Origin of the sequence: Amycolatopsis sp. NPDC102389, assembly GCF_044765885.1 — a bacterium.
Classification (GTDB): domain Bacteria; phylum Actinomycetota; class Actinomycetes; order Mycobacteriales; family Pseudonocardiaceae; genus Amycolatopsis.
The window spans coordinates 125,257-181,510 of sequence record NZ_JBIWKX010000001.1 but is presented as its reverse complement, the minus strand read 5'-3'; the positions used below and the strand labels follow the sequence as shown (position 1 = coordinate 181,510).

Sequence of the window (56,254 nt, the reverse complement as noted above, 5' to 3'; positions counted from 1 at the left end):
CGGAACACAAGAATCACCACTGTGCCCCGTCTCCGTCCATCGGGGACGGGGCACAGTCGGGTTTCAGAGCATTAGGGAGGGCGACATGGGTGTCCGGATCGAAGGCGGATACCGGCGGGTGCTGCTGAAACTGGGCGGCGAGATGTTCGGCGGCGGTTCCATCGGGGTTGATCCGGATGTGGTGCACTCGGTCGCCCAGCAGATCGCCGACGTCGCGCGGACGGGCGTGCAGATCGCCGTCGTGATCGGCGGGGGCAACTACTTCCGCGGCGCGGAACTGTCGCAGCGCGGCATGGACCGTGACCGCGCGGACTACATGGCGATGCTCGGCACCGTCATGAACTGCCTGGCGTTGCAGGACTTCCTGGAGAAGGAGGGCCTGCCCACCCGGGTGCAGACCGCCATCACCATGGGGCAGGTCGCCGAGCCGTACATCCCGCGCCGCGCCGAGCGTCACCTGGAGAAGGGGCGCGTCGTCATCTTCGGCGCCGGGGTCGGCATGCCGTACTTCTCGACGGACACCGCCGCCGCGCAGCGCGCGCTCGAACTCGGCTGCGAAGCCGTCTTGATGGCGAAGGCCGTCGACGGCGTCTACACCGCGGACCCGAAGAGCGACCCGACCGCCGAGATGTTCCACGAGATCACCCACCGCGAGGTGCTCGAACGGGACCTCAAGGTCGCCGACGCCACCGCGTTCAGCCTGTGCATGGACAACAACATGCCGATCATCGTGTTCAATCTGCTCACCGAGGGGAACATCGCCCGTGCGGTCGGCGGTGAAAGGATCGGCACCCTGGTCGACACCCCCGCCGACGGGGTGCCCGCGTAGTCCTGCTCTGATCTCCGTAATCGGTACGCATACACAACAACGGGAGTTGCCGTGATCGACGAGACCCTCCTCGACGCCGAGGAGAAGATGGAAAAAGCGGTGTCCGTCGCCAAGGAGGACCTGTCGTCGGTACGCACCGGCCGGGCCCACCCCGGGATGTTCTCGCGCGTTGTCGTCGATTACTACGGCGCGCCGACCCCGCTGAACCAGCTGGCGGGGGTCAACATCCCCGAGGCTCGGATGGCGTTGATCAAGCCTTACGACCAGACCTCGCTCAACGCCATCGAGAAGGCGATCCGCGAGTCGGACCTCGGCGTCAACCCGAGCAACGACGGCAACGTGATCCGCATCGTCATCCCGCAGCTCACCGAAGAGCGCCGCAAGGAGATGGTGAAGGTCGCCAAGGCCAAGGGTGAGGACGCCCGCGTCTCGATCCGCAGCGTCCGCCGCAAGGCCAAGGAAGAACTCGACCGGATCAAGAAGGACGGCGAGGCGGGCGAGGACGAGGTCGTCCACGCCGAGAAGGAACTCCAGAACCTCACCGACACCTACACCCACAAGGTGGACGAGCTGGTGAAACACAAGGAAGCCGAGCTACTCGAGGTCTGATGAGCCAGGTGAGCGAGGAACGCGAGGACCGGGTGGAGAACCCGGAACCGGTTCCGGCCGAGAAGCCGGAACCGGCGAAGAAGGTTTCCCGCGCCGGCCGCAACCTGCCCGCCGCGATCGGGGTCGGGCTGCTGCTGGGCGCGGCGATCGTCACGTCCCTGCTCACCGTGCGCTTTCTGTTCATCGGCATCATCGCGATCGCCATCGCGGTCGGCACGATCGAGCTGGCCGGGGCACTGAAGCGCGCGGCGGGCATCCGGATCGCGCTGGTCCCGGTGCTCGTCGGCGGTCAGGCGATGATCTGGCTCGCCTGGCCGTACGGCCGCGAAGGCGCGTTGACGGCGTTCGTGCTGACGGTGCTCGTCTGCCTGCTGTGGCGGTTGCCCGGCGGCGCGGACGGCTATCTGCGCGACATCAGCGCGTCGGTCTTCGCCGTCGCGTACATCCCGCTTTTCGGTGCTTTCGCCGCCATGCTCGTCCCCCCGGAGGACGGTGTGGGCCGGGTGCTGGCGTTCATGATCGGTGTCGTCGCCTCGGACACCGGTGGCTACATCGCCGGTGTGCTGGGCGGCAAGCATCCGATGGCGCCCTCCATCAGCCCGAAGAAGACCTGGGAAGGTTTCGCCGGTTCCCTCGTGGCCGGTGTGATCGCCGGCGCGCTGACCCTGAGCCTCCTGCTCGACGGCCACGCCTGGCAGGGTGTGCTGTTCGGCGCGGCGATCGTCTGCACGGCGACGCTGGGCGATCTCGTCGAGTCGCTGATCAAACGCGACCTCGGGGTCAAGGACATGGGGAACATGCTGCCGGGGCACGGTGGCTTGATGGACCGGCTCGACTCGTTGCTTCCTTCGGCCGTCGTCTCGTGGTTGCTGCTCTCGGCGTTCGTCCCCGTTTAGCCGAATCCGTGTGACAGGTCCGGCGCGCTGGGCCAAGGTCGGGATATGCGAACTCGACGGATGAGTAAGCGAATTCTGGCCATGGCATTGAGCGTTGTGACGCTCGGCGCCCTGACGACGACCGTGGCGGAGGCGGGCGAAAGCCCGGTCGTCCGCACGGATTCCGGCCCCGTTCGTGGCGTGAGCGTCGACGGATACCGGAGTTTCCAAGGCATTCCGTACGCCGCGCCGCCGGTCGGCGACCTGCGCTGGGCGCCGCCCCAGAGCCCCGAGGCGTGGTCCGCCGTGCGGGACGCGAGCAGACCAGGGCCTCGATGCGCGCAGAGTGCAGGGCTCGGTTCCGCGCCGAGCGACACCGAGGATTGCCTGTATCTCAACGTGATCAGCCCGGCCGGGCCGGCGCGCAAGCCGCGTCCGGTGATGGTGTGGGTGCATGGCGGCAGCTTCACCTCCGGAGCGGGCAGCGACTACGACTTCAAACGCATGGCCCTCGGCGGAGACGTCGTCGTGGTGACCGTGAACTACCGGCTGGGTGTGTTCGGCTTCTTCGGGCATCCGGAGCTCGGACGCGACTCGGGCGTCTTCGGCCTTCAAGACCAGCAGGCCGCGCTTCGCTGGGTGCAGCGCAACGCGCGCGCGTTCGGCGGAGATCCCTGGAATGTCACGCTGTTCGGCGAATCCGCCGGTGCGATGAGCGGCTGTGCTCAGCTGACTTCGCCGTCGGCGGCGGGGCTGTTCCAGCGCGCGATCATCCAGAGCGGTCCGTGCACCCTGACCTGGCCCGACGGCGGGTTCGCCCCCGGCGTACCCGCGGGTTCGCCGTACCTGCCCCGCGCGCAGGTCGAAGCGAGGGGTGCCGACGCGACGACGAAGCTCGGCTGCGCCGATGTCGCCTGTCTTCGGCGGCTTCCGGTCAAGGATCTCCTGACCCAGCCGTTTTCGACGCCCGCTTTCGGCACCGGGCTGTTGCCGGAGCATCCGGCCGAGGCGCTGAAGGCAGGCCACTTCGCCCGGGTGCCGGTGCTGACCGGGGTCACCAGGGACGAGGCGAGGCTCTTCGTCTCCTTGTTCCCCGGGCATCCGTTCACCGAGGAGCATTACCGGGAACTGCTGCGGACCGCGTTCGGGGAGAAGGCGCCGCTCGTCGCGGCGCGGTACTCGTCGGCGAAGCACGGCGGCCCGGCGATGGCGTTCGCGGACGCGATGACCGATCGGATCTGGGGTTGCCCGCAGGCGGGGACCGAGCGGTTGCTGCGTCAGCGCACGCGGACCTTCGGATACGAGTTCGCCGATCGGAACGCTCCGCCGCTTGTTCCCGCTCCTCCGGGAATGCGCCTCGGCGCCTCTCATGGCGCAGAATTGGCTTATCTGTCTGATTTAACCGGGTTTCCGGCTGAATTGACGCCTGCGCAGCGAGAGCTCGCGGCGCAAATGATCCGGTATTGGACCACGTTCGCGCGCACCGGTGATCCGAACGGCGAGGAACTGCCGAAGTGGCGTCTCTCGCCGCGGACGCAGTCGCTGGCGCCCGGCGTGATCGGTCCGGTCGACCTCACTGCCGTGCACGACTGCGGTTTCTGGGCGGGTCTCTGACGAAAGAGCCGGGGCGACGGTGTCGTCCCGGCTCTTCGGCTCAGTCGTCGTAAGGATCGTCGACTTCGGCGGTGCCCCAGCCCTCGACGGCCCGGGAATGGTCGATCACGGCGAACACCGAACCGTCCGGGTCGGCGAGGATCGCGACCCGGCCGTACGGGGTGTCGTAGGGCTGGACCACGACGGCGCCGCCGAGCATCAAGGCCTGCCCGGCGGTGGCGTCCGCGCCGCGAGCCGGGTCGAGGGCGAGGTAGACCATCCAGTGCGGGGGAGTGTCCGCCCGGTATTCCGAGCCCATCACGTACCGGTACAGCACCGGTTCGTGCTCGATGAGCCATTCGGCGTAGTCGAGCGACGCGCCGTCGCCGATCTGGTGGCTGGTGTAGTTGAAGAGGCGGCAGTAGAAGTGATCCGCCGCCGCGCCGTCGTGGGTGTTGAGATCCGCGCCGCTGAAGGTGTTCGGCACCCCTGTCGCGAACTCCCAGGTGGCAGGCGGCTCCCAGAAGACGACGTGCGCGCCGCACGCGTCGATGGCGTGCACGATGGTGCCGCGATGGGGGATCGCCATCGGTCCGAGCGTGACCCGGCCACCGAGACTGTCCACCCATTCGGCGGCGGTGGCCGCCTGGGACACCGAGATGTGGACGCTCCAGCCGGACGGTCCATCCGCGCCCGCGCGGTACAGACCACCGGTCGGGACGCCGTTCAGCGTCGCGATCGAATACCGGCCGGTCGGCGTCGCCGGATCACGCTGAACGGCGAACTCCCAGTCGAAAAGTCCGCCGTAGAAGGCTTGTGCGGCCGCTTCGTCTCTGCACGCGAGCTCGATCCAGCACGGGATTCCGGAAGGTATGACGGAAGTGTGGGCGGCCGAGCCAAGCGACATGCGGTTCTCCCTTGCCGGTGGGGAGTAAAGTCTAGTCGCTGACCGCATTGTTTCCGTCAAAGATTTCGACCCGGATACCCCGGAACCCGGCTCGGTGTCCCTTCGTTGGAGCTTCCGTGCGCTGGTTTCCCCGAGCCGTCTCCTCGTTCCGCCGCGGCGGCGACGAGGTACTGCCGAGCCCGAACATCTGGTATTACCAAAAGGCCTACGAGGTCGAGAACCGCGCGCAGGACGTCGACGACGAGATCTGGCGAGTGCTCGCCGGAGCCCTTGATTGGGCCGGGGCGGACGTCCTCGACATCGGCTGTGGTGACGGTTTCCACCTGCCGCGGTTCGCCGCGACGGCACGGTCGGTGGTCGGCGTCGAACCCCACGAGCCGCTCGTCCGTGACGCCCGGAACCGGGTGGAGCAGCTGGCGAACGTCGAGGTACGGCAAGGGCGTGCGCAGCGGCTTCCCTTGCCGGACGCGGCTTTCGACGTCGTCCACGCGCGCACCGCGTACTTCTTCGGCCCCGGGTGCGAGCCCGGTCTTCGTGAAGCGGAGCGGGTGCTGCGTCCGGGTGGGCTGATGATGATCGTGGATCTCGACGTGACGAGCGAGCCCTACGGCCGCTGGATGCGGCTGGATCTGCCGCATTACGACCCGCCCGGGGTCGAGAAGTTCTTCGCCCGTCAGGGATTCGACTGTCGCAAGGTGATGACGCGGTGGCTGTTCGAAGACGCCGCCGCGATGGAAGCGGTGCTGAAGATCGAGTTCAGCGCTCCGGTCGCGGCGAAGGCGATCGCGGAGGTCCGGCGCCTCAACGAGGTTTCGTCAGGTGCCGGGGATGAGCAGCTGACGCTGCCGGTGGGCTATCGCGTGCATACGCGCGCCAAGCCCACCGGCCTCATCGTGCCTGATCACTCCGTGTCCTCGGCGGATGCCTCGTCCGGGGTGGTGTCCTCGGCTTCGCCGAGGATGCCGTAGATCGTCCGGCGTGCTTCGTTGAGCACGTCGACGGTCCGGGCCTGCTGGCTCTCGCTGCCGGCGTGCATGACCTGCGCGACCGCCGCGGCCAGCGTCGCGCCCGCCTTGCGCAGGTTCACCTCGACCGGGTCGACGTCGTGGGCGATCTGCTCCCACGGCGGGACGGCGTCCTGCTGCTCGGCCGCGGCACGGCCGGATTCGGTGAGCTCGAACAGCTTCTTGCCGCTCTCGTCCTTGCTGATCACCAGGCCTTCGTCGGCCAGCATCTGCAGGGTCGGGTAGACCGAGCCGGGGCTCGGCTTCCAGAAGCCGCCGCTGCGTTCACCGATCTCGCGGATGATCTCGTACCCGTGCCTCGGCTGCTCGGAAAGCAGCGCCAGGATCGCGGCGCGGACGTCGCCGCGTTTGCCGCGCCGTCCGCCGGGGCCGCCGCGACGGCCGTGCCGGTGCCGGTGGCCCGGTCCGCCCGGCCCCGGGGGGAAGTCGCCGAAGCCGCCGCCGCGAGCCCAAGGCCCGAAGGCGGGTCGGCCGTGTTCTGGAGGGAAAGGTCGTCGTCGCATGATGTGAATCCTCTCTTCGTAATGTTCCGACCCGTTCACGATATATCGGAACCAGTCGTCTCGACAACCCTTTCGCTGTGAGTTGGGTCTCAGAGGCTTGTGTGGAAGCGGTGAACCGGGCCGGCCCGGGTGCGTCGGAGGTGGACATGGGACACTGGTTGGGCTATGACTGCCCTCCCTCTCGTCTTCGACGCGCCCAAGCGCGGCCTCCCGCCGCGCCACCTCGCCGACCTCACCGCCGCCGAGCGGGCCGCCGCCGTCGCCGAGCTGGGCGAGAAGCCGTTCCGCGCGAAACAGCTTTCGAACCACTACTTCTCGCGGCTGACGGTGGATCCGGAGGAGATGACCGACATCCCGGCGGCGTCGCGGGAGAAGCTCGTCGGCGACCTGATGCCGACGCTGCTCACCGAGATCAAGGCGCTCGCCTGCGACGACGGCACCACCCGCAAGACCTTGTGGCGCGCGCACGACGGGACGTTGCTGGAGAGCGTGCTGATGCGCTACCCGGACCGCGCGACCCTGTGCATCTCGAGCCAGGCAGGCTGCGGCATGGCGTGCCCGTTCTGTGCGACCGGGCAGGGCGGCCTCGACCGGAACCTCTCGACCGCGGAGATCGTCGACCAGGTCCGCTCGGCCGCCGCCGTGATGCGCGACGGACAGATGCCCGGCGGCGCCGGCCGTCTGTCGAACATCGTCTTCATGGGCATGGGCGAGCCGCTCGCGAACTACAAGCGGGTGGTGGCGGCGGTCCGGCGGATCACCGATCCCTCGCCGGAGGGGCTCGGTATCGGTCAGCGTTCGGTGACCGTGTCGACGGTGGGTCTCGCGCCGGCGATCCGGAAGCTGGCGGACGAGAAGATGCAGGTACGCCTGGCGGTTTCGCTGCACACGCCGGACGACGAACTGCGGGACACGCTGGTGCCGGTGAACGAGCGCTGGTCGGTGGACGAGGTCCTGTCCGCGGCCCGGTACTACGCGGACACTTCCGGTCGCCGCGTGTCGATCGAGTACGCGCTGATCCGGGACGTCAACGACCAGCCTTGGCGTGCCGAGCTGCTGGCGAAGCGGCTTCGTCAGCACCTGGGCCAGTTGGTGCACGTGAACGTGATCCCGCTGAACCCGACGCCGGGCAGCAAGTGGGACGCCTCGCCGAAGCCGGTGGAGCGGGAGTTCGTCCGGCTGGTGAACGCGGGCGGCGTGGCGTGCACGGTACGTGACACGCGTGGTCAGGAGATCGCGGCGGCGTGCGGTCAGCTCGCCGCCGAGAACTGACAGTTGCTTAGCGACTGCGAGATACCGACGTTACTCCGCGTAAAGAAGTACGCGGACTTTCTCGGTGACTACGGGTTTGGCCTTGATGAGGTGCTCGACGCCCTTGGGCGATTCGGTTGATCGTGGCGGCAGAAGTTTCGCTGCCCGGCGGGTGCGTCTACTTCTCGTGAACCAGAACTCCAGCTCGCGTGCTAGCATTGCATGCAATGACAGCATGGGAGGTGTTGGATGGCAAGCCTGACTATCCGCGATTTCGACGAGGGGCTGAAGGCGAAGCTGCGGGTCCGCGCTGCTGAACATGGCCGTTCGATGGAGGCGGAGGTACGTGAGATCCTGGCTTCCGCGCTTACCAAGCCGGCGTCGGGGCCTGGGATGGGGTCGAGGATCAGGCAGCGTTTTGACGGTGTGGACGAGCAGTCGTTCGAGTTCCCTCGAAGCGCGGAGCAAGCGCGAGCTGCGGAGCTCTTCGAGTGATCGTTCTCGACACCAACGTTGTGTCCGAGTTGATGAGGCAAGTTCCGGAAGACGCCGTGGTCCGTTGGGTCGACAGGTATCCCGCCGACGAGGTCTTCATCACCTCCGTAACGGCTGCCGAACTCGCATACGGGGTCGCTCGCCTGCCTGACGGCCGACGAAAAGCCGCACTCGCGACGAAGGTCTCGGAGTTGCTGACCGAGGACCTCCAAGATCAAATCTTGCCTTTTGACAGCGTGGCCGCCGGGTACTACGGCGAGATCGCGGCAGGACGAGAGGAGCAAGGCCTTCCGATCAGCATGGCCGATGCTCAGATCGCCGCTGTCTGTCGCCGCTTCGCGGCGTGTCTCGCGACACGCAACACCAAGGATTTTGTCGATACCGGGGTCGCGTTGCTCGATCCGTGGGGTGATTCGTAAGCCGGTGGTTGAGAAGACATAGGTGTGGTCAGGGCAGGTTGATGCTGGTCAACGCGGGCGGAGTAACGTGACACGCGTGGTCAGGAGATCGCGGCGGCGTGCGGTCAGCTCGCCGCCGAGAACTGAGTTTTCCTTTCAGTGATGGAGATTTTGTCGTGATGTATGCCCCCAGCCTGCTGGATCCGGCTGCGGAGGAGCTGAAGCTCGCGGACGTGCTCGGCCATGGCGCGACAGGTGTCGCGCGCGAGGCCAGGACGTTGCTCGGTGAGCGGTTCAGCTCGGTGACCTTCATGTACGTCCTGATGCGGGCGTTCGAGGTGGAGTACACGGCGGCGCGGGACGCTTCGCGCTGGCACGAATTCCACGGCGGGCCGTACGCGCTTTCGGACGCCGACCTCGAAGCCCTGCTGGCGCCCTGGCTCGGGACGGCCGCGTCGGTCACCGCGTAGGGCAGGTTCGACGCGACCGTCCTTTGTGGATTGTCAGATCGATTTGTGCGGGACAGGCCGGTAGACGAGCTCCTGGATGTGCCCGTCGAACGTCCGGCTCTCGAGCAGTTCGAGGTCGAAGTCGGCCGCGCCCTGGAAGATCGAGCCGGCCCCGGTCTGCCCGGTGATCACCGGAAAGACCGTCACCTGGACACGGTCCACGAGCCCCGCGGCCATCAGTGCTCGGTTCATAGCCAGGCTGCCGTGCGAGCGCAGCGGCACGTCGGACTCCTCCTTGAGCCGGGCGACGACGTCGACGGCGTCCCCGCTCACGACGGTCGCGTCCGGCCAGTCGAGCGGCTCCCGCAGCGTGGCCGACACCACCGTCGCCGGCAGGTGCTTCAGCCGGGCGACCCACGGATCCAGTGCCTCGAAATCCAGGATCTCCGCGTTGAGCATCTCCATGTTCGTCCGGAACGTGGTGGCGCCGAAGACCATCCTCTGCTTCTCGGAGTACTGGGCAAGGCGGTTTTCGAGGAATTCGGGGCCCTGCTTGCCCCAGTAGCCGCCCCAATCGCCGGTGTGGGCGCCGTAGCCGTCGAGGCTGGAAAAGACGTCGAACGTGTAGGTCGCGGTCATGATGCTCCTTCGGTGAGTTCGTCTCTCACCCTGGCTACGAACGGAGCCCGCGCCGATAGACATCGCCCCGGAAGATTCTTTCGGAGGACGGCGAAGTGGCAGGATACGGGCGTGTATTGCCTGCAAGCCGTCATCGTCACCGAGTCCGCGCGGAGCCGATTGCCCGATTCGGCCGGAGGCACGCGGCTCGTGCCGCTCGGACAGAATCTGTGGCTGATGCCGGTGACCGAGGCGGGGTTCGACAACGGGCTGCTCGCCGAGTCCTCCGAGCAGGGAGCCGTGGCGTACGTCGAAGCCGAGGCGCTTCGTCGGCTGGGCGTGCTCAAGGGCGACCACTTCGACGAGTTCGACGCCGTCGGGCTGGGCAGGCATCGCAACAACGACGACTGGCTGTCCGCTTAGCCGAGCACGGCACACCACGAGAGTTCCCGCCTCGCGCTGGGCCGGACGGACCAGTCACGCGGCGGTCTTCGCCGTCGGCCGCGACACTCGATGGAGACTCATCGGGAGGTGGACAGGATGTCCGCGACCAAGGCGAGACAGGTGCGCCGCACCAAGACCGTCCAGACGCTCGGGCGGATCGGCATGGGGTGCTACGGCCTGGTGTACCTGCTCATCGGGTACCTGGCGGTGCGCGTCGCCGTCGATGGTGGCGGCCAAGAGGCCGACGGACGGGGCGCGATCACCGAGGTCGGTTCGACCCCGCTGGGCGGGGTGCTGTTGTGGGTGCTGGCGGCGGGACTGGTGGCTTATGGCCTGTGGCAGGGGCTGCTGGCCGCGGTCGGCTACACCTGGATCGACAAGCAGCGCACTCGCACCGTCAAGCGGGTGACGTCCGGAGTGCGCTGCCTGGTGGGGATCTCGCTGGGCGTGTACGCGGCCAAGGTCGCCTTGGGGGCGGGGGAACAGGGCAGCGGCGACCAGAAGCAGCAGGAGTTCACCGCGCGGCTGCTCGGGTTGCCCGCCGGCCCGTTCCTGGTGACCGTGGTGGCCGTCATCGTGTTCGGCATCGCGGTGGGTTCGGCGGTGAAGGGGATACGCCGGACCTTCGAGCAGGATCTCGACCTCGCGAAGCTCCCGTCTGGGACCCGGCGATGGGTGGATCGGCTGGGCAGGATCGGTTACGTGGCAAGGGGTGTCGTGTTCGGCGTGGTCGCGGTACTGGTCGGGTTCGCGGCGCTGACGCATGACGCGTCCCACTCGGGCGGGCTCGACGCCGCCCTGCGGACCTTGGCCGCTCAGCCGTTCGGCACGGCGCTGCTCATCGTGGTGGCCCTCGGCGTCGCGGCCTTCGGGGTGTACTGCGTCGGGGCGGCACGGGCGCAGCGTGGGTGAAGGCCGAGCCGTCAGGCGAACTGGATTCCGCCGTCGATCATCACCGACTGGCCGGTCATGTAATCGGAATCCGGGGAGGCGAGGTACGACACGTAGGACGCCACGTCCTCGGGCACGGAGACCCGCCCGAGATGGATCAGGTTCGAATACTTCTCGATCGCCTGGCCCTTCCTGAGTCCTTCCGATTCCGCCAGTTTCTCGTCGATGAGGTCCCACATGGCGGTGCCGACGATGCCCGGGCAGTACGCGTTGACGGTGATGCCGTGCCGTGCCCATTCCATCGCGGCGGCCTGGGTCAGCCCGCGCACCGCCCATTTGGACGCGGAATAGTGGCCCAGCAACGCGAACGGGCGGTGGGCGACGATGGACGCCGCGCCGATGATCTTCCCGCCGTTCCCCTGTTCGATCATCCGCTTGGCCGCGGCCTGGTAGCAGAGGAACATGCCACGCGCGTTGACGGCCATCATCCGGTCCCAGTCCTCGGGGGTCACTTCGAGCAACGGGAGGACCTGCGCGATCCCCGCGTTCGCGACCATGACGTCGAGAGAACCCAAAGCGGCGGCGGTTTCGCCGACCATGGCGGTGACAGACGCCGGGTCCGAGACGTCCGCCGTGATCGCCGCCGAGCGCCGTCCCGTTTCGCGGATCTCCTTGGCGACCGCCTCGAGTTCCGCCTCGTTGGCGGCGACGTCGTTGACCGCGACGTCGTGCCCGTCGGCGGCGAGCCGGAGCGCGATGCCTTTGCCGATTCCTCGTGCCGCACCGGTGACGAGTACGTTCTTGCTCATGCGATGAACTCCCTTGTTCGCTTGGGCTTGAACGGAAGGTAGGCGTGGCGGCACAGCGGTGGGAGGGGTGCCGTGTCTCACTTTGAGACAGCGGCGCGGTAATCCCTCGGCGAGGTGCCGAGGAGCCGGGTGAACATCGTCGAGAACGCGGCGGGGCTCTCGTAGCCGAGCGAGGCGGCGATCCCGGCGATGGGCAGGCCGTCCGACAGCAATGACAGGGAATGCAGGACGCAGGCCCGCTGCCGCCAGCGGGCGAAACCCAGCCCGGTCTCCGCGGTGAAGAGCCGGTTCAGCGTCCGCTCGCTCACGTGGAGCCGCTTCGCCCAGCCGCTCGCCGGATCGTGGATGTCCGGAGCGTCCAAAAAGGACTCGCACAGGGCGCGCAACCGTTCGTGCTTCGGCAGCGGGAGGTCGAGCCGGACCGGGGCGGACCGGCGGATCTCGTGCAGGGCCAGGCCGATGACCGCGGCGTCCCTGCCGCGAGGGGTGTACAGCTCCGGTACGCCGACGGCCTCGTTCACCAGTTCCCGGAGCAACGCGGACACTTCGACGACCTGGCAGCGGCGCGGGAACCACGGCACCGCCTTCGGCTCGATGTACAGGCTCCGGGTGCTCACGGTCGTCGTGAAGACCTGATGGACGGTCTCCGGCGGCACGAGCACCGCGCGCCGGGTCGGGATGGTCCACGTGCCGTCGGCCGTTTCGACCCGCATCGATCCCGTCGCGCTGTAGAGGAACTGCGCCCGCCGGTGCCGATGCGGGGGAATCCGGTGCCCCGGTGGGTAATCGGTGCGGATCGCCACCACCGCGCGGTCGAGGTGGTCGACCTCGTCGATGGGGATGTCACGCACCTCACCCAGGCTACGCCGGGTGTCCGATCCGCGAAAGAAACTGGCGCTCTTTCGAATGCCCGCCGCGCCGGCGAGGCCTACCGTCGAAGGAGTGCTGATCGAGATCTCGGTGCTCCTCGGGTTCGGTTGCCTGAGCGGCGTCACCACCGTCCTTTTCGGATTCGGCGGCGGATTCGTCACCGTTCCCGTCGTCTACGCCTTCACGCTCGCCGATCCGGATCAAGCGCTGGGCGCGATGCACGTCGCGGTGGCCACGTCGACCGCGGTGATGGTGGTGAACGCCGGGAGCGCGACCCTCGCCCAGCTGCGGACAGGGCGGCTCCGCCGCGACTATCTGTGGCCGCTCATCGCCTTCATCGGCTTGGGTGCCGTGCTCGGGTCCTTCGCCGCCACCATGGCCGACGAGAGCGTCCTGCGCTGGCTCTTCGTCGCCTACCTCGCGCTGACCATCGCCGACAGCGTGGTCCGGAAGGGTTTCGTGAGCAGGCGGGACGACGGCGCGCCGCGTGCGCTCGGCGGGTTTACCACCACCGCGGGCGGGACCGGGATCGGTGCCGTGGCGAGCTTCCTCGGGGTCGGGGGCAGCGTCCTCACCGTGCCGCTCATGCGGCGCAAGGGACTGCCGATGGCCGACGCGGCCGCGCTGGCGAACCCGCTGAGCCTGCCCGTCGCGGTGATCGGCACCGCCGTCTACGCCTTCGCGGCGACAGGCACGCCTTCGGGCGCCGCTCACCTCGGCTACGTCGACCTGGTGGCCGCAGGCGCGCTGCTGTGCGGGTCACTGCCGACCATCGCCGTGACGCGCCGGGTGGTCGGCCGGATCCCGGACCGCGCGCACGCGATCGCGTACCTCGGTCTGCTCGCCGCCGCACTGATCGCGATCGTCGTCCGCTAGTGATCGGATGAGTCGCCACACTGTCAAGTCCTTGACAGGGCATCCACGGCGTGGCAAGGGGTTATCGCCAGGCAAAGATCCGACGAATCCTCTATCTCTTTTCCGGATCTTGCGCCAAGATCTCCCGCATGAAACTGAGATCGATCACCAAACGCATGTTCGTTCTCGGGCTGCTGACGGTTCTCGGCACCACCGGGGCGACGTCGGTGGCCATCGCCGAACCCCAGTCACCGCCCGCGGACGTCAACGCGACAGGGTTGCCGCGCGGTGGCTGGGAACCGGTCGGCCCGAACAGCGTCGGCGGGCTGCTCGCCGTTTCGCCCGCCGGGCTGGCGATGATGCAGCCCAGTCCGCCCGCTCTGTGGCTCTCCGGCGATCGCGGCGCTTCGTGGAGCGTGCGCCGGGGACTGCCGCAAGACACCTCCATCCAGGGATTCTTCGTCGATCCGGCGAACCCGGACCGGATGCTCGCGGTGGGCAACAAACCGGTGGGCTTCATGGGCGAGTGGCGCGGCGTGCTGGTGCGGACCACCGACCGCGGCCAGACCTGGGAGACCTTGCGCGAGTGGTATCCCGACGGCGCGTTCGGCATGGCCACGGACCCCACCGGCCGGGTCGTCGTGGTGCAGAACCTCGATTCGCTGAGCGTCAGCACCGACGGGGGCGAGCACTGGAACGACGTGCCGCGCACCTGGCCGCGCGAGGGGATCGCCGCGCCCGCCGGCGCACTCAAGCTCACGATGGTCGGCGACGACGCCTATTTCGCGACGGTCTACCCGGAGTACGCGCTGTGGGTGGTCCGCGGGGTCAGCGGCAAGGAGCCGCAGGCGGAACTGGTCTACCGGGTCAACGGCGAGGTCAATCAGGTCGCTTCGGACGGCAAGCGGTTCGTGGTCACGGTCGGCCCCGAACTGCACGGCTCCACTGACGGCGGCAAGACCTGGACGGTGCTGCGCCGCGATCCCGGCGAGCAGACCCTGCGCGAGCCGCGCTTCATCGGCGAGCGTCTGTACGTGTCGACGTATAACGACATAGACGTCAGCACGGACTTCGGCCGTACCTGGTCGCGCAAACCGGTGCCCGCGCCGGGCGAAGGCGTCAGCGACATGATCGACCTCCCCGCCGGACCGGGCAAACCCGCCACCACGCTGATCTCCTCGTTGTACCGGGGTGTGTACGCCGACGAGGGCAAGCGGGGCTACCAGCAGATCGGTGTCCCCGGTGAATCCATCCGCGACCTCGTGACCACCGGGAACCTCCTGCGCGAGAGCGTCGTCGCGGCAGGCGTGCAGGAGATCTACAACACCCCGCTCCCGCGCGGCAAGGTGGCCGCGACGGATCGGGTCTGGCAGTCGCACCCGGCAGACCGGCTGCACGAGGACGCGCGGCTGTCCGTCTCGCCGGGCCGTCCGGACGTCGTCTGGCAGGTCACCCGGAACGGGTTCTCCCTCGACGTGCTCCGCAGCGGTGACGGCGGGCGGACCTGGGCGTTCGCGGCGAAGGCGAAGGAAGGCCTGCCCAGGGCGATCTTCGCCCATCCGGCCGACCCGGACCGGCTGCTCGTCTCGGCCTTCGCGCCCAGCGGCTACGTGCTCTACCGCAGTGACGACGCCGGGAAGACCTGGGAAAAACTCGCGAGCGACAACGGCTTCATCGCGTTCGCCGGTGATCCGTGGAACCCCAACCGCGTCTGGGGCGGCGACTCCAACGGCCTGTCCCGGTCGGACGACGGTGGCAAGACCTGGACCCACGTCACGAGCCAGCCGGTCAGCTCGATCTCGGTCAGCCGATGGGGTGGCGGCCGCGTGCTCATCGGCGGCGCGGGCATCCATCTGAGCGAGGACGACGGCCGGACGTTCCGCCGGGTCCTCGACGGCGAGGACCCCCGTGAGATCAGCCGGATCCTGCCGCATCCGTTCGACTTCCGGGTGTGGTTCGCGAGCAACTCGACCGGCGGCGGCGTGCTGCGCAGTACGGACTTCGGCCGCACCTGGTCGCCCGTGCCCGGCGCGCTGCCCGATCCCAGGGTGCTCTCCCTGGCGGTCGGCGCGGACGGCCGGTATCTGTTCGCCGGCACCGCGCAGTCCGGCGCGTACCGGTTGACGCTGTACTGAGTCCGAGACGCTTCGTGGCCGGAGAGTGTTCCGGCCACGAAGCGTTTACGTGTGCCTCGCCGGATGTCAGAGTCGAGGACATGGCCATCGACGTCGCCGCCCTCCGGCTCCATTTCCCTTCCCTCGCCGACGGAACCGCCTTCTTCGACGGGCCCGCGGGTACCCAGACTCCCCGGCCGGTCGCCGACGCCATCGCCGCGACGCTGACCGGCCCGTTGTCCAACCGGGGCACGGTCAGCCCTTCCGAACTGAACGCGGAGAAGGTCGTCGCCGGCTTCCGCGCCGCCTACGCCGACTTCCTCGGTGTGCCCGCCGAAGGCGTCGTCCACGGCCGTAGCGCCACCCAGCTGACGTACGACTTTTCCCGGCACCTGGCCAAAACCTGGCGGGAGGGCGACGAGATCGTCGTCAGCCGTCTCGATCACGACGCCAACGTCCGGCCGTGGGGCCAGGCCGCCGAACGAGCCGGGATGACCGTCCGCTGGCTCGACATCGACCCCGAAACCACGGAACTCGACCTCGATTCCCTCGTCCTCACCGAACGGACCAGGCTGGTCGCGGTCACGGCGGCCTCGAACGTCCTCGGCACCAAGCCGCCGATCCGCCGGATCGCCGATCTCGCCCACGACGCCGGGGCGCTGGTGTTCGTGGACGGAGTGCACTACGCCGCCCACGACCTGGTGGACGTGCCCGCGCTCGGAGCGGACTTCTTCGTCTGCTCGCCGTACAAGTTCCTCGGCCCGCACTGCGGAGTGCTGGGCGCGTCGCCCGCCGTTCTCGAAACCGTCGAGCCGGACAAGCTCATGCCGTCGCCCGGCACCGTGCCCGAGCGGTTCGAATTCGGCACGCTGCCCTACGAGATCCTCGCAGGTGCCACGGCGGCGGTCGACTTCCTCGCCGCGCTGGACCCCGGAACGGGCGGGTCACGACGGGAACGGCTCGCGAACTCGATGAACTCGTTGCACGAGCACGAAAGCACGTTGCGCACCAGGCTGGAAAAGGGCCTGGGCGCCGCCGTCACCGTCCACTGCAAGGCGGCGGACCGGACCCCGACCGTCCTGATGGGCCTCGGCGGCCGCGAGCGCGAGGCTCAACGGCATCTCGCCGAACGGAAGATCGTCGCCCCGGCGGGATCCTTCTACGCCTACGAAGTCTTCGCGGCCTTGAAACTGGACGATCCGGCGCTCCGGGTCGGGCTGGCACCGTACACCAGTACGGAGGACGTCGACAGGTTGCTGGACGGGCTTTCGACGTTCGGGTGAAGACCACAGTGGACAGTCGGGTCCACCACCATCCGCCGCGCCGTTCCTGGAAGTACATGAAGGACCCCTTTATTGCGCCTAGCGCAATAAAGGGGTCCTTCATGTACTTGGGAGGGAGGTCGTGAGTGTCGCCGGCGCCCGTGCCTCGCGCCGAAGGCCTCCTTGCTCGCGGTCTCACCACGACACGTTTGACTTTCGACGTCTTAAGGCCCGTAACTCGAACAGGTTGGATTTCCGTGCCGTCGCCAGGAGCCGTACTACCGTTCGCTCATGATCGACAACGGGAGGTTCGCGATGCGTTTCCGGTCGGTGGCCGCTTCTGTCCTTCTCGGTTGCGCGCTGTGCGTGGCGCCCGCGGCGCTCGGGGCGGGGGCCCAGTCGCTCGCGATCCAGCCCTGCCCCGAGGTCAACGATCCGCCCGACTACACGATTTCGAACGGTGCCAAGGCCTGGATGAAGACGAACCTGCGCAGCGACTATCTGCGCGGGCCGGGCACGATCACCTACAACAAGACGACGACCTCCTCGGTCAACGCCTCCATCACCGGCACGACCAGCGCCGAGGCGGGTGTCATCTTCGCGAAGGCGAGTGTCTCGCTGGCGGTGAGCGTCGGCGCGAGCTACTCGAAGGCCGATTCCTGGTCCTATGCCGCGACCGTGCCCGCGGGGAAGACGTTGCGGCTGCAGCAGTACAAGGAAGGCCGTTCGTTCACCGTGCAGAAGTACCGGATCGTCCCTCCCCGCAAGGTGAAGTACCTCTGGAAGAAGAACGCCGTCGCACCGGTGAAGAGCCCGAGCTATCTGTGGCAGCTCGTCGGCTGACCGGCCGGTTTGGAGCCGATCACAAGACTCGTCCGCGCGATCTTGTGATCGGCCCCATGGACGTACGGTGACCGTGCCGACACCCTGGGAGTAGCGCCGAGGGCGATGGGGCCCTGGCAGAACGGGACGGTGACCACCATGGGGACACTTCGCGCACGGACACTGATCGCCGGGATGGTCGCGGTCGCCACGGTCGGTTTGGCGCCCGCCGCGACGGCCGCGACCGGCATCGACACCCGATGGAGCGCACCAGGCCCCTACGCGGTGACCGTCGAAGCGCTCGACAGCACCCACACCGTGTACCGGCCTTCGAAGCTGGAGAAGCACCCGGTGATCCTGTGGGGCAACGGGACCGGCGCGAACCCGAAGATCTATGACGGCCTGCTGCGGCATCTGGCCTCCCACGGTTTCGTCGTCGCGGCGGCCGACACACCGAACGCGGGTTCGGGCCAGGAGATGCTGGCCGGAGCCACGACCTTGATCGCCGAGAACTCCCGTCCCGGCAGCCGCTACGAAGGGAAGATCGACACCGCGCACATCGGCGCCACCGGCCATTCCCAGGGCGGGGGCGGAGCGATCGCCGCCGGTGCCGACTCGCGCGTCAGCACCACGATCCCGATCGAGCCGGGACCGCAGGGCTCCGCCACGGCGCTCAAGGGCCCTTCGTTCTTCCTCGGCGGCCAGTTCGACACCATCGTCGTCCCCGGGCTGCTGGTCATCCCGCGGTACCGCCTCGCGAACCAGATCCCCGCGATCTACGGCGAACTCGGCGGGGCGACCCACTTCACGCCGGTCGGCGACGGTGGCGGGTTCCGCGGCGCGATCACGGCGTGGTTCCGGTTCTGGCTTTCCGGCGACGAGCGGGCCCGCGCGGAATTCTTCGGCCCTTCCTGCGGACTGTGCCGGGACGGGGCGTGGTCCGATGTCCAGCGCAACGCGAAGGCGCTGGCCGTCCCGGGAGCCTGATCGCCCGATCTTGTCGGTGGCCGGGGTTAAGGTCTGCCACAGCAGCCTGACCTGGAGGGAAACCGGCATGACCACTCTCGACAACCGCCCGAACACCGCGCTCCTCGTCGTCGACGTCCAGAACGGCGTCGTCGACGATGCCTACGAGCGCGACGCCGTGGTCGCGAACATCGGCGGTCTCGTCGCCAGGGCGCGGCGGGAAGGCGTGCCGGTCGTGTGGGTGCAGCATTCCGACGAGGGACTCGTACGAGGCAGCGAAGAGTGGCGCATCGTAGGCGAACTGGATCGTGACGACACCGAGCCTCTCGTCGAAAAGTCCTACGGTGACTCGTTCGAGGACACCGATCTGGAGAAGGTGCTGGCCGAGCGCGGTGTCGGGCGGCTAGTGGTCGTCGGCGCGGAGACCGACGCCTGCATCCGCTCGACGCTGCACGGCGCCATCGTCCGCGGGTACGACGCGACGCTCGTCGGCGACGCGCATACGACCGGGGACAAGACGGCCTGGGGAGGGATCGCACCGGACCTGGTCATCGAGCACACGAATCTGTACTGGCGCTATCAGGTCGCGCCGGGCCGGAAGGGAGGGACGGTCAAGACCGAAGAGGTCGTTTTCAGCGGCTGAGCCACTTCACGGCATTCCCGGCCAGTGGGCGAGCAGTAGACCGGCGTCACCGGTGAAAGTGTTGTGGCAGTGAGACTTCGCCGCCTGCAGCACGCGACGGGCGATTTCGGGCGGTACCTGCCCGGCGTTGGCGTCCAGGCAGCCGGCGAGTGAGAATCGCGCGCCGTCGGCGGAACGCGCGTCCGAGAGGCCTTCGGTGTGCAGGGCGAGGAGATCTCCGGGCCGGAGACGGGCGGTCGAGATGCGGCCGGGCGTTCCGGCGCCGAACGGCGACCGCCGCGCACTGTCCACAGTGGCCGGTTCGCGTCCGGAGCCGAGCACCAGCGGTGCTTCCCCGCCTGCTTCGAGGTGGTGCAGGCTCCCGTGGGTGAGGTCTACTTCGGCCAGGGTGCCACGGACTGTCGCGCCGGCACCGAACCGCGACGAAAGCGCTTTGTCGACAGCGCTCTCCTGGCCGTGCAGGCCTTGGCCCTCTCGCCGGGCGGACCGGTAGGCCGCGAGTGCCGCCGACACCGCCAGGCTCGCTGCCCCGGTGTCGCGGCCCGCGTCGAAGATCGCCAGCCACGCCGTCGTTTCGGAAAGGGCGTAGTCGAAAGTGACGCCGCGAACGTCGTAGGCGGGCTCGATACCGCCCGCCACCACGACGTCGCGCGTCGCCGCCGTCAACGGAGGCAGGTGCTGCCAGAGCAGCTCGGCGGTGGGGCCGCGCCGTCGCTGTCGCCTCGTCATGTCGAGGCCGTCGCCGTAGCGCATCGCGGCCGCGATGAGGTGGCCGGACAGCGACGCGAGCCAGTGGCACTGAGTGCGCAGCGCGGGATCGCTGAGGTCGGTGTCCACGTCGGCTTCGACCTCGAGCACGCCCATGCGCTCGTCGCCGTCCAGCAGCGTGGTCCACAACCGCGGTCCGGCGGAGTCCTCGGCCAGCATGGTGCCCGCGCGCCGGTACGCCTGGCCGGCGACGCCGGTTTCGATCGCCAGCGGTACCCGGCCGGGCGCATGCTCGGGAAACGGGATGAGCCGGCGCTGGTCGTAGTCGGCGAGATAGACGGCTATCCGGAGGCCCAGCGCGCGCCCGGCCGTGGCGATGACTTCGGGCAGCCGCTCCGGGGCGACCCGGTGGGCGCCGTCGAGAAGTCCCACCAGCGCGGCCAAGGGACCGCGAGGTCGGATGTCCTCACCGGCGTCGCGGCTGTACGGCGCCCGTCGCACGTCGGAGATCTCGTCGAGGCGCTCGTTGACCGCGTGGGCCACCATGTCCCGCTGGATCCCGGGCAGGGGGAGCAGTCCCTGCAGGAACTCCTCCAGTTCGGCTTCGCTGACGTCGCCGCCGAGCGCGAAGTACCTGAGCCACAGCTGTCCCACCGTGAGCCCGGTGCGTGCGAAGCAGGCCGCGATGCTCCGGCGCTGTTCCTCGGCCTGGAACGAGGACACAGTGACCACCCCCGGAGCTCTCGGCGATACAGGGCCTTGATACCAACCGGGGCCCCGGATGAAACATGATCGGAGGGCGTCGATTACGCCAGGTGGCGGAGCCGTTCAGTGCCGCCGTGACCGGACGACGAGATCCGGGACGGGCGGAACGTGGGTCGCGGTAGGCGGGGTGATCGCATTCGGCTAAGGTCGGCTTTCGAAAGCGGTTCTGAGCGTTGAGAAGTTAGCGCCGATCCGCCGGTAACCGGGTTGGTTGCGGCGGTTGATGGTGCGCGCTCGGCGCCGGTTCCCGCCGGTGACTCCCGTGGTGCATCACGCCGATGTGCAGAAGTGGGAGAGGCGGGCTTTGGCCGATGAAATCGACTGGCAGCGGGACAAGAACCGATTCGTCGAGGGTGTCGGCGACGGCGAACTGCCAGTGACCTCCGAAAACGGCGCCCGGCTCCTGGCCGGGCCACTGGTCACCCAGTTCGTGTCCCTGACCAGGGCGTTGCTGGATTCCGGTTCGATCGCGGCGGTACTCGAACGAGTGGTCTTCGCGACGCGTGATCTGGTGCCGGGCGCGGATCTGGTCAGCGTCACCCTCCTCGATCCCGACGGAGGGTTCCACACGCCGGTGCGGACCGACGAGATCGCCGGCGAACTGGACCAGTTGCAGTATCAGTACGGCGAGGGTGCCTGCGTCGAAGCGGCGCGGGTTTCGGGACCGGCGGCGGCCTTCAGCGACAATCTCGCCGAAGACGCTCGATGGCCGCGCTTCGGCCCCGCCGCGGCGGCGCTCGGGTTCCACTCGCTGGTCTCGACGGCCTTGCTGCCGGAAGCGTCGAGTTCGCAGCTTTCCGGCGCGTTGAACGTCTATTCGCGTCGCGCGCACGGCATCGCCAGGGCGGACCGCGACGTGCTGCTGCTCCTGGCGACGCACGCGTCGCTGGCGTTGGCGACCACGCACGCGGTCACGCGCAGTCAGCTCCAGGAGGAGCAGCTCCAGCAGGCGCTGGACAGCCGGGACGCGATCGGGCAGGCCAAGGGCATCCTGATGGCGCGGCGCGGGATCGACGCCGCGGAGGCGTTCGAGGTGCTGCGGCATACGTCGCAGAACATGAACGTCAAACTCCGGGAACTGGCGGAGATGCTGTCCAAACGGCATACGGAACTGCACTTGCCCGACTGACCGGGCGGACGCCACTACGCTCGCGATCATGGGTTTCGGCGAGCTGGAGTTGTCGCGGACGTTCGAGTGGCGTGGCCGTTCGGTGGCGTGGGAGCGCCTCGGCGAAGGCGCCCCGGTGGTGCTGTGCCACGGCACACCGTGGTCGGCGCAACTGTGGGCGCCTTTCGCGCGAGCGCTCAGTGAGGAGTTCGCCGTCCACGTCTGGGACATGCCCGGGTACGGCCGTTCGTCGAAGGATCCCGGCCACGCCGTCGATCTCGGCACGCAGGGCGAGCTTTTCGCCGACCTGCTCACGTATTGGGGGCTGCTGGCTCCGCACGTGATCGCCCACGACTACGGCGGGGCCGTTTCACTGCGCGCGAAGCTGGTGCACGGCGCGCAATACGCCTCGCTCGCGCTGGTGGACGTCGTCGCGCTGCGACCATGGGGCTCGGACTTCTTCCGGCTCGTCGCCGAGAACGCCGAGGTCTTCCAAGCACAGCCCCCGATGGTGCACCGGGGTGCGCTCGAGTCCTACATCGGGACGGCCTCCCATCGGGGTCTCACCGGCGCGCAACTGGCCACGCTGACCGGGCCTTGGCTGGGCGAGGAGGGGCAACGCGCCTTCTATCGGCAGATCGCCGAGGCCGACGTCCGGTACACCGACGAAATCCAGGACCGCTACCCGGAACTCGCGTTGCCGGTGAAGGTGATCTGGGGCGCGGACGACACGTGGATCCCGGTGGACCGCGCGGAACGGCTCGCCGACGCGATTCCCGGTGCCCTCCTGGACGTCATTCCCGATGCCGGGCATCTGATCCAGTACGACGCACCGGTCGAACTGGCCTTTTCCCTGCACCGGTGGCTCACCGCGGAAGTGGCCCGGTGGGGACCAGCCGGGAGCGGACGCTGAAGCGCGCCGGAAAGATCAACATCGTTTCATTCAGATATCAGTAGTCGTCTACGTGATATCCGGCCACGTAGGCGCTCGAAAGCAGTGCGCCGTGACATTCCGCGCTCGATGGTCCGAAACCGACCGGGACCCAATCTCCTACGGCGTACCAATAAGAGGATCCCGACGCGCAGTGGGCGACCACCCGGTAGATATCGGAATTGCCGGGCAGGTCAAAGCAGGTCAGAGAAATCCCCTCGCCGAACAGGGCTCCGTAACGGTCGCTGGCGCAAGCGTAAGGGGGCCCCTTGTCGGCGGTCGCCGCGACGGCCGGCGAGGCGGCCAGGAATCCGGCCGCCGAAAAAGCGGCCATGGCCAAAGCGGCGATTCTCTTCTTCATTGCTTTCTCCCGCGGCTCGTTCCCAGTGGAAAGGCAAGATTAGCCGCACGGAAGAATTGTCGTGAATTCATCGGGCAGGTGAAATGAGAACGCATGCGGTGAGCCGTGCCACCGCCGCGACCTCCTTCTGAGTTTCCCGGCTCCCCTTTTGGCCTAGCGTCGCCGGTACTGCGCCGGAGACGTGATCGTGGACCGGTCCTCATAGGATCCGGGCCTGCCGCGGTCGACGTGGAACGTCGTCAGGGTGCTCGCCGGGGAACGCGGGTCGCGCCGGTCGGCACGCCGAACAGGCCGACCGCGCGGGGCTCGACCTGGTCAGCCTGTCCGATCACCCGTACTTCGCGGACCGGCTGGACGCCTACGCGGCACTGGGCGTGATCCTCGGCAGGACGTCGAACGTCACGGCCGCGGTCAACGTCACCAACCTGCCGAGCCGTCCCGCCCCGATGCTGGCGAGGACGATCACGTCACTTTCGGCGCTGTCCGGTGGCCGCGTCGCGCTCGGTATCGGTGCGGGTGGACTGTGGCGGGAGATCGCCAAGCTCGGTGTCGAGCACCGGGCGCCCGCCGAGGCCGTCCGGGCGATGGGCGAGGCGATCACCCTGATCAAGGCGCTGTCCGGCGGCGGGGCACCGGTGACCTTCGAGGGGGGAGTTCTACTCCGTCGACGGGTTGGTGCCGGCGGCCGTCTCCGCGCCACCGGTGTGGACGGGGGCGGTCGGGCCCAAATCCCTGGCCGTGACCGGGAAACTGGCCGACGGCTGGATTCCCGGGCATGCCGCGGACTGGCTCAGCCCGCGGTTCGCCGAATCCCGTCCGGTGATCGACCAGGCCGCCGTCGACGCGGGCCGGGACCCCGCCGAGATCGCCACCATCTACAACTTCCCAGGCCGCATAACGGAAAAGCCCCTGTCGTCGCCGCGTGACGACGAGGGCCGCTGGGTCGGTGGTTCACCGGGGCAGTGGGTCGAGGAACTGGTTCCGGCGGTGCGCGAGCACGGCGCCGCGGGGTTCATCTACTTCCCGGTCGAGGACGGGACCACCACCGACGGCGCGCTGGGCCGCTGGGGGAACGAGGTCGTCCCGGCGATCCGCGAAGAGCTCGCCCGGAACTGACCACGATGGAGGCCGGCTGCTCGTCTCATCGCCTGACCGCGGTCAAAATCGGCGAGAAGTGAATCAGGCGTCGACGGTGAGGGTTTCTTCGAGGGTCGCCCGGTGCGTCGGCTTGGCCTCTTCGTAGCGTCGACGGCCCTCGTCGGTCACGACGACGAAGATCCCGCGCCGGTCCGACTCGCAGAGCGCGCGTTGGACGAGCCCCTCGCGCTCGAGACGGGCGACGAGTCGTGAGGTGGCGCTCTGGCTCAGATGCACGACTTCGGTCAGGTCGGCCGCGCGGCACTTGCCGACGACGCAGGTCACCAGTCGTTCGAGGGCTTCGAACTCGGTGACACCGAGGCCGTGGCGCTCCTGAAGGCGGCACTCGAGCCGTCCGAAGACCGCCGCGTGCCGGGCGGACAGGTCGTGCCACTCCCGCAGCAGGTCTTCCTCGGCGACGTCGCTCACGGGGCCCAAGATAGCATGCACGTGAATTTTATGCAAAGTCATTAAATGCACTTGCATTAGATGCGTGTGCATGTAGTGTACGGATCATGAGTTCTTCCGTGCAGCTGTCCACCAGCTCGACAAGGTGGGACGCGCGCCTCTGGGGTGTCCTGCTCACTGTGTCCGTCGTCGTGGGCCTCGACGCGCTCGACGTGTCGATGGTCGCCGTCGCCCTCCCGTCCATCCAGGCCGAACTCGGCCTCTCCACCGGTGCCCTGCAGTGGATCATCAGCGCCTACGTGCTCGGCTACGGCGGCCTGCTGCTCCTCGGCGGGCGCACCGCCGACCTGCTCGGCAGGCGCCGGGTCTTCCTCGTCGCCGTCGCGGTCTTCGCGCTCGCTTCCCTGCTCGGCGGCCTCGTCGACAACGGCACGCTGCTGATCGCCACGCGCTTCATCAAGGGGCTCGCGGCCGCGTTCACCGCGCCGGCGGCCCTGTCCATCATCACCACGACCTTCCACGAAGGCCCCGCCCGCAACCGGGCGATCAGCATCTTCGCCGTCTTCGGTGCCAGTGGGTACTCCGCGGGCCTCGTCTTCTCCGGTCTGCTCACCGAGGTGGGCTGGCGCTGGACGTTCCTGCTGCCGGTGCCGATCGCGCTCGCCGCGCTGGCCGCCGCGATCAAGCTGATCCCGTCCTACCGGCCGCAGGAGGGTGGCGGCTACGACTTCCCGGGCGCGATCACCGGTGCCGCCGGTTCGCTCCTGCTGGTCTTCGCCGTGGTCGAGGCACCGGAGATCGGCTGGGCAGCGCCGCGGACCCTGATCTCGTTCGTTCTCGCGCTCGCCCTGCTCGCCACCTTCGTGTTCATCGAGAAGCGCAGCAAGCACCCGTTGCTCCGGCTCGGCATCCTGCGCTCCGGGCCGCTGGCCCGCGCCAACCTCGGCGGCGCGACATTCTTCGGCGCGTACATCGGTTTCCAGTTCGTGGTCATGCTGTACCTGCAGACCGTGCTGGGCTGGTCCGCGCTGCAGACCGCGCTCGGCTTCCTGCCCGCCGCGCTGATCGTGGCCTTCGGTTCGCCGAGGATCGAGCCGCTGATCGACCGGCTCGGCACCCCGCGCACGATCCTCGCCGGCGTCGTCGCCCACGTCATCGGGTACGCGCTGTTCCTGCGGATCGACGAGAGTTCCAGCTACGCCGGTTCGGTGCTGCCGAGCATGATCCTGCTGGGCATCGGCTTCATGCTGGCGTTCTCCTCGCTGAACATCCAGGCGACCAACGGCATCTCCGACGACGAGCAGGGGCTCGCCGGTGGGCTGCTGAACACGTCGATCCAGGTCGGCGGCGCGATCGGGCTCGCCGTGGTGACCGCGGTCCTGACCGGCAACTCGGGCGGGGCGACCGGCCCGGGGGCGCTGCTGAACGGTCTGGCCCCCGCGCTGACCGTCGTCACCGGCATCGCCGTGATCAGCGTCCTGGTGGCGTTGTCCGGAGTCGTCGGCCTGCGCAAGGCCGAAGCCCGCTCCGCCGTCGCCGAACCGGAGTACGCCGCGGCCGAATGACCAGGGGGTGATGAGCCCCTTCCCGCGCTCGGGGGCGGGAAGGGGCTCATCGCTACCAGCGGATCGGCAGCGATTTCAGCCCGTTCTGGAAGTTCGACCGCAACCGCACCGGTTCACCGGCGAGCTCGGCCTCGCCGAGCAGGTCCAGTACCGCTTCGAACATCGCGCGCAGCTGCACCCTCGCCAGCTGAGCGCCGAGGCAGAAATGCGGGCCGTGTCCGAAGGTCAGATGGTCGTTGGGCGTGCGGCCGATGTCGAAGCGGTCCGGGTCCTCGAAAACGGACTCGTCGCGATTCGCGGCGGAGAACCAGACGACCACCTTCTCGCCCGCGCGTATGTCCACATCGGACAGAATGAGGTCCTCGGTCGCGGTCCGGCGGAAATGCATGACCGGCGTCCACCAGCGCAGCATCTCTTCCACCGCACCGGGAAGCAGTGACCGGTCGGCGAGCAGCCGCCGGTACTGATCCGGATGCGACAGCAACGCCAGCATCCCGCCGGGGATGCCGTTGCGCAGTGTTTCGTTGCCCGCCACGGAAAACAGCCAGAACAGGTTCTCGAACTCCGCGATGGACACCCGGCCGCCGTCTTCCACGTGACCCATCAGGTTGCTCATCACGTCGTCGCCGGGATTCCGGCGTTTGTACTCGCCGAGCGCCGTTGCGTACGCGTAGAGATCCGGCATCCCGGCACGCGTGCGCGGATCGGGCATCGCGCCGTCCGGCCCCGGAACCGGCCGCACGGCCAAGGCCGCCCGTGCGAGATCGGTGACGTCGCCCGCCTCGACGGTCGCGCTCACCGCGTAGTCGGCGTCCTGGTAGCCGATCACGCGATTGCTCCAGTCGTACATCAGCCGCCGGTCCTGTTCGGGGATTCCGAAGACCTCGGCGAGCGTCAGCAACGGAAGATCGGCGGCGAGGGCGGCGAAATCGCATTCGCCGTCCTCGCGAACCCCGGCGATCAGCTCCCGCGCCCAGCCCTGGATCCGCTCGGTTAGCCTGCCGACCGCGCGAGGCGTGAACGCCTTGGTGAGCAGGCCCCGCAGCCGGGCGTGCTCGGGCGGATCCATGTTGAGCATCATCCGGCGGACGTAACCGAGGTCCTGCTCGGTCGCCGGATCCCGGATCTGTGTCCCGCCAAGGCGCGATGAGAAGAGCTTCGGGTTCTTCAGCACGTGCTTGACGTCCGCATGCCGCAGCACGGCCCAGAAATCGTCCACGCGGACGACCGGCGACTCCCGGCGCAGCGCCGCGAGGTGCTCGTACGGCACGCCCCGGGTGTACACGTCCGGATCGGTGATCACGGCGTCGACACTAGCCCGCGGACGGGGTGCTGCGGAAAGATCCGTCCGGTGGAAACGCTGAAGATGCGCACCGCTGGAACCGAAGGCCCCGCCGTGCTCCTGCTGCACGGCCTCGGCGCGACGGGAGCGGTCTGGGACGGGCTCATGGCGCAGCCGGGATATCGCTGGCTGGCGCCGGATCTGCCTGGTCACGGGGGATCGCCCCGGTTGCCGCACTACTCGTTCGGCGGGCTGGCCGCGGCGGTCGCCGACGCGCTCCCGGAACGCGGTCCGGTACTGGTGGTCGGTCATTCGCTGGGCGGTGTGGTCGGGCTCGCGCTGGCCTCCGGCTGGTTCGGGGTGAAGGTCGCCGGGTTGCTCGCGGTCGGCGTCAAGGTCGAATGGAGCGAAGCCGACCTCGCGCGAGCGGCCGCCATGGCCACCAAGCCGCCGAAGGTGTTCCCGTCCCGCGAGGACGCCGAACGCGGCTTCCTCAAGATCGCCGGCCTGGTCGGTATCGCCGACGCGGATCCCGACGGCGTGGCCGAAACCGAAGGTGGCTGGCGGCTGGCGCTGGACCCCCGCGCGTTCGGCGTCGGCGCTCCGGACATGCGCGGACTGCTCGGTGCCGCGCGCTGCCCGGTCGTCCTCGCGGCAGGGGAGCACGACCCGATGAGCCGCCCCGAACAGCTTCGCGCGCTCAGCTCTTTCACCGTCGAGTTCCCAGGACTGGGCCACAACGCCCACGTCGAAGACCCCTCCGCGCTCCTGCCCTTCCCCCGGCAGTTCGTCGGCCGCTAGCGCCGGAGCTTGCCAAGGACGGCGATGCCCTCGGCGATGTCGCTCGCCGGGCTCGCGCCGTAGCCGAGGACGAGGCCCGGATTCATCGGCCGCTGACAGTGCCACGACAGCGGCTGCACCTTCACGCCTTGCTCCAGCGCGGAGGCGGCGAAGTCGAGATCGGAGAACTCGGCGTCGAAGGTGATCGTCAGATGCAGCCCGGCGGCGGCGCCGTGCACCACGGCGTCCGGGAGATGTGTGCGGAGCGCGTCGATCATCGCGTCCCGGCGACGGCGGTGCCGCTTGCGCACGAACCGCAGCTGCCGCTCCATCTCGCCGGACTCCATGAGATGCGCGAGCACCAGCTGCGGGAGGACGGCGTTGCCGAGGTCGGCGAACCGTTTGGCCGCGACCACCTCGTCCCGGTACCGCGGCGGCACCAGCATCCAGCCCACCCGGAGCGCCGGCGCGAGCCACTTCGACACGCTGCCCGCGTAACAGACCTGCTCGGCGAGCATCGAGCGCAGCGCGGGGACCGGAGGACGGTCGTAGCGGTGCTCGGCGTCGTAGTCGTCCTCGATGATCAGCCCGCCGTCCGCGGCCCAGCGCATGAGCTCACGACGGCGTTCCCCGCCGAGCACGACACCGGTCGGGAACTGGTGCGCCGGCGTGAGCAGTACGGCGGGCGCACCGCTGCGCACGAGCTCGTCGACGTCGATCCCGTCTTCGTCGACCCGGATCGGCGGGGTCGCCAGCCGCCGGTCGTGCAGATGCTGCCGCGCGCCCAGCGAACTCGGATCCTCGACGGCGATCTCGGAGATCCCGTTGTCGCACAGCACTTGTGCCAGCAACCCGAGGCCCTGCGCGACGCCGGCGACGATCAGCACGTCGTCGGCGTCGGCGGTGATGCCCCGGGTGCGGGCGATCCAGTGCGCGATGGCCAGCCGCAACGCGGGCGCGCCCCGAGGGTCGCCGTAGCCGAAGGCCGCCGCCGAGAGGTCGTTGAGCACGGAGCGTTCCGCGCGGAGCCAGGCGGTTCGCGGGAACGCAGTCAGATCCGGCACGCCGGGGGACAGGTCGATCCTCGCCGGGGTCGACCGCAGCGAGTCGAAGACGCCGATCCCGGGCGCGGGCCGGAAGATCGTGCCCGCGGACGGGGGACCGGGCGCCGTCTGCTCCTTCGTCCGCGCCGGCGCCGCGACGACCACCGTGCCCGCGCGGCCGCGCCCGGCGACGTGACCGTCCTCGACGAGGCGCTGGTACGCCTCGGTGACCACGCCGCGCGAGACCTGCAGGTCCGCGGCCAGCGCCCTGGTCGCGGGCAGCCTGCTGCCGACCGGCAGGCGGCCGTCGGAGATGGCGTGCCGCAACCGCGACGCCAGCCAGTCCGACCGGCGCCCCGGTGGTGCGTCCCCGATGTCCAGCTGCAGGAAGTCCGAGCCCTCGGCAGTCACCCGATCATTGTGTCATTCGGGTTCGTAGGCGAGGTTCGGCCGCAGCCACTGCTCCATAGTGGACAGTTCGAGGCCGCGGCGGGCCGCGTAGTCCTCGACCTGGTCCTTGCCCAGCCGTCCGACGGTGAAGTACCGCGAATCGGGGTGGGCGAAGATCAGCCCGCTGACGCTCGCCGCCGGCGTCATCGCGAAGGATTCCGTCAGCCCCATCCCGAGCCGGTCCGAGTCGAGCAGGTCGAACAGTTCCTGCTTCTCGCTGTGGTCCGGGCTCGCCGGATAACCCAGCGCCGGACGGATGCCGCGGAACCTCTCGGCGTGCAGGTCTTCCAGCTTCGGATCGGCGTCCGGTTCGAACCAGTCCCGCCGCGCTTGGAGGTGGAGGTACTCGGCGAACGCCTCGGCGAGCCGGTCCGCGAGGGCCTTCACCATGATGGCGCGGTAGTCGTCCTGCTTCGCCTCGAACTCGGCCGCGAAATCCTCGGCACCGAGGATGGTGACCGCGAACCCGCCGAGGTGGTCGCCCGCGCCCGCCGGGGCGATGTAGTCCGCCAGGCAACGATTGGGCCGCGACAACGGTTTCTTGGTCTGCTGGCGCAGCATCGGGAACTTGACGCCCGCCTCCAGGATGATGTCGTCACCCTCGGAGTGCGCGGGCCAGAACGCGTACGCGCCCTTCGCCTGGAACCGCTCCTCGGCGATGATCTGGTCCATCAGGTTGTTCGCGTCGTCGAACAGTTCCTGCGCAACCGGGTTGGCCAGGATCGCCGGGTACTTGCCCTTCAGCTCCCAGGCCAGGAACAGGAAGGTCCAGTCGATCATCTCGCGCAGTTCGGTGAGCGACGGCGAGACGTACCTGACACCGGTGAACGCAGGCGTCGGGATGTCGTCGAACGAGACCTTCTCCGGGTTCGCCCTCGCCTGTTCGACCGTCAGCAACGGCGTGCGCTGCTTGTTCGCGTGCTGGACGCGCAGCTCTTCCTGGTCCTCGCGGTTCTTCTTGTCGAGGATTTCGGCGCGGTCCGCGTCGAGCAGGTCACCGACGACGCCGACGACGCGGGAGGCGTCCAGGACGTGCACGGTCGTGTGCTCGTACGCGGGCGCGATGCGGACCGCGGTGTGCTGGCGTGACGTGGTCGCGCCGCCGATCAGCAGCGGCAGCTTCAGCCCGCGCCGCTCCATTTCGGCGGCCACGTTGACCATCTCGTCCAGCGACGGCGTGATCAAGCCGGAAAGCCCGATGGCGTCGGCGCCCTCGGAGATGGCCGTGTCCAGGATGACCGAAGCCGGGACCATCACGCCGAGGTCGATCACCTCGTAGTTGTTGCAGCCGAGGACGACGCCGACGATGTTCTTGCCGATGTCGTGCACGTCGCCCTTGACCGTCGCCAGGACGACCTTACCGTTGCCCTGCCGGGTTTCGATCCGGCCTTCGAGGCGAGCCTTCTCCTTCTCGGCCTCCATGAACGGTTCGAGGTAGGCCACCGACCGCTTCATCACACGCGCGCTCTTGACCACCTGAGGCAGGAACATCTTCCCGGACCCGAACAGGTCGCCGACGATCTTCATGCCGTCCATCAGCGGGCCTTCGATGACCTCGAGCGGCCTCGGCAGCTTCTGGCGCGCTTCCTCGGTGTCCTCTTCGATGTAGTCGACGATGCCGTGCACCAGCGCGTGGCTCAGGCGTGCCTCGACCGTACCTTCGCGCCAGGACAGGTCGATGACGCGCTGTGTTCCCTTGCCGTTGACCGTTTCCGCGAACGTGACCAGCCTGTCGGTCGCGTCCTCGCGGCGGTCGAAGAGCACGTCCTCGACCAGTTCCAGCAGGTCCTTGGGGATGTCCTCGTAGACCGCGAGCTGCCCGGCGTTGACGATGCCCATGTCCAGCCCGGCGCGCACCGCGTGCAGCAGGAAGGCAGAGTGCATCGCCTCGCGTACGACGTTGTTGCCGCGGAAGGAGAACGACAGGTTCGAGATACCGCCGCTGATGTGGACGCCAGGGCAGCGTTCCTTGATCCGCGGCAGCGCGTCGATAAATGCCTTGGCGTACCCGTTGTGCTCGGAGATACCGGTCGCGACCGCGAGCACGTTCGGGTCGAAGATGATGTCCTCGGCGACGAAACCGGCTTGCTGGGTCAGCAGGTCGTAGGCTCGCCCGCAGATCTCGACCTTCCGGTCGGCGGTGTCGGCCTGGCCCTGCTCGTCGAACGCCATCACGACCACACCGGCGCCGTAGTCACGGATGCGGCGAGCCTGCTGGAGGAACTGCTCCTCGCCCTCCTTGAGGCTGATGGAGTTGACGACTCCCTTGCCCTGCACGCATTTCAGCCCGGCCTCGAGGACCGTCCAGCGCGAGCTGTCGATCATGATCGGCAGCCGGGCGACCTCGGGTTCGGTGGCGATGAGGTTCAGGAACGTGGTCATCGCCTTTTCGCTGTCGAGCAGGTCGGCGTCCATGTTGACGTCCAGCAGATTCGCCCCGCCACGCACCTGCTCCAGCGCGACGTCGACGGCGGCCTGATGGTCGTCGGCCTCGATCAGCTTGCGGAACTTGGCGGACCCGGTGACGTTGGTCCGCTCGCCGATCATGACGAAGCCGGTGTCCTTGCCGATCTCGAACGGCTCGAGCCCGCTGAACCTGGTGTGCGCCTTCGGCTCCGGGACGGTCCGCGGCGCCATCCCCCGGACGGCGTCGGCGATCTTCGCGATGTGCGCGGGAGTCGTGCCGCAGCAGCCGCCGACGACGTTGACCATCCCGGCCGTGGCGAAGTCACCGAGCAGCCCGCCGGTCTCCTCGGGCGTCTGGTCGTACCCGCCGAACGCGTTCGGCAGGCCGGCGTTGGGGTGACACGCGGTGTATGTGCCCGCGAGGCGGGACAGTTCGGCGATGTGCGGGCGCATCTCCTCGGCGCCCAGCGAACAGTTGACGCCGACGAGCAGCGGATCCGCGTGCTCGATGGAGCTCCAGAAGGCCTCGACCGTCTGCCCGGACAGCGTCCGGCCGCTCAAATCGACGATCGTCACGGAGATCCACAACGGCAGATGCGGCGCGACGTCACGGGCGGCGGCGATCGCGGCCTTGCAGTTGAGGGTGTCGAAGATCGTCTCGATCAACAGCAGGTCTACGCCGCCTTCGGCGAGCGCCTTGATCTGATCGGCGTACGCGGCGTACACCTCATCGAAGGTCACCGCGCGGAACGCCGGGTCCTCGACCTTGGGCGACAGCGACAACGTGACGTTCAGCGGACCGACCGACCCGGCGACGAACTTCCCGCCCGCCGCGTCCGCCGCCTCGCGCGCGAGCTGGGCACCGCGAAGGTTCATCTCGTACGCGAGATCCTCGAGCCCGTAGTCCGCCTGACCGATGGTGGTGGCGGTGAACGTGTTCGTCGTCGTGATGTCCGCGCCGGCGTCCAGATACTGACGGTGGATGTCGAGGACGACGTCCGGCCGGGTGATGTTCAGCAGGTCGGGGTCGCCGGTGATGTCACGAGGATGATCCTGGAACCGCTCGGTGCGGTAGTCCTCGGGTTTGAGGCCGGCGTTCTGGAGCATCGACCCCCACGCGCCGTCGAGCACGACGATGCGCTCATCCAGCAGCTTTCGCAGGGCGGTCGTTTCCATCCAGCGCTCCTCCCATGTCGTGGGAGGCGCCCTTGCGGTGATGTCCGGGGCCGAGCGTGGCGGACCCCGCGGTCCGTTGCAGCGCCTCTCGACCTTGGCGACCAGAGTACCGGATCTCCACAAGGGCGATCCGCCCGAATCGCTCAGCCGCTGGCCAGGGCGGGTTCGGCTTCCCGGATCGTGGGACGGGGTGGTGTGGGTCGTCGCCGGGCGACCAGTTTGCGGCCCACGTCGATCATCGGCGTCTCGACCCAGCGGTAGAGGACGTCGGAGATGACGAGGGCGACGACGGTCACGGCGATCGCGGTCAGTGTCCGGTGAGCGCCAAGCTGAGGAATCGACAGCGCGACCACGGTCGCCGCCACCCCTTGCAGGAGGTACACGGAGTACGACCGCTCGCCGATGAACCGCATCGGCGGGCTGGAGAACAACCAGGCGATCGGACCACGCGGGATCAGCGAGGTGACGAACAGGGCGACCAGCACCGCGTACGTGGTGCCGCCGATCGTGCCACCGTCGTGGAAGAAGGCTTCGATGTCGGTGATGTGGATCTGGAGGACGACGAGGGCCGCGAGCAGGACGAAGCAGGCGATGGGGTGGGTAAACACGCGGAGGACCGCGAAGCCCTTGCGGTAGTGGAGACCGATGGCGAGCGCGCAACCGATGAGGATCGGTGAGTAGGCGCCGGCGTACGGCATCACCGGGATCAGCGCGATCATGAGCGCGATCAAACCGAACGCCAGGCCCAGCCGCTTCGGGAAGCTCAGCGCCGCGATGCCGAAGGCCAGGAACGGCCAGACGAGGTAGAACTTCTGCTCGACCCCCAGAGTCCATGACTGGCCGAAGGGCCCGTTGTGGGCGAACTCGTTCGTGAAGGTCAGGAAGTACGGCATCGCTCCGGAGAGCCCGCTGGACGTGTACTGGCCGCGCAGATAAGTGAACACCACGATGATGCCCAGAACCGCGAAATACACGGGAAGAATGCGGAACGCGCGACGGATATAGAAGTTCGCGAGCGAAATTCTGCCGTTTCGGTCTTCTTCGCGCAGCGCCAGTGTGGTGATCAGGAAACCGGAAAGAACGAAGAAGAGATGGACGCCGATCCACCCGTTGGCCATGGCCCACGACGGTCCTCCGTAGTGGAACACCACCACGAGGAGCGCGGCGATCGCGCGCAGCCCGTCGAGGGCCGGGAATCTCTTCGTGGACAGGTATTGCTCGTGCGTCATCATCATGGCCCCCAGGGCGCGTCACCGGCCGGCCGGCTGGCGAGGATGCGTCACTCTAAAGGGTGAAATACTGCTTCCTGTGAGGGGGCTGTGTAATCGCTGTACGTAGTAGTCGTCGGCGCGGCAACCCTCCGGGCTGTCATCACTTGTTGACGATTGGCAGTGTGTCGTCATTCATGGCCATCTGATAACCGAGCCGAGGTGCGCATGATTCTTGGCACGACTGTGATCACGCGAGTCGGGCAGGATGCCAGGGCCTGAACTCGGTGAAGGAAGGGTTCTGGGTTGCAGGGGCCTAAGGGGGCTCCTGGGCGCCCTTCAGTGTGACGGTAGCCACTCTCGCTGATGGCGGCACATTCGTCGGCAGGGACAACGACGACTTCCTCAAGGAGGTCCTGGACCCGAAGAACCCCGTGGCCCAAACCGTCGACGCGCCGATCCTGTCGCCGCTCCTGCCTTCGCAGGTGTCGGCTTGGGACAACTGCGGCGGTGGCGTCGTCCGAGACGACTTCAACGGCGGTACTTCACGGACGGCGTTCGCCTGCGAGGACACTGAAGCGCCTGCTGATGCGGAGGGGATGGCAAGGCGGACAGCAAACACAGGGCCGTTCGCTGAGCTCGAGGTCTCGATGCAGAAGCGGTCTGTCTTGCGGGCTGCGAAAGCGGCCGGTATCGACCTTGGTGGGGTATCGTTCAAAATCGACCGCAGTTTGGACCTCATGGGCAGAAATGTGTTCGGGCACACTTCTCTGGACGGGAAAATATTAGTCTTTCCTGACGCATTTCGTTCGATGGAGGACCTTGTCAAAACTATCGGGCACGAACGAACTCACGTCATGCAGTTCCGGCTTTACGGAGAACATACGGACAGATCTGATTGGGAACGTGCCGCGTACGCTGCTGAAGAGCAGTTTCTGGGTCTACTATAAGAATCGAGGGAGGTTCTGATGTCGCGTAGGAATGACTGGATGCGGGTGATGGCGTCGATCATCGACGAGAAGCTCGGTCGGATGGGTAGGCATCCGTGCCCTCGCTGCGGCCAGTATCAGCTGGAGTTCAGGTATCTCGGCTACCCTGAGACCAGGTACGCGACGATTTACTTCTGGTGCAATGCATGCCTGCATGGAATCCAGGTGTCCCGGGCCAGGGCTCCTGAAGGTGTTTTGGTTCACCCCATAACGGATCCGGCCGAGTCGAAGGCTATTCCCGACTTCGTGCGTTGTGAGAGTTGATCCGTAACGGTTGAGCTTGTGTGCATCGAAGATGGCGACATGCGATGCACACAAGCTCCTTGTCTCAGAAACCGACGGTCGCCTTCTGGATCTTCACCGGCTTCGCGGGCAACCCGTCCTGCGGGCCGTTCGGGTCGGTCGGGATGATGCCGTTCGCCACGATCCGGTCCAGCACCTCCATGCCCCGCACGACCTTGCCCATCACCGAGTAGTTCTTCGGGATGTTCGCGAACGAGTGCACGATGAAGAACTCGCTGCCGTTCGTGCCGGGGCCCTGGTTGCCCATGGCGATGGTGCCGCGTTCGTAGGTCTCGGTGCCGTCGACCTCGTCCGGGAACTTGTAGCCCGGCCCGCCCTTCTCGGCTTCGTAGATGTCGCCGCACTGAAGGACGCCGAGGCGCGACGAGTTCGTCAGGCGCCAGCACTGGCTGTGGTCGTAGAAGCGCTGCAGCGCAAGGCTCGCCAGGTTGTGGACGGCGCAAGGAGCGGCACCCGCGCGGTTCAGGCGTACGGTCACCGGGCCGTAGTTGAAGCGGAACGTGACGTCGACGGTGCCGCGGGTCAGAGCGAAGGGGAGCGGTCGCAGGACCGGGCGGGCCGCGGGGTTCTCCGGCGTCGGCGTGAACTCGCAGCGCACGATCGGCAAGGACGCCGAAGACGCGGGCGCGGCGGTGGCGACAGCGGGCAGGAACACGGCGGCGAGAGCGGAAACGACAACGGTGACACCCCAGCGCAGCTTCATGAGGGGGAACCTAACTCAAAAGGGTGGTCGTCGGGTAGCGCTTCACGCGGGTCGCGCACGCTGGGTGGCTGTGGCCGTTAGAACACGGACATGATCACTTCGACCCTCGCGATCCTTCTGCTGTTGATCCCGCCGACCGAGATCCGGCCTGACCAGGTCGAACACGTCGCCTTGCCGTGTGTCCAGGCGGGCGCGTCCGCCGACGACGGCGACTCCGCCAAAGCGCTCAATCAGCAACTTGCCACCAAGATGCGCGGCTACATGAACCCCTACAACACCTCGTGCGCCAGAGTGATCGTCGAGACGGTCCAAAGAGCGGGGCTCAACGATCGCGCGGCGGCCATCGCGATCGCCACGGTGATCGTCGAGTCCAGCATCGCCAACCTCGACGGCGGCCTCGGTGACTCGGTCGGGCTCTTCCAGCAGCGCGCGAGCTGGGGATCCTTCGAACAGCGGACCGACCCGGTCTGGGCGACCGGCCGGTTCCTCGCCGTGATGCGGCAGTTCTACCCGAACGACTCGTGGAACAACGTCGCCATCGGGGACGTCGCCGCGGCGATCCAGCGTCCGGCGGCGAAGTACCGGCATCGCTACGGGGTCGAGGCCGGCGACGCGGTCAAGATCGTCAACGAGCTGTGGGCCCAGAACGGCCAATGGCCCCTGCCCACGAAGGTGGACAGGGGCCATTGAGCCGTGAAGGAGCTACTTGCGCCAGGCCGTGCGCTGCTTGCGCATGTCGAGCACCAGCCCGAACATCATCAGCAGGGACAGCCCGATCAGCCACAGGTTCTCGGTCCAGCCGTGGTGGTTGCCGTACAGCATCACCAGCAGGATGATCGCGCTCAGCCAGCCCGCGATCCGCGTCGCCTTCGGGAAGGAACCGTGCCAGCCCCACTCGGCCGACGGCTCGTCGCGGGGGTCAACGGTGTCGACGCCCACCCGGCCGCGCTTTTCGACCGCTTTGCTCGCCACGATCAACTCCTCAAAACCCGATGGTTCGCTTGCCCTCGAATGATCCCACACCTGGCTGCACGCGCCCGACGGGCCCCAAGCGACAATGGCACCCGATGACTACCTCGCGAAGTGTGCTCGTGCTCGGTTCGACCGGTTCGGTCGGCGCCCAGGCCCTCGACGTCGCGGCCCGGAATCCGGACCTGTTCCGGGTCGCCGGGATCGCCGCGGGCGGCTCCGATCCCGCCGCGCTGGCCGCGCAGGCCCTGGCGCACCAGGTCGACGCCGTCGCCATCAGCAGGCCGACGGCCGTGGAGGACCTGCAGCTCGCGCTGTACGCCGAGGCGCAGAAGCGCGGCTACAACCGCGGCGACTTCAAGCTCCCGCGCATCTTCGCGGGGGCCGACGCGGTCGTCGAGATGATCGACGCCACCCCGGTCGACGTCGTGCTCAACGCGCTTCCGGGCTCCCAGGGGCTGCCGCCGACCCTGCGCGCGCTCGCCACCGGCGCCACGCTCGCGCTGGCCAACAAGGAGTCGCTGATCGCGGGTGGCCCCCTGGTCCTGGCCGCGGCCAAGCCCGGTCAGCTGGTTCCGGTCGATTCCGAGCATTCCGCGATCGCCCAGGCCCTGCGCGCAGGCCGCGAGTCCGAGGTCGCCCGGCTGGTGCTCACCGCCTCGGGCGGGCCGTTCCGCGGGCGCAAGCGCGAGGAGCTGGCCGACGTCACCGTCGAGCAGGCCATGGCGCATCCGACCTGGTCGATGGGCCCGCTCATCACGATCAACTCGTCCACCTTGGTCAACAAGGGGCTGGAGCTGATCGAGGCGAAGCTCCTGTTCGACATCGAGACCGACCGCATCGACGTGGTCGTCCACCCGCAGTCGATCATCCACTCGATGGTGACCTTCGTGGACGGCTCGACGATCGCCCAGGCCAGCCCGCCCGACATGCGGCTGCCGATCGCGCTGGCCCTGCACTGGCCGGATCGCGTGCCCGGCGCCGCGGCCGCGTGCGTCTGGGACAAGCCCGCGAGCTGGACTTTCGAGCCGCTGGACAACGACGCTTTCCCCGCGGTCGAGCTGGCGAGGCACGCCGGAGACGCCGGCGGCTGCATCCCGGCCGTCTACAACGCGGCGAACGAGGAGCTGGTGGCCGCCTTCCTGGCACAGAACACCGGCTTCACCTCGATTGTGGACACTATTGCCCAGGTGGTGGAAGCCGCCGACGAATGGCGTCGCGAGCCTCGCGACGTGGATGACGTACTAGCTGCCGAGCGCTGGGCTCGCGCGCGTGCCGGTGCGCTGATCGGTAAGGGGAAGTAGCGCGTGGTCTTCATTCTCGGGATCGTGCTGTTCGCGCTGGGCATCTGCCTGTCGGTCGCGCTGCACGAGGCCGGCCACATGTGGGCGGCCAAGGCCTTCGGCATGAAGGTCCGGCGCTACTTCATCGGCTTCGGGCCGACGATCTTCTCCTTCCGCCGCGGTGAGACCGAGTACGGCGTGAAGTGGATCCCGCTCGGCGGGTTCTGCGACATCGCGGGCATGACCGCGCTCGACGAGGTGACCCCGGAAGAGTCGAAGCGCGCGATGTGGCGCTTCAAGACGTGGAAGCGCACCGTCGTCATGTCGGCGGGCTCGGCGATGCACTTCATCCTCGGTTTCGTCATTCTCTACCTGATGGCCGTCACCATGGGCCTGCCGAACCCCGCAGCGCAGGCCGCCCCCACCGAGGCCGTGATCAGCGCCACGTCGTGTGCCCGCGCGGCCACCACGGTGGAGCAGCTGAACGACACCACCTGCCCGCCGAATGCCCCGACCCCCGCGAAGAGCGCCGGCCTCCAGGCAGGCGACAAGGTCGTCTCCGTCGCGGGCAAGCCGATCAAGACCTGGCGCGAGATGCTCGCGGCCGTCCAGGTCGCCAGCGGGCCGACGCCGTTCGTGGTCGAACGGAACCGGCAGCGGCTGAACCTGACCGTCGACGTGCCGCGCGTGCAGCGGCTGGTCGCCGACGGCTCCAACAGCACCACGGTCAAGGACGTCGGCATGATCGGCGCCTCGCCGATCCAGAACACCGCGCCGCCGCTGCTGACCTACGGCCCGGTCGACGCGGTCGGCGGGACGCTCAGCTTCACCGGCACGATGTTCTCCGAGACCGCCAAGCGGCTGATCGAGTTCCCGTCGCGGATCCCCGCGGTGGTGGATTCCATCTTCGGCGGCGAGCGCGACCCGAACACCCCGGTCAGCGTGGTGGGCGCCAGCCGGATCGGTGGCGAGGCCGCCGAACGTGGCCTGTGGCAGATCTTCGTGCTCCTGCTGGCGAGCCTGAACTTCTTCATCGGCGTGTTCAACCTGCTGCCGCTGCTCCCGCTCGACGGCGGGCATATCGCGGTCGTCTGGTACGAGCGGGTCCGTGACTGGATCCGGAAACTGCGCGGCAAGGCGGCGGGCGGACCGGTCGACTACACGAAGCTGTCCGCGGTCACGATGGTGCTCGTCTTCATCGGCGGCGCGGTGACTCTCCTCACCGTCACCGCCGACATCGTGAACCCGGTCAAGCTGTTCCAGTGACGCGGGAGGGCGGTTACGGAGCGCGCTGTCAGCACCGTTGGGCTGCCCAGGTAATGCTGCTCACCGTGACGGCTGACTTCGTGTATGTCCGCCGATCGGGGTAGGTACGCTTGAAGGCGTGACTGTCGCTCTAGGTATGCCAGCGCTTCCTCCTCCCGTCCTCTCCGAGCGTCGCAAGACCCGACAGCTGCAGGTCGGGCCGGTCGGCGTCGGCAGCGACCACCCGATTTCGGTGCAGTCGATGACCACCACGCTCACTTCCGACGTCAACGCGACGTTGCAGCAGATCGCCGAGCTGACCGCTGCGGGCTGTGACATCGTGCGCGTCGCGTGCCCGTCCGCGGACGACGCCGAGGCGCTGCCCGCGATCGCGAAGAAGTCGCAGATCCCGGTGATCGCCGACATCCACTTCCAGCCGAAGTACGTCTTCGCCGCGATCGAGGCGGGCTGCGCGGCGGTCCGGGTGAACCCGGGCAACATCCGCAAGTTCGACGACCAGGTCAAGGAGATCGCGCGGGCCGCGAAGGACCACGGCACCCCGATCCGGATCGGCGTCAACGCGGGTTCGCTGGACAAGCGGATCATGGACAAGTACGGCAAGGCGACCCCGGAGGCGCTGGCCGAGTCGGCGCTGTGGGAGGCGTCGCTGTTCGCCGAGCACGACTTCCACGACGTCAAGATCTCCGTGAAGCACAACGACCCGGTGGTCATGGTGCGCGCGTACGAGATCCTCGCCGAGCAGTGCGACTATCCGCTGCACCTCGGCGTCACCGAGGCGGGCCCGGCGTTCCAGGGCACCATCAAGTCGGCCGTGGCCTTCGGCGCGCTGCTGCGCCAGGGGATCGGCGACACCATCCGCGTTTCGCTCTCGGCACCGCCGGTGGAAGAGGTCAAGGTCGGGATCCAGATCCTGCAATCGCTGAACCTCAAGGAGCGCAAGCTCGAGATCGTCTCCTGCCCCTCGTGCGGCCGTGCGCAGGTGGACGTCTACACGCTCGCCGAGCAGGTCACCGCCGGGCTCGAGGGCATGGAGGTCCCGCTGCGCGTCGCGGTCATGGGCTGCGTCGTCAACGGTCCCGGCGAAGCGCGTGAGGCCGACCTCGGTGTCGCGTCGGGCAACGGCAAGGGCCAGATCTTCGTCAAGGGCGAGGTCATCAAGACCGTGCCCGAGCACGCGATCGTCGAGACGCTGATCGAAGAGGCCATGCGGATCGCCGAGGAGTCCGGCCAGACGATCGGCGAGGGAGAGCCCACCGTCACCGTCGGCTGAGTGGTCGAGACCACGCCAGGAACGGTCCTTTCTCCGCGAATTTTCGCCAGGAAAGGACCGTTCCCGGCGCTTGGTGGCCTCGACCTGCTGAGGTTCTCTCAGCGTGTCGTCAAGCTTGCGTTCCGTTTATGCCGCTGATCTGGCACCCTGGAGTGGTGTTGCGGCTTGCAGGTGCACGGCTGCTCGATGATCGGGACTATCCCGCGGTCCGTGCCGCGCTCGCCACAGACCCGGTCGGCAGCTGCATGGTCAGTGCCAGGGTGGAGACCGCGGGTCTCGACCCCTGGCGGCTCGGTGGCGAGCTCTGGGCCGCGGATTCCCGTCCGGTGCGCGCGGGCAGGCTCCAGGGGCTGTGCTTCTCCGGGCCGAACCTGATCCCGTTGCGCGGCAACGCCTCCGCTTTGCGTTCCTTCGCCGATCGGGCCCTGCGCCGTCAGCGGAGCTGTTCGTCGCTGGTCGGCCCGGCCGAGCAGGTGCTGGGGCTGTGGGACGAACTCGAGCCGGAATGGGGCCCAGCCAGGGAAGTCCGGCACGACCAGCCGTTGCTGGCGCTCGACGGGATTCCGTCCGTCGCCGCCGATCCGCTGGTCCGCGCGGTACGCCCGGAGGAGCTCGACCGGTATCTCCCGGCCGCGATAGCCATGTTCGTCGAGGAGGTCGGCGTCGATCCCCGCAACGGTGACGGCGGCGCCGGGTATCGCGCCCGTGTCGCGGAGCTGATCGCCGGCGGCCGGGCGTTCGCTCGGTTCGAAGACGGTGAGGTCGTCTTCAAGGCCGAGATCGGCGCGATGTCCTCCACGGTCGGCCAGATCCAGGGCGTCTGGGTGCATCCGGAACGCCGCGGCGGCGGGCTCGGCACCGCCGGGACGGCGTCCGTGGTGAACAGGCTCGTCCGCGGGATGGGCCGCACGGCCAGCCTGTACGTCAACGCCTACAACAGCCCGGCGCTCGCCGCCTATCGCAAGATCGGCTTCCAGCAGGTCGGGCAGTACGCGACGGTTCTATTTTAGAGGACACGGCCAGACCGTGTCGCGTCCGGCCGCATCGGGCCGGGGCTGGCAGGATCCGGGGCATGCCTGCAGGTCGTCGTGTCGCCGTCGTCGTGCTCGCGGGGGTGGTGGGCCTCTCGGCCGCCGGATGCGGGCTCTTCGCCGATTCCGGTCCCGAAGACGCCGTCTCGGGCTTCCTGAACGGGCTCTCCTCCGGTGACGTCGCCGCGGCGGCCTTCTTCACCGATTCGCCGGACGCCGCGCGCGCGTCCTTGGAGATGACGCGGAAGGCGCTTTCCCCCGAGTCGATCAAGGTCGCGGAAACGAAGGTCCAGCACTCGTCCGGCGAGGACAACGGGACGGCGACCTATCAGCTCACCTGGAACCTCCCGCGTGGCCGCGTCTGGACGTACAAGGCCGACGCGCAGGTCCATTCCACCCAGGACGGCTGGAAGGTGCGCTGGCTGCCCACCGCGCTCCATCCGCAGCTGGCCGCGCAGCAGAGCATCGCGCTGAAGGCGGATCCGCCGGATCTCGCGCCGGTACTGGACCGCGACGGGATGCCGTTGCTGCGCCCGCAAACGGTCGTCAGCGTCGTGCTCGACCCGGCGAAGGCGGGCGACCTGGTGGCCGTCACCGACAAACTCGGCGCGGCGCTCAACCGGTTCGAGCCCTCGGTGACCGGGCAGTCGATCCGCGACGGCGTGAAGACGCTCAAACCCGGCTCCGGCTATCCGGTGGTGAGCCTGCGGGCGAACAGCTACCAAGAGGTGAAGCCCGAGATCTACGATCTGCCCGGTGTCCGGTTCAGCCAGCAGGAAAGGCTGCTGCCGGACGACAAGAACTTCGGCAAGCAGGTGCTGCCCGCGGTCCGGTCGCTCGTCGAGGACCAGGTCGAGGGCTCGGCGGGCTGGCGCGTCGTCACGCTCGACACGGGCGGTGGCGAGATCATCGACCTGCACTCCGAACACCCCAAACCGGCGCCCGCGGTCGTCAGCACGCTCAGTGTGAAGGCGCAGGGCTCGGCGGAGCGAGCGCTCGCCCCGGTCCCGACGGCCTCCGCGCTGGTCGCGATCCAGCCGTCGACCGGCGAACTGCTGGCGGTGGCGCAGAACGCCCCGGCCGACCCGCAGGGCGCGATCGCGCTCACCGGCCGCTTCCCGCCGGGCTCCACGTTCAAGATGGCCACCGCCGTCGCGGCGCTGTCCGCGGGCACGGTGCGGGCGGACAGTCCCGTGGACTGCCCCGGCACGGCCACCTTCGAGAACCGGACGGTGCCGAACGAGGGCAAGTTCGCCCTCGGTGTGGTCCCGCTGTCCACGGCGTTCGCCAAGTCCTGCAACACGACGTTCGCGAAACTCGCGACCGACCTGCCGCCCGCCGCGCTGACCGACGCCGCGCGCGACCTCGGCGTCGGCGCCGACTTCGTGATCCCCGGCCTGACCACGATCACCGGTTCGTCGCCGCCGGCGAACACCGTCGCGCAGCGGGCGGAGAACGGGTTCGGCCAGGGGACCGTGGTGACGAGCCCGTTCGGGCTGGCGGTCGCCACCGCGACGGTCCAGGCCGGGAAGGTCCCGGTGCCGACGCTGGTGCGGGGGATGGCCACGACGTCGTCCGGGCTCGGGAAACCGATCAAGCCGGAGGTGCTCGACGCGCTGCGCGGGATGATGCGCGAGGTCGTCACCAACGGGACGGCGACGCTGCTCAAACCCTTGCCGGACGTCCGGGGCAAGACCGGGACGGCCCAGTTCGGCGACGGCACGCACTCGCACGGCTGGTTCGTCGGCTACACCGGAGATCTGGCGTTCGCGGTGCTGACGACCGACGCGGGGACGTCCAGGCCCGCGGTCGAGGCCGCCCAGCGCTTCCTGGCGGGGCTCGGTTAGCCGCCAGGTCGTAGGCTGGGCACATGTCCGTTCGCTCCCCCTTGAAGCCCGGCGTCCAGACGCCGAGGCGAGTCGTCCCCGCCAGCATCGCCCGTCCGGAGTACGTCGATCGGCCGGCGCCGAAACGCGACACGGGCAACGGGGTCCGCACCCCCGAGGTCATCGAGGCGATGCGGGTCGCGGGCCGGATCGCGGCGCAGGCGCTCGAGGAGGGCGGCAAGGCCGTCAAACCCGGTGCGACCACCGACGACATCGACAAGGTGATCCACGAGTTCCTGCTGGACAACCACGCGTACCCGTCGACGCTCGGCTACCGCGCTTTCCCGAAGTCGTGCTGCACCTCGCTCAACGAGGTGATCTGCCACGGCATCCCGGACTCGACGGTGATCGAGGACGGGGACATCTGCAACATCGACGTCACCGCGTTCATCGGTGGCGTCCACGGCGACACCAACGCGACGTTCCTGGCGGGTGACGTCTCGGAGGAGGCGCGGCTGCTGGTCGAGCGCACGCGCGAGGCGACCATGCGGGCCATCAAGGCCGTCCGCCCCGGCAGGCAGCTCAACGTGATCGGCCGCGTCATCGAGGCGTATGCGAAGCGGTTCGGCTACGGCGTCGTGCGCGACTTCACCGGCCACGGCGTCGGCCCGGCGTTCCACACCGCGCCGACCGTCCTGCACTACGAGGAGCCGTCGGTCGACACGGTCATCGAGCAGGGCATGACCTTCACGATCGAGCCGATGATCACCCTCGGCACCATCGATTACGACATCTGGGCCGACGACTGGACCGTCACCACGAAGGACAAGAAGTGGACGGCCCAGTTCGAGCACACCCTCGTGGTGACCGAGGACGGCGCGGAGATCTTGACGCTGCCCTAGGCGGGCTGAAAGGGCCCTTCACCGCATGCGATGCGGTGAAGGGCCCTTTCGTCACGTCTTATGAAGGGAAAGTCCCCTTCAGCTCTCGTCCTGCTCCACCCGGGCCAGGAGCTCGTCCAAGAAACCGCAGGCCTCACTGGCGGCCCGGTCGGCGTCGCGGTCGGCGATGGCCTCGGCGAGGCCTTCATGCCCTATCTCCGGCAGATACTCGCGCCCCGGCGTCACGTTCGACGTGGCGGCCACGCTGGCCGTGATCACCTCGGTGAGCCCGCGGTACATCTCGGTCAGCAGGGTGTTATGTCCACTTTGGACGACGGCGAAGTGGAATTCCGCGTCGAGGCGGGCGAAGTCCTCCCAATGGCCCTCGCGCAGCTCGGCGTTGCGGCGTTCGAGCAGGGAACGCAGCTCGGCGACCTCCTCCTCGGTCCGCGACACGGCCGCGAGCCGGGCGCCCTCGACCTCGAGGATGCGCCGCACCTGCAGCACCTCGCGCAGTTCCGAACCGCACAACCGCCGGATGGCGCCCGAGACCTCGCTCGTCGCCCGCACGTAGGTCCCGTCGCCCTGGCGGACCTCGAGCAGCCCCGTATGCGCGAGCGCGCGAACGGCCTCGCGGACGGTGTTGCGCCCGACGCCGAGCTGCCCCGCCAGCTCCGGTTCCGTCGGAATCCGCTGACCGATGGGCCATTCTCCCTGCGTGACGGCGTCACGCAGCTGCTCGATGACCTGATCGACCAGGCCGGCACGGCGCGTGGTGGCCAATGGCACAGCGTTGTCCCTTCATCCAATCATCCTATGTATGTGATACTAGCCGACGTGCGTGTCGACTCCCGAGAATCCGTGGCCCCGTTCGATGAAAGCCTTGAACTCGAAGGTTCGATCGAAACGGAGTGGCGACCGGGAGTGATCACCGGCGGCGTGCTGCTCGGTGTCGCGGTGATCCTGGTGGCCCTCAATCTGCGGCCCGCGATCACCAGCGTCGGCCCCATGCTCGGCGAGATGCGCGACGACCTCGGCGCCACGGCGACCTGGGCCGGCGTGCTCACCACGCTCCCCGGCCTCTGTTTCGCCGCCGCCGGACTCGCCGCGCCCCTGCTGGCCCGCCGGTTCGGCATCGGCGCGGCCATCGCGTCCGCGCTTTCGGTGCTGGCGGTCGGCCTGGTGCTGCGCGTGATCGACGGACCGTACGTCGTGCTCGGGGGAACCCTGGTGGCCACGGCGGGAATCGCCTTGGCGAACGTACTGATCCCGGTCGTCATCAAGGACTCCTTCCCGGCGCGTGTGGGCATGATGACCGGCGTGTACACCGCCGCTCTGCAGGGCGGGGGCGCCCTGGGGTCCGCGCTCACCCCTCCCTTGGAGAACGCGTTCGGCGGCTGGCGTCAAGGTCTCGGCGCCTGGTCGGTTCTTGCGGTACTCGCACTCCTCGTCTGGATTCTCGCAGCCCGTGGTGCGGGGCGTGCGCCCGTCGCGGAGGCAGGCAAGCAGGGTAGCGGGCGATCGCTCCTGCGTAGCCCCCTTGCGTGGATGGTCACGCTTTTCTTCGGCACTCAGGCCTTTTTGGCCTACGTCGTGATGGGCTGGCTGCCGGAGGTGATGATCGACGCTGGGGTGAGCAAGGGTGATTCCGGGCTGCTGCTCGGACTGATCTCGCTCATCGCCGTCCCGATCAGTCTCGTGGTGGCGCCGATGGCCGCCCGGCACAAGAGCCAGAGCCCGTGGATCGTCGGGCTCGGGGTTCCCGGCTTCGTCGGCATGGCGGGCATGATGATCGCGCCCGCCGCCTCGCCGCTGCTCTGGTGCCTCCTCATCGGGCTCGGGATGAGCGTCTTCTCGCTCGCGCTGACGGTGATCGCGCTGCGGGCGCGCACCGGCGAGGACACCGCGCGGCTGTCGGGGATGGCGCAGGGCATCGGCTACCTGATGGCGGCCGTCGGGCCGTTCCTCTTCGGGCTGCTTCACGACCTCACCCACGGCTGGACCGTGCCTTGGATCATGATGCTCGTGGTCTTCGCCGCGCAGATGACCTTCGGTGCCTTCGCCGGTCGTCGCCGCTTCGTCTGAACGCGTTCAAAAAACTTCTTGACCCGTCCCGGGGCGGAGCCATAACCTGATCGAGTTGAACCCGTTCAAAACTCGGTTCCGGGGGGTCGGTGTGGTGGAGGGACTGGCCTACGGGACGGCTCTGGCTTGTTTCGCCGCGGTGTGCGTCGCCGTGGTGCCGGAGCGGGCCCCAGCGGTGCTTTCGCCGCACGAGTTCTACCGCGCCGTTGACCGGGTGTGCGTGCGGGTGTGGAAGGACAGCGGCGCCGAGATCCAGCGCTACTGGCCGGATCCGGAGGGGGACGCCGCGACGGAGCTGCGCAAGTGGCAGCACTTCGTCGCGGTGAAGGTGGACGACGCCAAGGACGTCCTCAAGGGGGCGACGGGGGTCCGCGCGGTGCCGGGAGGGGCGGCGTCCGCGCGGGAGGAGTTCTTGGCGGCGATCCGCCGGTACATCGAGGCGGGCGAGCGGTTTTCCGGGGACGGGGCCCGCTCGGCCGCCTTGTTGGGCGCCTCGGACACCGAGATGAACGCGGTGAGCGCGCTCGCGGTGCGGAACGGGGCCGGCGCCTGCGACCGCGTCGTTTAGTCCTCTGAATGCGGCCTGGGGGAGGCGCATTCAGAGGACTGGATGTGGGGTAAGGCAAATGCGGGCACGTTGCGAAAGCCACTTTCGAGACGCCCAACGTTGTGAAAGTGGCTTTCGCAACTTCAGTGGAGGCGGCACGCGCCGCTGGCGCGGCCCTTGGTGAACCCGCGGTCGAGACGTGTCGCGAAAGCCACTTTCGAGACGTGTGATGTCCTGAAAGTGGCTTTCGCGACATGGTCGCTGAGCGGCCGCGAACGGTCTGCCGCCGCGACCCGCCGCATTCAGAGGACTAAACGCGACAGGGTGGTCAGTCCAGCGGAAGGTTCAGCAGCGCGTTCTCGACCAGCTCCGGCATCGCCGGGTGGATCCAGTACTGACCGCGCGCCATGCTCTTCGCGTCCAGCCCGAAGCTCATCGCCTGGATCAGCGGCTGGATCACCGAAGACGCCTGCGGGCCGATGATGTGCGCGCCCAGCAGCTGCCCGGTGGCCGGGTCGGCGAGCAGCTTCGCGAAACCGGTGGTGTCCTCCATCGCCCAGCCGTAGGCGATGCCGGCGTAGTCCTGATGCGACGTCACGTACGACACGCCACGCTCGCGCGCCTCGCGTTCGGTCAGCCCGACCGAGGCGACCTGCGGCGAGGTGAACACCGCGTGCGGGACGAACCGGTGGTCGGCTTCGATCCGCTCGTCCGGGTGCAGCAGGTTGTGCTGCACGACGCGCTGCTCGTGGTTCGCGACGTGCTTCAGCTCGAAGACCGACGAGATGTCGCCGAGCGCGTAGATCCCGTCGACCACGGTCTGCTGGTACTCGTCGACCACGACGTGCCCGCGCTCGCCCGTGGTCACGCCGGTGGTGGCGACGTCCAGGAGGTCGGAGTTCGGCGTGCGGCCGGTCGCGACGAGCAGCACGTCGGCCTCGACGGTTTCGGCGCCCTGGGGGCCTTCGAGATCCAGCGCGACGCCCGACGCGGTCTTGCGCGCGCGGACGGTCTTCCGGTCGAGCCGGACGTCGAACCGCTGCGCGGCCAGTTCGGTGAACCGGGCGCTGACGTCGTCGTCCTCCGACCGCAGCAGCGCGCCGGAGCGGTTGACCACGGTCACGTTCACCCCGAACGAGGCGAAGACGTGCGCGAACTCCGCCGCGATGTACCCGCCCCCGAGGATCACGATGCTCGACGGCAGCTCGTCGAGCCGCATCACCGTGTCGGAGGTGTGGTAGCCGGTTTCGGCGAGGCCGGGGATGTCCGGGATCACCGGCCGCCCACCCGCGGCCAGCACGAACTTGTCGGCGGTGATCGTCTCGGCGGGGCGGCCATCGGAGTAGCTGACCCGCAGCTCCTTGAGCCCGGTGAAGCGGCCTTCGCCCTCGTACACGGTGACGTTCTTGTTGTCCTCGTGCCCGACGCGGTACTCGCGGCCACCAGCGGCGATCGGGTCGATCCGGCCGAAGATCCGGTCGCGCACGTCGCGCCAGCGGACACCGGTCAGCTCCTCGTCGACGCCGAACTTCGACGACGTGGCGGGGGTGGCCGCGACGTTGGCGGCGTGCACGAACATCTTCGTCGGGATGCAGCCCACGTTCAGGCAGGTGCCGCCGAACGTGCCCTTCTCCACGATCGCCGTGTTCCAGTCCGCGAAGCGCGGGTCGAGGATCGAGTTACCCGATCCGGTACCGACGATCACCAGGTCGTAGTGGGGCACGCTGTCTTCCTTTGCGGCGGGGAGCGGGTGGTTCCGACTCTAGCCAACTCGGCCCGGCGGCCGGTTGTTCCCGGGTCAGCGTCCGGTGGAGCTGAAGTGCATCCGGTCCGTCGGTGTCGTCCAGGTGCCGCCCCAGGTCCAGCCGATCGCGGAGAAGGCGGCCACGGTCGGATCCCTGGGCGTGATCATCCCCGGCCGCCGGTTTCCCCGGTCGAGGTACGCCGACGAGAGTTCGGGCAGGACGAGGTCGCCCTTGGTGTACGGGTTGCAGAACGGGTCGACGTCGATCGCGAGCCCGTAGGCGTGCGCCGACCAGTTCGTCTGGCCGCGCGCTGGACGGCAGACGAAGGCGTTGGTGTTGTTCCCGTCACCCGTCGGGGGAGCGGTGAGTTCGGCGGGAGCGGTCACACGCATTTCCTCGATCGGGAATCGCGCGGCGAACAACTGCCCGAATACGGTGACGACGGCGTGCGCCACCGACGCGTTCACGAGCATTTCCCCGGTGTGCGCGCGGCCGTCGAAACCCCAGAACGACAACGTGAGATAGCGCAATTCGCCCGCCGCGACCGGGCAGCCCGCCTGCCAGGTGCTGCGCGCGAGGACGTCGGCGGGAACGGGATTCACCGTGCCCGCGAACCGGTTTCCGGCAGGTGGGGGAAGCAGGTCCGCGGTCGGCAGCGAACGGTTCGCCAGTACCGGAGGAGTCGGGAGGATCTGCCCGAAACCGTCACCGCGCAAGGGAAGCGGCTTCGCACCGACCTGCCAGACTGGTGCGGGCGGCGGGGCCGAGGTGGCCGGAGCCGTTGCCGCCGAAGAGGTTTCCGCGGGACCGCTGGTCACGGGCGGCGTGGGCGGCGTGGGCGGCGATGGACTCGAACACGAGAAGAGCAGAAGGGCCGTAGCCGCCAGAATCGTCGCCGTAGCCCGCACGTCGTCCAGAGTGACAGATGCGTTCGGTGAGCACAGGTCCACCCGTTTCAGTGACACCGCATCGGGCTTTCTCCGATTAGGGTATTCGCGATCGCTTGTGTACGCGCTGGAGTCGAATGACTTCCCAGGGTTTGACCGTACGTACGCCCCGGTGAAGGGACAGAACATGCCCAAGAAGTCACGTCGCACGCTGCTGCTCGCGGTCGGAGCGGTTCTCGCGACGGCCGTGATGGTGCCGGTCGCGGTCAACAGCGCGTCGGCGGACGACAGCGCGGTGAGTGGCCCGGATCAGGCCGCCCAGCCGCGGATCGTCGGTGGCGGCAAGGCTTCGCTCTCTCAGTACCCGTATGCGGTCTACCTGGCCGATCGCAGCGGCAACCAGTACTGCGGCGCGGTGATCGTCAGCTCCACGACGGTCGCGACGGCGGCGCACTGCGCGGTCGCGGTCAAACGCGCCGACGTCCGGGTGGTGGCCGGGCGGGAGGACAAGCGCTCCCGGGACGGCATCGAGCTGCGTGTCTCGCGGGTCTGGGTCAGCCCCGACTACAGCGGCAATCCCGGCAATGGCGACGACATCGCGGTGATGACGGTCAGCGGTCAGCTGCCGTACCGGCCCGCGAAGGTCGCCGACAACGGCAACGCCGACCTGTACGAGGAAGGCACGAAGGCGACGGTCCTCGGCTGGGGCCGGGTCGCCGACGGCGGCGCGCGGTCGGACTACCTGCGCAGCGCGGTCGTCCCGGTGGTCAGCGACAAGACCTGTCGCGAGGCGTACTCGGGCTACGACCCGGGCGACATGGTGTGCGCGGGCTACCCCGAAGGCGGCGTCGACGCCTGCCAGGGCGATTCGGGCGGACCGCTCATGGTCGGCGACACGCTGATCGGGATCGTGTCGTTCGGCGAAGGCTGCGCGAAGGCGGGCAAACCCGGCGTGTACACCCGTGTTTCCCACTTCGCGAACGAGATCTCCCAGCAGAACAGCCGGGGCTTGATCGGCTGATCGGTGCCTTCTTCACGTCCGATGTGCTAACAAGTGGGCGTGAGCACCGACACCCCGATCATCGAGACCACGTCGTTCCCGCTGTCCGTCGCCGGTGACGAGATCACCGCCGCACAGCTGCACGGCATCCTGCGCCTGCGCGTGGACGTGTTCGTCGTCGAGCAGGACTGCGCCTATCACGAGATCGACGGACGCGATCTCCTGCCCGGCACCCGGCACCTCTGGATCGGGGGTTCCGTCGCCGTCGATTCGTACCTGCGGGTGTTGCAGGACGCCGGCGGCACCTTCCGCATCGGCCGGGTGTGCACGGCCGTCCGCTCACGCGGCAAGGGACTGGCGGGACGGCTGATGGAGACCGCGCTCGCGGGGATCGGGGACGCGCCGTGCGTCCTCGACGCGCAGACGTACGCGACGAGTTTCTACGCCAAGTACGGCTTCGTGGCCGAAGGCGATGAGTTCCTGGAGGACGGGATCCCGCACATCACGATGTGGCGCCGGGAGGCGCCGTAGCCGTGATCACCCCGACCGCGCGGTCCACGTCGGCCTCGGTGAGGTCGGCGCGCGCGGTCAGGCGCAGGCGAGAGATGCCGTCGGGCACGGACGGCGGCCGGAAGCAGCCGACCCGCACGCCCTGATCGGCGCACGCGGCCGCCCACGCGACCGCCGCCTCCGGAGACGGCGCCTGCACCGAGATCACCGCGGCGTCCGGGAGACCGACCCGGAAACCCGCCGATTTCAGCTGCATCGCAAGGTTTCCCGCGGCTTCCGTCACCTTGGTGGCCAGCTCCGGCTCGGCCTTCAACGCGCTGAGGGCGGCCAGCGCGGCGGCGGCACTGGCGGGCGCGAGCCCGGTGTCGAAGATGAAACTGCGCGCGGTGTCCACGAGATGCTTGATCACGCGACGCGGCCCGAGCACCGCTCCGCCTTGCGCCCCAAGGGATTTCGACAGCGTGATCGTGGTGACGACGTCCGGCGCGCCGGAGAGCCCCGCCGCGTGGACGGCGCCGCGGCCGCCCTCGCCGAGGACGCCGAAGCCGTGCGCGTCGTCGACGAGCAGTGACGCGCCGTGCTCCCGGCAGACACCGGCGAGCTGCTCCAGGGGGGCGATGTCGCCGTCGACGGAGAACACGGAATCGGTGACGACGAGCGCACGCGGTTTGCGGCGGGTCGCCAGCGCGTGCTTGAAGGCGTTCGGGTCGCTGTGCGCGACGGCGGCGATGTCCGAGCGGGACAGCCGGCAGCCCTCGATGAGCGAGGCGTGGATGTACTTGTCCGTGACGATCGCGGAATCCGCGCCGGACAGGGCCGTGACGGCGCCGAGGTTCGCGGTGAAACCGGACGAGAAGACCAGCGCGGCCTGAGCGCCGCAGAAGCGGGCGAGCTCGTGCTCGAGTTCGGCGTGGACCTCGGTGGTGCCGGTGACGAGACGGGAGCCGGTCGCCCCGGCGCCCCAGCGCAGCGCGGCCGCGGCCGCCGCACCGGCGACGCGCTTGTCCCTGGCGAGCCCGAGGTAGTCGTTGCCGGCGAGGTCCAGCTCCGGTTCCTGCGCCTGCCGGATGCGCAGCTTGCGCACCAGCCCGGCCTCGGCCCGCTTCTCAGCCTCCACGTCGAGCCAGTCGAAGACCTGGTCGGGCGGGAGGTTCTGGGAGGCGGGGCCGGGAGAAGTCACGCCCCGCAGTCTCCCATCCGGCGTTTCCCGTTGGACGTGGTGGTCCCCACAGCGAACGCGATGAACGGGCCGTGCCTTGCGGAATTCGCAAGGCACGGCCCGTTCATGGCACTAGCCGCCGGGAGAACCGGCTTCAGTTGTGTCAGCTGTCGTAGCTGCGACGCGGGCGTCCGCCCGGACGCTGCGGACGGCCGTTGCCGCCACCGGACTCGCCACGACGCGGGCGGCCGCGGAAGCCGCCGGGACGGCCGCCTTCGCGGTGACCGTGACCCTCGCGGGAGCCCTGGTAACCACCGCGGTCGCCGCCGCCGTAGCCGCGGCCACCGCCACGACGCGGGGACTCGCGACGACGCTCGACGACCGGCTCGCCGCTGGGCTGCTGCGCACCGGTGATACGAGCGAGCTCGGCGTCACCCGGGCGGACCGTGGTCTGCTCGGCGCGGACACCGGCGCGGTCGGTCATCCGGCGCACCATGCGGCGCTGGTCGTGGGTGACCAGCGTGACCACGACACCGGACGCCCCGGCGCGGGCGGTGCGGCCGGCGCGGTGCAGGTAGTCCTTGTGGTCGGCGGCCGGGTCCACGTGCAGCACCAGCGAGATGTCGTCGACGTGGATACCGCGCGCGGCGACGTCCGTGGCGACGAGGACGGGCGCGAAGCCCTCCTTGAAGTCCGCGAGGACGCGGTTGCGCTGGCCCTGGGTCTTGCCGCCGTGCAGGGCGGCCGCGTGGACGCCCTTCTCGCGCAGGCGCTCGGTGAGGCGGTCCACGTGGTGCTTGGTGCGGACGAACATGATCGTGCGGCCCTCGCGGGCACCGATCTCGGTGATGATGTCCTGCTTGTCCTGGTGCGACACCTGGAACACGTGGTGGTCCATGGTGGTGACGCTCGCGGTCGACGGGGCGACCGAGTGCGTGACCGGGTCGGTCAGGTACGCGCGGACCAGCCTGTCGACGTCACCGTCGAGGGTGGCCGAGAACAGCAGGCGCTGGCCGCGGGCCGGGGTCAGGTCGAGGATCTCGCGGACCTGCGGCATGAAGCCCATGTCGGCCATCTGGTCGGCTTCGTCGAGCGCGACGAAGTTGACGTCGGACAGCGACGCGGTGCCCTGGCGGACGTGGTCCGACAGCCGGCCGGGGGTGGCGATCAGCAGGTCGACGCCGCGGGAAAGCGCGTCGGCCTGGCGGGTGAAGGCCATGCCGCCGACGGCGGTGCGGCACCACAGGCCGAGGGACTTGGCCAGCGGGGTCAGCGAGTCGGCGACCTGCATGGCCAGCTCGCGGGTCGGGACCAGGATCAGCGCGCGCGGGTGCTTCGGACGGGCGCGGCCGCCGTTGAGCCGGGTCAGCATCGCGAGGCCGAAGGCCAGGGTCTTGCCGGAACCGGTCTGGGCGCGGCCGAGCACGTCGCGGCCGGCGAGCGCGTCGGGGATGGTCGCCGACTGGATCGGGAACGGGGAGGTGATACCGGCGTCGGCCAGAGCGCGCAGCAGCGGCTCGGGAAGGCCGAGTTCCGCCCAGGTCGTCGCCTTGACCGTCTCGACGGCGTCTTCACGCAGCATCGCGTCACCCGCGGGGCGGGTGCGCGGCTTGCGGTGCTGACGCGCCGACGGTGAGACGTGGCCGGAGTTGAACGTGACTGTCACAAATGCCTCTCGGACGTGGCACGTCGCAAGGAGGCCCGGGCTGCCCGCACGCAGGCAAGGCAAGATGGTGTGCACAGATGGGCGTTCACAGGGACGAACCCGGCACACCGCGTCTGCGTGACACCGCGCGCCAATTGGTTGATACGGATACCGCGAGCCATTCGGTTGGCTTTGGAGGCGACGGACACCACTCATCCACGCCGCCGGTTGCGGTCTGTCACTACTGTACCGGACCGTTATCCCGCCTCCCAACCGGAGGGACCGATTGTGGGCAGGGTCTCCACCTCGGGGTCTTTCCCGGCGTGATCGTGCCGGGAAAGACCCCTTCGAGACACTGTGGACGGTCAGCGGAGACCGGCGATCTCCTGCAGCTCCTCGATCAGCTCCGGAATCGCCGTGACCCGCTCCGGCAGCCCCCGCGAGTGGAACCACGTCGCGATGTTCCGCACGTCCCGCGCGAGGAACTCCAGCCCGCCGGGATTGGCCACGATGTCGACCACCTGCGGCAGATCGATCACCATGATCCGCTCACGGTGGACGAGCAGGTTGTACGCCGAGAGGTCGCCGTGCGCGAGCCCCTGCGACGCCAGCAGTTCCAGCATCGCCGAAGTCTGGAACCACAGTTCCCGCAACTGATCGGGCTCCGGCCGGACCTGTGCCAGCCGCGGCGCGGCCGTCTCGCCGTCACCGAGGAATTCCAGCAGCAGTTCGGTGCCGTCGCGCTGTACCGGATACGGCACCGGCGCGCCGACCGTCCACAGTCTGCTGAGCGCGCCGAATTCCGCCACGGCCCACTGTTCGGCGATGAGGTTGCGGCCGAAGCTGCTTCGCGACTCCATAGCCCGCATCTCCCGCGAACGCCGCATCCGCCTGCCTTCGAGGTAACCGGCGTCGCGATGGAACAGGCGGTGCTCGCCACTGCGGTACCGCTTGGCGGCGAGCACGACGCCCTCGGTGCCGGGCAGGTTGCGCCGGACGAGATGGACGTCCGCCTCCTTGCCGGTTTTGAGGATGCCGAGCTCGGTGTCGACCGCCGCCAGTTCGGTGATCACCCAGTCCGGGCGCGGCAACGGCCCGTGCTCCGCTTCTCCCCAAGTGCTCCAGCGGTCGGCGCCGTCGGGGATGGCGGTTTCGGTGTAGGCGTCCTCACGCAGCCGGGCGAGCCGGACGCGTTCGGCCTCGGTGAGCCGCCCGCCGCGGGTGGGTTCGGGTTCGTCGTCGAAACGGGCACGACGGGTGCGGCTCGGACGGTTGTAGGTTTCGTCTTCGAGATCGTGCTTGCGCACTGGTGGGTTCTCCTGGTTCAGGGATGCCCCACCGGGCGAGCGTCGTGGCTCAGCCTCGAGGGGCGAGTGGATGGGGGCGGACGACGCCCCGGACAGTCATCAGCACGAGGCACCTCCCAGTCGCATCCACCGGCTCCCTGCCGGATCGCGCACGATCATCGCGGACGCCGTGAGGCGTGCGCAACCGAATTAATTCTCGTGAGTGCACCGGCCGGCTCGACGTGTCGCGAAAGCCACATTAGGGACATCAGACCACGCGCAAGTGGCTTTAGCGACAAGCCCGCCCCACAGA

General features: G+C 68.6%; 54 protein-coding genes and 1 pseudogene. 35 read left to right on the top strand and 20 right to left on the bottom strand.

Features of this window, described 5'->3' with window-relative positions; all coding sequences use genetic code 11:
- Nucleotides 1-85: 85 nt before the first annotated feature.
- The 4 genes from pyrH to ACIRGA_RS00800 all read left to right on the top strand — a co-directional run bounded on the left by pyrH (nucleotide 86) and on the right by ACIRGA_RS00800 (nucleotide 3,927).
- Nucleotides 86-829, top strand: coding sequence for a UMP kinase (pyrH, locus tag ACIRGA_RS00815; protein ID WP_400935296.1), 744 nt, complete (start codon nucleotides 86-88; stop codon nucleotides 827-829).
- Between the two features lie 51 nt (nucleotides 830-880).
- Nucleotides 881-1,438: a ribosome recycling factor gene (gene frr, locus ACIRGA_RS00810; RefSeq protein WP_061984457.1), complete on the top strand. Its 558-nt coding sequence runs from the start codon at nucleotides 881-883 to the stop codon at nucleotides 1,436-1,438.
- A complete protein-coding gene (locus tag ACIRGA_RS00805; RefSeq protein ID WP_400935294.1) occupies nucleotides 1,438-2,334 on the top strand; it encodes a phosphatidate cytidylyltransferase in 897 nt (298 codons plus the stop codon). The genes frr and ACIRGA_RS00805 overlap by 1 nt, the downstream gene beginning before the upstream one ends.
- Nucleotides 2,335-2,415: 81 nt before the next feature.
- Entirely contained in the window at nucleotides 2,416-3,927 is a 1,512-nt protein-coding gene (locus ACIRGA_RS00800) for a carboxylesterase/lipase family protein (RefSeq protein ID WP_400935291.1), read from the top strand.
- A gap of 40 nt (nucleotides 3,928-3,967) precedes the next feature.
- On the opposite strand, the gene ACIRGA_RS00795 is transcribed toward ACIRGA_RS00800, so the two are convergent.
- A complete protein-coding gene (locus ACIRGA_RS00795) occupies nucleotides 3,968-4,813 on the bottom strand; it encodes a VOC family protein (RefSeq protein WP_400935288.1) in 846 nt (281 codons plus the stop codon).
- Between the two features lie 116 nt (nucleotides 4,814-4,929).
- Between ACIRGA_RS00795 and ACIRGA_RS00790 the strand changes: the two genes are divergently transcribed.
- Nucleotides 4,930-5,781 carry a class I SAM-dependent methyltransferase gene (locus ACIRGA_RS00790; protein WP_400935285.1) on the top strand — a complete coding sequence of 284 codons (852 nt, stop codon included), beginning with the start codon at nucleotides 4,930-4,932 and terminating at the stop codon, nucleotides 5,779-5,781.
- On the opposite strand, the gene ACIRGA_RS00785 is transcribed toward ACIRGA_RS00790, so the two are convergent.
- Entirely contained in the window at nucleotides 5,715-6,341 is a 627-nt protein-coding gene (locus ACIRGA_RS00785; RefSeq protein WP_400935283.1) for a PadR family transcriptional regulator, read from the bottom strand. The genes ACIRGA_RS00790 and ACIRGA_RS00785 overlap by 67 nt on opposite strands.
- A 165-nt stretch (nucleotides 6,342-6,506) precedes the next feature.
- On the opposite strand from ACIRGA_RS00785, the gene rlmN reads away from it, so the two are divergent.
- The 4 genes from rlmN to ACIRGA_RS00765 all read left to right on the top strand — a co-directional run bounded on the left by rlmN (nucleotide 6,507) and on the right by ACIRGA_RS00765 (nucleotide 8,955).
- The gene (gene rlmN, locus ACIRGA_RS00780; protein WP_400935280.1) at nucleotides 6,507-7,613 is read left to right on the top strand and encodes a 23S rRNA (adenine(2503)-C(2))-methyltransferase RlmN; all 1,107 of its coding nucleotides are present in this window, start codon (nucleotides 6,507-6,509) and stop codon (nucleotides 7,611-7,613) included.
- A gap of 228 nt (nucleotides 7,614-7,841) precedes the next feature.
- Nucleotides 7,842-8,087, top strand: coding sequence for a FitA-like ribbon-helix-helix domain-containing protein (locus ACIRGA_RS00775; RefSeq protein ID WP_400935277.1), 246 nt, complete (start codon nucleotides 7,842-7,844; stop codon nucleotides 8,085-8,087).
- Nucleotides 8,084-8,506: a type II toxin-antitoxin system VapC family toxin gene (locus ACIRGA_RS00770; RefSeq protein ID WP_400935274.1), complete on the top strand. Its 423-nt coding sequence runs from the start codon at nucleotides 8,084-8,086 to the stop codon at nucleotides 8,504-8,506. Before ACIRGA_RS00775 ends, ACIRGA_RS00770 begins: the two co-directional genes overlap by 4 nt.
- A gap of 158 nt (nucleotides 8,507-8,664) precedes the next feature.
- Entirely contained in the window at nucleotides 8,665-8,955 is a 291-nt protein-coding gene (locus ACIRGA_RS00765) for a hypothetical protein (protein WP_400935271.1), read from the top strand.
- A 33-nt stretch (nucleotides 8,956-8,988) separates the two neighbouring features.
- Here ACIRGA_RS00765 and ACIRGA_RS00760 read toward each other — a convergent pair whose 3' ends face one another.
- Nucleotides 8,989-9,573 (bottom strand): dihydrofolate reductase family protein, encoded by a 585-nt coding sequence (locus tag ACIRGA_RS00760; RefSeq protein ID WP_400935269.1) that lies wholly within the window; start codon nucleotides 9,571-9,573, stop codon nucleotides 8,989-8,991.
- 111 nt (nucleotides 9,574-9,684) lie between these two features.
- On the opposite strand from ACIRGA_RS00760, the gene ACIRGA_RS00755 reads away from it, so the two are divergent.
- Both ACIRGA_RS00755 and ACIRGA_RS00750 read left to right on the top strand, forming a co-directional pair.
- On the top strand, nucleotides 9,685-9,975 hold the full coding sequence (locus ACIRGA_RS00755) for a hypothetical protein (RefSeq protein ID WP_400935267.1): 291 nt from the start codon (nucleotides 9,685-9,687) through the stop codon (nucleotides 9,973-9,975).
- A 117-nt stretch (nucleotides 9,976-10,092) separates the two neighbouring features.
- Nucleotides 10,093-10,908, top strand: coding sequence for a DUF1206 domain-containing protein (locus tag ACIRGA_RS00750; RefSeq protein ID WP_400935264.1), 816 nt, complete (start codon nucleotides 10,093-10,095; stop codon nucleotides 10,906-10,908).
- Between the two features lie 11 nt (nucleotides 10,909-10,919).
- On the opposite strand, the gene ACIRGA_RS00745 is transcribed toward ACIRGA_RS00750, so the two are convergent.
- Nucleotides 10,920-11,696, bottom strand: a complete 777-nt coding sequence (locus tag ACIRGA_RS00745) for an acetoin reductase (RefSeq protein ID WP_400935261.1) — start codon at nucleotides 11,694-11,696, stop codon at nucleotides 10,920-10,922.
- A 77-nt stretch (nucleotides 11,697-11,773) separates the two neighbouring features.
- Nucleotides 11,774-12,547, bottom strand: a complete 774-nt coding sequence (locus tag ACIRGA_RS00740; RefSeq protein ID WP_400935258.1) for an AraC family transcriptional regulator — start codon at nucleotides 12,545-12,547, stop codon at nucleotides 11,774-11,776.
- A 91-nt stretch (nucleotides 12,548-12,638) separates the two neighbouring features.
- Between ACIRGA_RS00740 and ACIRGA_RS00735 the strand changes: the two genes are divergently transcribed.
- The 6 genes from ACIRGA_RS00735 (at nucleotide 12,639) to ACIRGA_RS00710 (ending at nucleotide 19,228) form a co-directional block, all read left to right on the top strand.
- Nucleotides 12,639-13,442 (top strand): sulfite exporter TauE/SafE family protein, encoded by an 804-nt coding sequence (locus ACIRGA_RS00735; protein ID WP_400935256.1) that lies wholly within the window; start codon nucleotides 12,639-12,641, stop codon nucleotides 13,440-13,442.
- Between the two features lie 128 nt (nucleotides 13,443-13,570).
- Nucleotides 13,571-15,556, top strand: coding sequence for a peptidase S8/S53 subtilisin kexin sedolisin (locus ACIRGA_RS00730; RefSeq protein ID WP_400935253.1), 1,986 nt, complete (start codon nucleotides 13,571-13,573; stop codon nucleotides 15,554-15,556).
- Between the two features lie 80 nt (nucleotides 15,557-15,636).
- Nucleotides 15,637-16,818, top strand: a complete 1,182-nt coding sequence (locus ACIRGA_RS00725; RefSeq protein ID WP_400935250.1) for a cysteine desulfurase-like protein — start codon at nucleotides 15,637-15,639, stop codon at nucleotides 16,816-16,818.
- Between the two features lie 270 nt (nucleotides 16,819-17,088).
- Nucleotides 17,089-17,640 (top strand): hypothetical protein, encoded by a 552-nt coding sequence (locus ACIRGA_RS00720; protein ID WP_400935247.1) that lies wholly within the window; start codon nucleotides 17,089-17,091, stop codon nucleotides 17,638-17,640.
- Nucleotides 17,641-17,778: 138 nt separating this feature from the next.
- Nucleotides 17,779-18,606, top strand: a complete 828-nt coding sequence (locus ACIRGA_RS00715) for an acetylxylan esterase (protein ID WP_400935244.1) — start codon at nucleotides 17,779-17,781, stop codon at nucleotides 18,604-18,606.
- 67 nt (nucleotides 18,607-18,673) lie between these two features.
- Nucleotides 18,674-19,228 (top strand): isochorismatase family protein, encoded by a 555-nt coding sequence (locus ACIRGA_RS00710; RefSeq protein WP_400935242.1) that lies wholly within the window; start codon nucleotides 18,674-18,676, stop codon nucleotides 19,226-19,228.
- 6 nt (nucleotides 19,229-19,234) lie between these two features.
- On the opposite strand, the gene ACIRGA_RS00705 is transcribed toward ACIRGA_RS00710, so the two are convergent.
- The gene (locus ACIRGA_RS00705) at nucleotides 19,235-20,668 is read right to left on the bottom strand and encodes a SpoIIE family protein phosphatase (protein ID WP_400935239.1); all 1,434 of its coding nucleotides are present in this window, start codon (nucleotides 20,666-20,668) and stop codon (nucleotides 19,235-19,237) included.
- Nucleotides 20,669-21,005: 337 nt separating this feature from the next.
- On the opposite strand from ACIRGA_RS00705, the gene ACIRGA_RS00700 reads away from it, so the two are divergent.
- The gene (locus tag ACIRGA_RS00700) at nucleotides 21,006-21,830 is read left to right on the top strand and encodes a GAF and ANTAR domain-containing protein (protein ID WP_400935236.1); all 825 of its coding nucleotides are present in this window, start codon (nucleotides 21,006-21,008) and stop codon (nucleotides 21,828-21,830) included.
- 28 nt (nucleotides 21,831-21,858) lie between these two features.
- On the top strand, nucleotides 21,859-22,722 hold the full coding sequence (locus ACIRGA_RS00695) for an alpha/beta fold hydrolase (protein WP_400935233.1): 864 nt from the start codon (nucleotides 21,859-21,861) through the stop codon (nucleotides 22,720-22,722).
- A 37-nt stretch (nucleotides 22,723-22,759) separates the two neighbouring features.
- Here ACIRGA_RS00695 and ACIRGA_RS00690 read toward each other — a convergent pair whose 3' ends face one another.
- The gene (locus ACIRGA_RS00690; protein WP_400935231.1) at nucleotides 22,760-23,101 is read right to left on the bottom strand and encodes a hypothetical protein; all 342 of its coding nucleotides are present in this window, start codon (nucleotides 23,099-23,101) and stop codon (nucleotides 22,760-22,762) included.
- 311 nt (nucleotides 23,102-23,412) lie between these two features.
- Here ACIRGA_RS00690 and ACIRGA_RS00685 point away from each other — a divergent pair.
- Both ACIRGA_RS00685 and ACIRGA_RS00680 read left to right on the top strand, forming a co-directional pair.
- A pseudogene (locus tag ACIRGA_RS00685) lies at nucleotides 23,413-23,697 on the top strand (LLM class flavin-dependent oxidoreductase); the annotation flags it as partial.
- Nucleotides 23,698-23,776: 79 nt separating this feature from the next.
- Nucleotides 23,777-24,217, top strand: coding sequence for an LLM class flavin-dependent oxidoreductase (locus tag ACIRGA_RS00680; protein ID WP_400935667.1), 441 nt, complete (start codon nucleotides 23,777-23,779; stop codon nucleotides 24,215-24,217).
- A 63-nt stretch (nucleotides 24,218-24,280) separates the two neighbouring features.
- Here ACIRGA_RS00680 and ACIRGA_RS00675 read toward each other — a convergent pair whose 3' ends face one another.
- A complete protein-coding gene (locus tag ACIRGA_RS00675; RefSeq protein ID WP_063270791.1) occupies nucleotides 24,281-24,667 on the bottom strand; it encodes a MarR family winged helix-turn-helix transcriptional regulator in 387 nt (128 codons plus the stop codon).
- A gap of 86 nt (nucleotides 24,668-24,753) precedes the next feature.
- Here ACIRGA_RS00675 and ACIRGA_RS00670 point away from each other — a divergent pair, with 86 nt between their 5' ends.
- Nucleotides 24,754-26,211, top strand: coding sequence for an MFS transporter (locus ACIRGA_RS00670; RefSeq protein WP_400935229.1), 1,458 nt, complete (start codon nucleotides 24,754-24,756; stop codon nucleotides 26,209-26,211).
- Nucleotides 26,212-26,263: 52 nt separating this feature from the next.
- Here the strand turns inward: ACIRGA_RS00670 and ACIRGA_RS00665 are convergent, their stop codons facing one another.
- Nucleotides 26,264-27,514, bottom strand: coding sequence for a cytochrome P450 (locus tag ACIRGA_RS00665; protein ID WP_400935227.1), 1,251 nt, complete (start codon nucleotides 27,512-27,514; stop codon nucleotides 26,264-26,266).
- A 48-nt stretch (nucleotides 27,515-27,562) separates the two neighbouring features.
- Between ACIRGA_RS00665 and ACIRGA_RS00660 the strand changes: the two genes are divergently transcribed.
- Nucleotides 27,563-28,294: an alpha/beta fold hydrolase gene (locus tag ACIRGA_RS00660; protein WP_400935224.1), complete on the top strand. Its 732-nt coding sequence runs from the start codon at nucleotides 27,563-27,565 to the stop codon at nucleotides 28,292-28,294.
- Here the strand turns inward: ACIRGA_RS00660 and ACIRGA_RS00655 are convergent.
- The 3 genes from ACIRGA_RS00655 to ACIRGA_RS00645 form a co-directional block, all read right to left on the bottom strand.
- Nucleotides 28,291-29,727, bottom strand: coding sequence for a PLP-dependent aminotransferase family protein (locus tag ACIRGA_RS00655; RefSeq protein WP_400935221.1), 1,437 nt, complete (start codon nucleotides 29,725-29,727; stop codon nucleotides 28,291-28,293). The genes ACIRGA_RS00660 and ACIRGA_RS00655 overlap by 4 nt on opposite strands.
- Nucleotides 29,728-29,739: 12 nt before the next feature.
- On the bottom strand, nucleotides 29,740-33,348 hold the full coding sequence (gene metH / locus ACIRGA_RS00650; protein ID WP_400935219.1) for a methionine synthase: 3,609 nt from the start codon (nucleotides 33,346-33,348) through the stop codon (nucleotides 29,740-29,742).
- A 143-nt stretch (nucleotides 33,349-33,491) separates the two neighbouring features.
- A complete protein-coding gene (locus tag ACIRGA_RS00645) occupies nucleotides 33,492-34,580 on the bottom strand; it encodes an acyltransferase family protein (protein WP_400935665.1) in 1,089 nt (362 codons plus the stop codon).
- A gap of 320 nt (nucleotides 34,581-34,900) precedes the next feature.
- Between ACIRGA_RS00645 and ACIRGA_RS00640 the strand changes: the two genes are divergently transcribed.
- The gene (locus ACIRGA_RS00640; RefSeq protein ID WP_400935217.1) at nucleotides 34,901-35,506 is read left to right on the top strand and encodes a hypothetical protein; all 606 of its coding nucleotides are present in this window, start codon (nucleotides 34,901-34,903) and stop codon (nucleotides 35,504-35,506) included.
- A gap of 367 nt (nucleotides 35,507-35,873) precedes the next feature.
- Here ACIRGA_RS00640 and ACIRGA_RS00635 read toward each other — a convergent pair whose 3' ends face one another.
- Nucleotides 35,874-36,551 carry a peptidylprolyl isomerase gene (locus ACIRGA_RS00635; RefSeq protein WP_400935214.1) on the bottom strand — a complete coding sequence of 226 codons (678 nt, stop codon included), beginning with the start codon at nucleotides 36,549-36,551 and terminating at the stop codon, nucleotides 35,874-35,876.
- A 90-nt stretch (nucleotides 36,552-36,641) separates the two neighbouring features.
- On the opposite strand from ACIRGA_RS00635, the gene ACIRGA_RS00630 reads away from it, so the two are divergent.
- Nucleotides 36,642-37,241: a hypothetical protein gene (locus ACIRGA_RS00630; protein ID WP_400935212.1), complete on the top strand. Its 600-nt coding sequence runs from the start codon at nucleotides 36,642-36,644 to the stop codon at nucleotides 37,239-37,241.
- Nucleotides 37,242-37,253: 12 nt separating this feature from the next.
- On the opposite strand, the gene ACIRGA_RS00625 is transcribed toward ACIRGA_RS00630, so the two are convergent.
- Nucleotides 37,254-37,523 (bottom strand): DUF2631 domain-containing protein, encoded by a 270-nt coding sequence (locus tag ACIRGA_RS00625; RefSeq protein ID WP_378248013.1) that lies wholly within the window; start codon nucleotides 37,521-37,523, stop codon nucleotides 37,254-37,256.
- A gap of 95 nt (nucleotides 37,524-37,618) precedes the next feature.
- Here ACIRGA_RS00625 and dxr point away from each other — a divergent pair, with 95 nt between their 5' ends.
- From dxr to map, 6 genes are all read left to right on the top strand, one after another.
- On the top strand, nucleotides 37,619-38,824 hold the full coding sequence (gene dxr, locus ACIRGA_RS00620; RefSeq protein ID WP_400935210.1) for a 1-deoxy-D-xylulose-5-phosphate reductoisomerase: 1,206 nt from the start codon (nucleotides 37,619-37,621) through the stop codon (nucleotides 38,822-38,824).
- A 3-nt stretch (nucleotides 38,825-38,827) separates the two neighbouring features.
- Nucleotides 38,828-40,069 (top strand): M50 family metallopeptidase, encoded by a 1,242-nt coding sequence (locus tag ACIRGA_RS00615; RefSeq protein ID WP_400935208.1) that lies wholly within the window; start codon nucleotides 38,828-38,830, stop codon nucleotides 40,067-40,069.
- Nucleotides 40,070-40,187: 118 nt separating this feature from the next.
- Nucleotides 40,188-41,339, top strand: a complete 1,152-nt coding sequence (gene ispG / locus ACIRGA_RS00610) for a flavodoxin-dependent (E)-4-hydroxy-3-methylbut-2-enyl-diphosphate synthase (protein ID WP_400935205.1) — start codon at nucleotides 40,188-40,190, stop codon at nucleotides 41,337-41,339.
- 155 nt (nucleotides 41,340-41,494) lie between these two features.
- Nucleotides 41,495-42,349, top strand: a complete 855-nt coding sequence (locus ACIRGA_RS00605) for a GNAT family N-acetyltransferase (RefSeq protein WP_400935203.1) — start codon at nucleotides 41,495-41,497, stop codon at nucleotides 42,347-42,349.
- Between the two features lie 62 nt (nucleotides 42,350-42,411).
- Entirely contained in the window at nucleotides 42,412-44,217 is a 1,806-nt protein-coding gene (locus ACIRGA_RS00600; RefSeq protein ID WP_400935201.1) for a penicillin-binding transpeptidase domain-containing protein, read from the top strand.
- A gap of 23 nt (nucleotides 44,218-44,240) precedes the next feature.
- Entirely contained in the window at nucleotides 44,241-45,098 is an 858-nt protein-coding gene (map, locus tag ACIRGA_RS00595) for a type I methionyl aminopeptidase (RefSeq protein ID WP_400935199.1), read from the top strand.
- A gap of 78 nt (nucleotides 45,099-45,176) precedes the next feature.
- Here map and ACIRGA_RS00590 read toward each other — a convergent pair whose 3' ends face one another.
- Nucleotides 45,177-45,866, bottom strand: coding sequence for a FadR/GntR family transcriptional regulator (locus tag ACIRGA_RS00590; protein ID WP_400935197.1), 690 nt, complete (start codon nucleotides 45,864-45,866; stop codon nucleotides 45,177-45,179).
- Between the two features lie 48 nt (nucleotides 45,867-45,914).
- On the opposite strand from ACIRGA_RS00590, the gene ACIRGA_RS00585 reads away from it, so the two are divergent.
- Nucleotides 45,915-47,162 (top strand): CynX/NimT family MFS transporter, encoded by a 1,248-nt coding sequence (locus ACIRGA_RS00585; protein WP_400935196.1) that lies wholly within the window; start codon nucleotides 45,915-45,917, stop codon nucleotides 47,160-47,162.
- Nucleotides 47,163-47,253: 91 nt separating this feature from the next.
- Nucleotides 47,254-47,730, top strand: coding sequence for a hypothetical protein (locus ACIRGA_RS00580; RefSeq protein ID WP_400935195.1), 477 nt, complete (start codon nucleotides 47,254-47,256; stop codon nucleotides 47,728-47,730).
- A 307-nt stretch (nucleotides 47,731-48,037) separates the two neighbouring features.
- Here ACIRGA_RS00580 and ACIRGA_RS00575 read toward each other — a convergent pair whose 3' ends face one another.
- Nucleotides 48,038-49,432 carry a mycothione reductase gene (locus ACIRGA_RS00575; RefSeq protein ID WP_400935193.1) on the bottom strand — a complete coding sequence of 465 codons (1,395 nt, stop codon included), beginning with the start codon at nucleotides 49,430-49,432 and terminating at the stop codon, nucleotides 48,038-48,040.
- A gap of 75 nt (nucleotides 49,433-49,507) precedes the next feature.
- Nucleotides 49,508-50,272, bottom strand: coding sequence for a M15 family metallopeptidase (locus ACIRGA_RS00570; RefSeq protein WP_400935191.1), 765 nt, complete (start codon nucleotides 50,270-50,272; stop codon nucleotides 49,508-49,510).
- Nucleotides 50,273-50,528: 256 nt separating this feature from the next.
- Between ACIRGA_RS00570 and ACIRGA_RS00565 the strand changes: the two genes are divergently transcribed.
- The gene (locus ACIRGA_RS00565; protein WP_400935188.1) at nucleotides 50,529-51,362 is read left to right on the top strand and encodes a S1 family peptidase; all 834 of its coding nucleotides are present in this window, start codon (nucleotides 50,529-50,531) and stop codon (nucleotides 51,360-51,362) included.
- Between the two features lie 33 nt (nucleotides 51,363-51,395).
- Nucleotides 51,396-51,872: a GNAT family N-acetyltransferase gene (locus ACIRGA_RS00560; RefSeq protein ID WP_400935186.1), complete on the top strand. Its 477-nt coding sequence runs from the start codon at nucleotides 51,396-51,398 to the stop codon at nucleotides 51,870-51,872.
- Here ACIRGA_RS00560 and ACIRGA_RS00555 read toward each other — a convergent pair.
- The 3 genes from ACIRGA_RS00555 to ACIRGA_RS00545 form a co-directional block, all read right to left on the bottom strand.
- Complete coding sequence (locus ACIRGA_RS00555) at nucleotides 51,844-53,031, bottom strand: 8-amino-7-oxononanoate synthase (RefSeq protein ID WP_400935184.1); 1,188 nt, start codon at nucleotides 53,029-53,031, stop codon at nucleotides 51,844-51,846. The two genes, ACIRGA_RS00560 and ACIRGA_RS00555, sit on opposite strands and share 29 nt — an antisense overlap.
- A 142-nt stretch (nucleotides 53,032-53,173) precedes the next feature.
- Complete coding sequence (locus ACIRGA_RS00550; protein ID WP_400935181.1) at nucleotides 53,174-54,676, bottom strand: DEAD/DEAH box helicase; 1,503 nt, start codon at nucleotides 54,674-54,676, stop codon at nucleotides 53,174-53,176.
- A 344-nt stretch (nucleotides 54,677-55,020) separates the two neighbouring features.
- The gene (locus tag ACIRGA_RS00545) at nucleotides 55,021-55,962 is read right to left on the bottom strand and encodes a serine protein kinase RIO (protein ID WP_400935178.1); all 942 of its coding nucleotides are present in this window, start codon (nucleotides 55,960-55,962) and stop codon (nucleotides 55,021-55,023) included.
- Between the last annotated feature and the right edge of the window lie 292 nt (nucleotides 55,963-56,254).

Bases quoted from the DNA above. Each gene is read 5' to 3' on its own strand.
- ACIRGA_RS00795 (WP_400935288.1), bottom strand. From the start codon at position 4,813: ATGTCGCTTGGCTCGGCCGCCCACACTTCCGTCATACCTTCCGGAATC.
- dxr (WP_400935210.1), top strand. From the start codon at position 37,619: ATGACTACCTCGCGAAGTGTGCTCGTGCTCGGTTCGACCGGTTCGGTC.
- pyrH (WP_400935296.1), top strand. From the start codon at position 86: ATGGGTGTCCGGATCGAAGGCGGATACCGGCGGGTGCTGCTGAAACTG.
- ACIRGA_RS00750 (WP_400935264.1), top strand. From the start codon at position 10,093: ATGTCCGCGACCAAGGCGAGACAGGTGCGCCGCACCAAGACCGTCCAG.
- ACIRGA_RS00785 (WP_400935283.1), bottom strand. From the start codon at position 6,341: ATGCGACGACGACCTTTCCCTCCAGAACACGGCCGACCCGCCTTCGGG.
- ACIRGA_RS00800 (WP_400935291.1), top strand. From the start codon at position 2,416: ATGGCATTGAGCGTTGTGACGCTCGGCGCCCTGACGACGACCGTGGCG.
- ACIRGA_RS00745 (WP_400935261.1), bottom strand. From the start codon at position 11,696: ATGAGCAAGAACGTACTCGTCACCGGTGCGGCACGAGGAATCGGCAAA.
- ACIRGA_RS00635 (WP_400935214.1), bottom strand. From the start codon at position 36,551: ATGAAGCTGCGCTGGGGTGTCACCGTTGTCGTTTCCGCTCTCGCCGCC.
- ACIRGA_RS00565 (WP_400935188.1), top strand. From the start codon at position 50,529: ATGCCCAAGAAGTCACGTCGCACGCTGCTGCTCGCGGTCGGAGCGGTT.
- ACIRGA_RS00600 (WP_400935201.1), top strand. From the start codon at position 42,412: ATGCCTGCAGGTCGTCGTGTCGCCGTCGTCGTGCTCGCGGGGGTGGTG.
- ACIRGA_RS00710 (WP_400935242.1), top strand. From the start codon at position 18,674: ATGACCACTCTCGACAACCGCCCGAACACCGCGCTCCTCGTCGTCGAC.
- map (WP_400935199.1), top strand. From the start codon at position 44,241: ATGTCCGTTCGCTCCCCCTTGAAGCCCGGCGTCCAGACGCCGAGGCGA.
- ACIRGA_RS00725 (WP_400935250.1), top strand. From the start codon at position 15,637: ATGGCCATCGACGTCGCCGCCCTCCGGCTCCATTTCCCTTCCCTCGCC.
- ACIRGA_RS00760 (WP_400935269.1), bottom strand. From the start codon at position 9,573: ATGACCGCGACCTACACGTTCGACGTCTTTTCCAGCCTCGACGGCTAC.
- ACIRGA_RS00630 (WP_400935212.1), top strand. From the start codon at position 36,642: ATGATCACTTCGACCCTCGCGATCCTTCTGCTGTTGATCCCGCCGACC.
- metH (WP_400935219.1), bottom strand. From the start codon at position 33,348: ATGGAAACGACCGCCCTGCGAAAGCTGCTGGATGAGCGCATCGTCGTG.
- ACIRGA_RS00805 (WP_400935294.1), top strand. From the start codon at position 1,438: ATGAGCCAGGTGAGCGAGGAACGCGAGGACCGGGTGGAGAACCCGGAA.
- ACIRGA_RS00715 (WP_400935244.1), top strand. From the start codon at position 17,779: ATGGGGACACTTCGCGCACGGACACTGATCGCCGGGATGGTCGCGGTC.
- ACIRGA_RS00765 (WP_400935271.1), top strand. From the start codon at position 8,665: ATGTATGCCCCCAGCCTGCTGGATCCGGCTGCGGAGGAGCTGAAGCTC.
- ACIRGA_RS00695 (WP_400935233.1), top strand. From the start codon at position 21,859: ATGGGTTTCGGCGAGCTGGAGTTGTCGCGGACGTTCGAGTGGCGTGGC.
- ACIRGA_RS00720 (WP_400935247.1), top strand. From the start codon at position 17,089: ATGATCGACAACGGGAGGTTCGCGATGCGTTTCCGGTCGGTGGCCGCT.
- ACIRGA_RS00645 (WP_400935665.1), bottom strand. From the start codon at position 34,580: ATGATGACGCACGAGCAATACCTGTCCACGAAGAGATTCCCGGCCCTC.
- ACIRGA_RS00690 (WP_400935231.1), bottom strand. From the start codon at position 23,101: ATGAAGAAGAGAATCGCCGCTTTGGCCATGGCCGCTTTTTCGGCGGCC.
- ACIRGA_RS00670 (WP_400935229.1), top strand. From the start codon at position 24,754: ATGAGTTCTTCCGTGCAGCTGTCCACCAGCTCGACAAGGTGGGACGCG.
- rlmN (WP_400935280.1), top strand. From the start codon at position 6,507: ATGACTGCCCTCCCTCTCGTCTTCGACGCGCCCAAGCGCGGCCTCCCG.
- ACIRGA_RS00730 (WP_400935253.1), top strand. From the start codon at position 13,571: ATGAAACTGAGATCGATCACCAAACGCATGTTCGTTCTCGGGCTGCTG.
- ACIRGA_RS00775 (WP_400935277.1), top strand. From the start codon at position 7,842: ATGGCAAGCCTGACTATCCGCGATTTCGACGAGGGGCTGAAGGCGAAG.